At 69.8% G+C, this 56,092-nt stretch carries 52 protein-coding genes and 1 tRNA gene (2 of these 53 cut by a window edge); 13 read left to right on the top strand and 40 right to left on the bottom strand.

Annotated features, from left to right (window positions below):
• From dnaK to ACG04Q_RS14745, 4 genes are all read left to right on the top strand, one after another.
• Positions 1-644, top strand: the 3' end of a protein-coding gene (gene dnaK, locus ACG04Q_RS14760) for a molecular chaperone DnaK (protein WP_394511740.1). Its footprint begins 1,360 nt before the window's first position; only the last 644 of its 2,004 coding nucleotides appear in the window; its start codon lies off the left edge, out of view; its stop codon occupies positions 642-644.
• Positions 645-711: 67 nt separating this feature from the next.
• Positions 712-1,863 carry a molecular chaperone DnaJ gene (gene dnaJ, locus ACG04Q_RS14755; RefSeq protein WP_394511687.1) on the top strand — a complete coding sequence of 384 codons (1,152 nt, stop codon included), beginning with the start codon at positions 712-714 and terminating at the stop codon, positions 1,861-1,863.
• 252 nt (positions 1,864-2,115) lie between these two features.
• Complete coding sequence (locus ACG04Q_RS14750) at positions 2,116-3,762, top strand: response regulator (protein ID WP_394511686.1); 1,647 nt, start codon at positions 2,116-2,118, stop codon at positions 3,760-3,762.
• A gap of 70 nt (positions 3,763-3,832) precedes the next feature.
• Positions 3,833-5,509, top strand: a complete 1,677-nt coding sequence (locus ACG04Q_RS14745; RefSeq protein WP_394511685.1) for a phosphoethanolamine transferase — start codon at positions 3,833-3,835, stop codon at positions 5,507-5,509.
• A gap of 25 nt (positions 5,510-5,534) precedes the next feature.
• Here the strand turns inward: ACG04Q_RS14745 and ACG04Q_RS14740 are convergent, their stop codons facing one another.
• On the bottom strand, positions 5,535-6,659 hold the full coding sequence (locus tag ACG04Q_RS14740) for a PA0069 family radical SAM protein (protein WP_394511684.1): 1,125 nt from the start codon (positions 6,657-6,659) through the stop codon (positions 5,535-5,537).
• A 69-nt stretch (positions 6,660-6,728) separates the two neighbouring features.
• On the opposite strand from ACG04Q_RS14740, the gene ACG04Q_RS14735 reads away from it, so the two are divergent.
• The 3 genes from ACG04Q_RS14735 to ACG04Q_RS14725 all read left to right on the top strand — a co-directional run bounded on the left by ACG04Q_RS14735 (position 6,729) and on the right by ACG04Q_RS14725 (position 8,907).
• Positions 6,729-8,030 (top strand): MFS transporter, encoded by a 1,302-nt coding sequence (locus ACG04Q_RS14735; protein WP_394511683.1) that lies wholly within the window; start codon positions 6,729-6,731, stop codon positions 8,028-8,030.
• Positions 8,031-8,132: 102 nt separating this feature from the next.
• On the top strand, positions 8,133-8,555 hold the full coding sequence (trxC, locus tag ACG04Q_RS14730; RefSeq protein WP_394511682.1) for a thioredoxin TrxC: 423 nt from the start codon (positions 8,133-8,135) through the stop codon (positions 8,553-8,555).
• Positions 8,542-8,907, top strand: coding sequence for a response regulator (locus ACG04Q_RS14725; RefSeq protein WP_394511681.1), 366 nt, complete (start codon positions 8,542-8,544; stop codon positions 8,905-8,907). Before trxC ends, ACG04Q_RS14725 begins: the two co-directional genes overlap by 14 nt.
• A 12-nt stretch (positions 8,908-8,919) precedes the next feature.
• On the opposite strand, the gene ACG04Q_RS14720 is transcribed toward ACG04Q_RS14725, so the two are convergent.
• Together ACG04Q_RS14720 and aptA are read right to left on the bottom strand one after the other, a co-directional pair.
• Entirely contained in the window at positions 8,920-10,410 is a 1,491-nt protein-coding gene (locus ACG04Q_RS14720; protein ID WP_394511680.1) for a CoA-acylating methylmalonate-semialdehyde dehydrogenase, read from the bottom strand.
• A 22-nt stretch (positions 10,411-10,432) separates the two neighbouring features.
• Positions 10,433-11,776 (bottom strand): omega-aminotransferase AptA, encoded by a 1,344-nt coding sequence (aptA, locus tag ACG04Q_RS14715; RefSeq protein ID WP_394511679.1) that lies wholly within the window; start codon positions 11,774-11,776, stop codon positions 10,433-10,435.
• Positions 11,777-11,866: 90 nt separating this feature from the next.
• Here aptA and ACG04Q_RS14710 point away from each other — a divergent pair, with 90 nt between their 5' ends.
• Positions 11,867-12,796 carry a LysR family transcriptional regulator gene (locus ACG04Q_RS14710; protein ID WP_394511678.1) on the top strand — a complete coding sequence of 310 codons (930 nt, stop codon included), beginning with the start codon at positions 11,867-11,869 and terminating at the stop codon, positions 12,794-12,796.
• 9 nt (positions 12,797-12,805) lie between these two features.
• Here the strand turns inward: ACG04Q_RS14710 and dnaB are convergent, their stop codons facing one another.
• From dnaB to ppsA, 7 genes are all read right to left on the bottom strand, one after another.
• Entirely contained in the window at positions 12,806-14,230 is a 1,425-nt protein-coding gene (gene dnaB, locus ACG04Q_RS14705; RefSeq protein WP_394511677.1) for a replicative DNA helicase, read from the bottom strand.
• A gap of 152 nt (positions 14,231-14,382) precedes the next feature.
• The gene (gene rplI, locus ACG04Q_RS14700; RefSeq protein ID WP_394511676.1) at positions 14,383-14,835 is read right to left on the bottom strand and encodes a 50S ribosomal protein L9; all 453 of its coding nucleotides are present in this window, start codon (positions 14,833-14,835) and stop codon (positions 14,383-14,385) included.
• A 12-nt stretch (positions 14,836-14,847) separates the two neighbouring features.
• Positions 14,848-15,138 (bottom strand): 30S ribosomal protein S18, encoded by a 291-nt coding sequence (rpsR, locus tag ACG04Q_RS14695; RefSeq protein WP_310324763.1) that lies wholly within the window; start codon positions 15,136-15,138, stop codon positions 14,848-14,850.
• A 27-nt stretch (positions 15,139-15,165) separates the two neighbouring features.
• Positions 15,166-15,477: a primosomal replication protein N gene (gene priB / locus ACG04Q_RS14690; protein ID WP_394511675.1), complete on the bottom strand. Its 312-nt coding sequence runs from the start codon at positions 15,475-15,477 to the stop codon at positions 15,166-15,168.
• A 51-nt stretch (positions 15,478-15,528) separates the two neighbouring features.
• Positions 15,529-15,891, bottom strand: a complete 363-nt coding sequence (rpsF, locus tag ACG04Q_RS14685) for a 30S ribosomal protein S6 (RefSeq protein WP_268168250.1) — start codon at positions 15,889-15,891, stop codon at positions 15,529-15,531.
• A gap of 138 nt (positions 15,892-16,029) precedes the next feature.
• Positions 16,030-18,105, bottom strand: a complete 2,076-nt coding sequence (locus ACG04Q_RS14680; protein ID WP_394511674.1) for a sodium:solute symporter family protein — start codon at positions 18,103-18,105, stop codon at positions 16,030-16,032.
• 76 nt (positions 18,106-18,181) lie between these two features.
• The gene (gene ppsA / locus ACG04Q_RS14675; protein ID WP_394511673.1) at positions 18,182-20,578 is read right to left on the bottom strand and encodes a phosphoenolpyruvate synthase; all 2,397 of its coding nucleotides are present in this window, start codon (positions 20,576-20,578) and stop codon (positions 18,182-18,184) included.
• A gap of 283 nt (positions 20,579-20,861) precedes the next feature.
• Here ppsA and ppsR point away from each other — a divergent pair, with 283 nt between their 5' ends.
• Together ppsR and ACG04Q_RS14665 are read left to right on the top strand one after the other, a co-directional pair.
• A complete protein-coding gene (gene ppsR / locus ACG04Q_RS14670) occupies positions 20,862-21,683 on the top strand; it encodes a posphoenolpyruvate synthetase regulatory kinase/phosphorylase PpsR (protein WP_394511672.1) in 822 nt (273 codons plus the stop codon).
• 3 nt (positions 21,684-21,686) lie between these two features.
• Entirely contained in the window at positions 21,687-22,571 is an 885-nt protein-coding gene (locus tag ACG04Q_RS14665; RefSeq protein ID WP_394511671.1) for an EamA family transporter, read from the top strand.
• On the opposite strand, the gene glgA is transcribed toward ACG04Q_RS14665, so the two are convergent.
• The 26 genes from glgA to rpsB all read right to left on the bottom strand — a co-directional run bounded on the left by glgA (position 22,560) and on the right by rpsB (position 48,430).
• Positions 22,560-24,017 carry a glycogen synthase GlgA gene (glgA, locus tag ACG04Q_RS14660; RefSeq protein WP_394511670.1) on the bottom strand — a complete coding sequence of 486 codons (1,458 nt, stop codon included), beginning with the start codon at positions 24,015-24,017 and terminating at the stop codon, positions 22,560-22,562. The two genes, ACG04Q_RS14665 and glgA, sit on opposite strands and share 12 nt — an antisense overlap.
• A 1-nt stretch (position 24,018) precedes the next feature.
• Entirely contained in the window at positions 24,019-25,278 is a 1,260-nt protein-coding gene (glgC, locus tag ACG04Q_RS14655) for a glucose-1-phosphate adenylyltransferase (protein ID WP_394511669.1), read from the bottom strand.
• Between the two features lie 75 nt (positions 25,279-25,353).
• Positions 25,354-26,541 (bottom strand): DUF2325 domain-containing protein, encoded by a 1,188-nt coding sequence (locus ACG04Q_RS14650; RefSeq protein ID WP_394511668.1) that lies wholly within the window; start codon positions 26,539-26,541, stop codon positions 25,354-25,356.
• Positions 26,534-27,163, bottom strand: a complete 630-nt coding sequence (locus ACG04Q_RS14645) for an energy transducer TonB (protein ID WP_394511667.1) — start codon at positions 27,161-27,163, stop codon at positions 26,534-26,536. The genes ACG04Q_RS14650 and ACG04Q_RS14645 overlap by 8 nt, the downstream gene beginning before the upstream one ends.
• Positions 27,160-27,939, bottom strand: coding sequence for an ABC transporter ATP-binding protein (locus ACG04Q_RS14640; protein ID WP_394511666.1), 780 nt, complete (start codon positions 27,937-27,939; stop codon positions 27,160-27,162). Before ACG04Q_RS14640 ends, ACG04Q_RS14645 begins: the two co-directional genes overlap by 4 nt.
• Positions 27,936-28,988 carry a FecCD family ABC transporter permease gene (locus ACG04Q_RS14635; RefSeq protein ID WP_394511665.1) on the bottom strand — a complete coding sequence of 351 codons (1,053 nt, stop codon included), beginning with the start codon at positions 28,986-28,988 and terminating at the stop codon, positions 27,936-27,938. The genes ACG04Q_RS14640 and ACG04Q_RS14635 overlap by 4 nt, the downstream gene beginning before the upstream one ends.
• Entirely contained in the window at positions 28,972-29,805 is an 834-nt protein-coding gene (locus ACG04Q_RS14630) for a heme/hemin ABC transporter substrate-binding protein (RefSeq protein WP_394511664.1), read from the bottom strand. Before ACG04Q_RS14630 ends, ACG04Q_RS14635 begins: the two co-directional genes overlap by 17 nt.
• Positions 29,806-29,968: 163 nt before the next feature.
• On the bottom strand, positions 29,969-31,048 hold the full coding sequence (locus ACG04Q_RS14625; RefSeq protein WP_394511663.1) for a hemin-degrading factor: 1,080 nt from the start codon (positions 31,046-31,048) through the stop codon (positions 29,969-29,971).
• A gap of 13 nt (positions 31,049-31,061) precedes the next feature.
• The gene (locus tag ACG04Q_RS14620) at positions 31,062-33,194 is read right to left on the bottom strand and encodes a TonB-dependent hemoglobin/transferrin/lactoferrin family receptor (protein ID WP_394511662.1); all 2,133 of its coding nucleotides are present in this window, start codon (positions 33,192-33,194) and stop codon (positions 31,062-31,064) included.
• A 64-nt stretch (positions 33,195-33,258) separates the two neighbouring features.
• Positions 33,259-33,447, bottom strand: coding sequence for a hemin uptake protein HemP (gene hemP / locus ACG04Q_RS14615; RefSeq protein WP_394511661.1), 189 nt, complete (start codon positions 33,445-33,447; stop codon positions 33,259-33,261).
• 77 nt (positions 33,448-33,524) lie between these two features.
• Positions 33,525-34,295, bottom strand: coding sequence for a TrmH family RNA methyltransferase (locus ACG04Q_RS14610; RefSeq protein ID WP_394511660.1), 771 nt, complete (start codon positions 34,293-34,295; stop codon positions 33,525-33,527).
• Complete coding sequence (gene rnhB, locus ACG04Q_RS14605) at positions 34,292-34,912, bottom strand: ribonuclease HII (RefSeq protein ID WP_394511659.1); 621 nt, start codon at positions 34,910-34,912, stop codon at positions 34,292-34,294. Before rnhB ends, ACG04Q_RS14610 begins: the two co-directional genes overlap by 4 nt.
• A complete protein-coding gene (lpxB, locus tag ACG04Q_RS14600) occupies positions 34,884-36,008 on the bottom strand; it encodes a lipid-A-disaccharide synthase (protein WP_394511658.1) in 1,125 nt (374 codons plus the stop codon). Before lpxB ends, rnhB begins: the two co-directional genes overlap by 29 nt.
• A gap of 3 nt (positions 36,009-36,011) precedes the next feature.
• Positions 36,012-36,800: an acyl-ACP--UDP-N-acetylglucosamine O-acyltransferase gene (lpxA, locus tag ACG04Q_RS14595; RefSeq protein WP_394511657.1), complete on the bottom strand. Its 789-nt coding sequence runs from the start codon at positions 36,798-36,800 to the stop codon at positions 36,012-36,014.
• An 11-nt stretch (positions 36,801-36,811) separates the two neighbouring features.
• Positions 36,812-37,273, bottom strand: a complete 462-nt coding sequence (gene fabZ, locus ACG04Q_RS14590) for a 3-hydroxyacyl-ACP dehydratase FabZ (RefSeq protein ID WP_394511656.1) — start codon at positions 37,271-37,273, stop codon at positions 36,812-36,814.
• Entirely contained in the window at positions 37,270-38,298 is a 1,029-nt protein-coding gene (lpxD, locus tag ACG04Q_RS14585; protein ID WP_394511655.1) for a UDP-3-O-(3-hydroxymyristoyl)glucosamine N-acyltransferase, read from the bottom strand. The genes fabZ and lpxD overlap by 4 nt, the downstream gene beginning before the upstream one ends.
• Positions 38,299-38,310: 12 nt before the next feature.
• Positions 38,311-38,817 carry an OmpH/Skp family outer membrane protein gene (locus tag ACG04Q_RS14580; RefSeq protein WP_394511654.1) on the bottom strand — a complete coding sequence of 169 codons (507 nt, stop codon included), beginning with the start codon at positions 38,815-38,817 and terminating at the stop codon, positions 38,311-38,313.
• Between the two features lie 2 nt (positions 38,818-38,819).
• On the bottom strand, positions 38,820-41,132 hold the full coding sequence (gene bamA, locus ACG04Q_RS14575) for an outer membrane protein assembly factor BamA (protein WP_394511653.1): 2,313 nt from the start codon (positions 41,130-41,132) through the stop codon (positions 38,820-38,822).
• Positions 41,133-41,147: 15 nt separating this feature from the next.
• A complete protein-coding gene (rseP, locus tag ACG04Q_RS14570; protein WP_394511652.1) occupies positions 41,148-42,518 on the bottom strand; it encodes an RIP metalloprotease RseP in 1,371 nt (456 codons plus the stop codon).
• Positions 42,509-43,693: a 1-deoxy-D-xylulose-5-phosphate reductoisomerase gene (gene ispC, locus ACG04Q_RS14565; RefSeq protein WP_394511651.1), complete on the bottom strand. Its 1,185-nt coding sequence runs from the start codon at positions 43,691-43,693 to the stop codon at positions 42,509-42,511. Before ispC ends, rseP begins: the two co-directional genes overlap by 10 nt.
• Positions 43,690-44,526: a phosphatidate cytidylyltransferase gene (locus tag ACG04Q_RS14560; RefSeq protein WP_394511650.1), complete on the bottom strand. Its 837-nt coding sequence runs from the start codon at positions 44,524-44,526 to the stop codon at positions 43,690-43,692. Before ACG04Q_RS14560 ends, ispC begins: the two co-directional genes overlap by 4 nt.
• Before the next feature lie 13 nt (positions 44,527-44,539).
• The gene (gene uppS / locus ACG04Q_RS14555; RefSeq protein ID WP_394511649.1) at positions 44,540-45,280 is read right to left on the bottom strand and encodes a polyprenyl diphosphate synthase; all 741 of its coding nucleotides are present in this window, start codon (positions 45,278-45,280) and stop codon (positions 44,540-44,542) included.
• On the bottom strand, positions 45,277-45,837 hold the full coding sequence (frr, locus tag ACG04Q_RS14550) for a ribosome recycling factor (RefSeq protein ID WP_394511648.1): 561 nt from the start codon (positions 45,835-45,837) through the stop codon (positions 45,277-45,279). The genes uppS and frr overlap by 4 nt, the downstream gene beginning before the upstream one ends.
• 75 nt (positions 45,838-45,912) lie before the next feature.
• Entirely contained in the window at positions 45,913-46,623 is a 711-nt protein-coding gene (pyrH, locus tag ACG04Q_RS14545; protein WP_394511647.1) for a UMP kinase, read from the bottom strand.
• An 84-nt stretch (positions 46,624-46,707) separates the two neighbouring features.
• Positions 46,708-47,601, bottom strand: coding sequence for a translation elongation factor Ts (gene tsf / locus ACG04Q_RS14540; protein ID WP_394511646.1), 894 nt, complete (start codon positions 47,599-47,601; stop codon positions 46,708-46,710).
• An 82-nt stretch (positions 47,602-47,683) separates the two neighbouring features.
• Positions 47,684-48,430, bottom strand: a complete 747-nt coding sequence (gene rpsB / locus ACG04Q_RS14535) for a 30S ribosomal protein S2 (RefSeq protein ID WP_394511645.1) — start codon at positions 48,428-48,430, stop codon at positions 47,684-47,686.
• Between the two features lie 333 nt (positions 48,431-48,763).
• Between rpsB and ACG04Q_RS14530 the strand changes: the two genes are divergently transcribed.
• Both ACG04Q_RS14530 and ACG04Q_RS14525 read left to right on the top strand, forming a co-directional pair.
• Positions 48,764-50,005, top strand: a complete 1,242-nt coding sequence (locus ACG04Q_RS14530; RefSeq protein ID WP_394511644.1) for an NAD(P)/FAD-dependent oxidoreductase — start codon at positions 48,764-48,766, stop codon at positions 50,003-50,005.
• Positions 50,006-50,015: 10 nt separating this feature from the next.
• A complete protein-coding gene (locus ACG04Q_RS14525; RefSeq protein ID WP_394511643.1) occupies positions 50,016-51,368 on the top strand; it encodes an NAD(P)H-hydrate dehydratase in 1,353 nt (450 codons plus the stop codon).
• Between the two features lie 3 nt (positions 51,369-51,371).
• Here the strand turns inward: ACG04Q_RS14525 and rnr are convergent, their stop codons facing one another.
• Positions 51,372-53,684, bottom strand: a complete 2,313-nt coding sequence (gene rnr, locus ACG04Q_RS14520; protein ID WP_394511642.1) for a ribonuclease R — start codon at positions 53,682-53,684, stop codon at positions 51,372-51,374.
• A 68-nt stretch (positions 53,685-53,752) separates the two neighbouring features.
• Between rnr and ACG04Q_RS14515 the strand changes: the two genes are divergently transcribed.
• A tRNA-Leu gene (locus ACG04Q_RS14515) sits at positions 53,753-53,837 on the top strand.
• 157 nt (positions 53,838-53,994) lie between these two features.
• Here ACG04Q_RS14515 and ACG04Q_RS14510 read toward each other — a convergent pair.
• The 3 genes in view from ACG04Q_RS14510 to ACG04Q_RS14500 are tightly spaced (at most 45 nt apart) and all read right to left on the bottom strand, a layout consistent with a single transcriptional unit that may run on beyond the window.
• Positions 53,995-54,516, bottom strand: a complete 522-nt coding sequence (locus ACG04Q_RS14510; protein WP_268168278.1) for a phosphoribosyltransferase — start codon at positions 54,514-54,516, stop codon at positions 53,995-53,997.
• A gap of 32 nt (positions 54,517-54,548) precedes the next feature.
• Positions 54,549-55,883 (bottom strand): adenylosuccinate synthase, encoded by a 1,335-nt coding sequence (locus ACG04Q_RS14505; protein ID WP_394511641.1) that lies wholly within the window; start codon positions 55,881-55,883, stop codon positions 54,549-54,551.
• A 45-nt stretch (positions 55,884-55,928) separates the two neighbouring features.
• Positions 55,929-56,092 carry the 3' end of an ATP phosphoribosyltransferase regulatory subunit gene (locus tag ACG04Q_RS14500; RefSeq protein ID WP_394511640.1) on the bottom strand. The gene runs 1,000 nt beyond the window's last position, so only the last 164 of its 1,164 coding nucleotides appear in the window; the start codon falls outside the window, past its right edge — the gene reads right to left on this strand; its stop codon occupies positions 55,929-55,931.

The following is a 56,092-nucleotide window of genomic DNA, read 5'->3' as shown; positions in this document are numbered from 1 at the left end:
AGGTCTACCAGGGCGAGCGCGAGCTGGCCCAGGCCAACAAGTCGCTGGGCGAGTTCAACCTCGAAGGCATCCCGCCGGCACCGCGCGGCGTGCCCCAGATCGAGGTGAGCTTCGACATCGACGCCAACGGCATCCTGCACGTCGGCGCCAAGGACAAGGGCACCGGCAAGGAAAACAAGATCACCATCAAGGCGAACTCGGGCCTGTCCGAAGCCGAGATCGAGAAGATGGTGAAGGACGCCGAAGCCAACGCGGCCGAGGACAAGAAGAAGGTCGAGCTGGTGCAGGCCCGCAACCAGGCCGACGGCCTGGTGCACAGCGTGCGCAAGTCCGTGGCCGAGCACGGCGACAAGCTGGAAGCGGCCGAGAAGGACGCCATCGAGGCTGCCGCCAAGGACCTGGAAGAAGCCATCAAGGGCGACGACCAGGCGGCCATCGAGTCCAAGACCGAAGCGCTGATGACGGCCAGCCAGAAGCTGGGCGAGAAGATCTACGCCGACCAGCAGGCCGCGCAGGCGGCCGCGGGTGCCGCCGGCGCCGGCGCTGCCGAACAGCCGCAGGCCGCCCCGCAAGGCGAGCCCAAGCGCCCGGCCGACGACAACGTCGTGGATGCCGAGTTCAAGGAAGTCAAGGACGGCAAGTAATCCTTTGATGACCGCGGCCCGGACGCGTCCCCACGCCTCCGGGCCTTTGCTGCTTTAAGAGACGAGCATGGCTTCCAAGCGCGATTACTACGAAGTCCTCGGCCTCGCGAAAAACGCGACCGAGGAGGACATCAAGAAGGCCTACCGCAAGCTGGCCATGAAGTACCACCCCGACCGCAACCAGGGCGACGGGGCGAAGAAGGCCGAGGAGCAGTTCAAGGAGGCCAAGGAGGCCTATGAGATGCTGTCCGATGCGCAGAAGCGCGCGGCCTATGACCAGTACGGCCACGCCGGCGTGGACCCCAACATGGGCGCCGGCCGCGGCGGCCCGGGCGCGGAGGGCTTCGGTGGCTTTGCCGAGGCCTTTGGCGACATCTTCGGCGACATCTTCGGCGGCCAGGGTGGCGGTCGTCGGGGCGGCGGTGGCCAGCAGGTCTACCGCGGCAGCGACCTCAGCTACGCGATGGAGATCACGCTGGAGGAGGCCGCGCGCGGCAAGGAAACGCAGATCCGCATCCCCAGCTGGGAGGGCTGCGAGACCTGCGGCGGCACGGGCGCCAAACCCGGCACCAGCGCCAAGAGCTGCGGGTCATGTGGCGGCTCGGGCACGGTGCACATGCGCCAGGGCTTCTTCAGCATCCAGCAGACCTGCCCGCACTGCCACGGCAGCGGGAAGATCATTCCCGACCCCTGCACGGCCTGCAACGGCCAGGGCAAGGTCAAGAAGCAGAAGACGCTGGAGGTCAAGATCCCGGCCGGCATCAACGAAGGCATGCGCATCCGCTCGGCGGGCAATGGCGAGCCCGGTGTGAACGGCGGCCCGGCGGGCGATCTCTACATCGAGATCCGCATCAAGCAGCACGACATCTTCGAGCGCGACGGCGACGACCTGCACTGCACGATGCCGGTGTCGATGATCACGGCCGCGCTGGGCGGCACCATCGAAGTGCCGACGCTGGGTGGCAAGGCGGAGATCGAGCTGCCCGAGGGCACGCAGCACGGCAAGACCTTCCGGCTGCGCGGCAAGGGCATCAAGGGCGTGCGCTCCAGCTACCCCGGCGACCTGTACTGCCACATCGCGGTCGAGACGCCCGTCAAGCTCACCGAGCACCAGAAGAAGCTGCTCAAGGAGCTGGACGAATCGCTGAAGAAGGGCGGCGAGAAGCACTCGCCCAACGCCAAGACCTGGACCGATCGCGTCAAGGACTTGTTCAAGTAAGCCCTCTCGGACCGATCAGCCGCGGCACTCCGCCAGGAGGCCGCGGCTTTTTTCATGCTCGGTACCGTCACCACCACGGAGGGGCTCGCGTCGGATGTCACGAAATGCAGCGACACCGCGCGTTTACCACCGCTCCCTTCTCGCTGGGGAAAACCTAAAGTCCATGGACTGTCATACCGATGACTCATAAGTGACGCTGCCCGCCTGTTTCCCGATCAGAGTCCACGGCCCCGCGCCGGGGTGGGAGCACGCATGTTCCTGATGGACGACACCATCCAGGCCGCGTCAGCGCTGATCATCGACAGCAACGCCAACTCGCGCAGCCTGATGTCTGCCCAGTTGCGCGACCTGGGCGTGGGCACCGTGCGCCAGACGCCGCGCGTGAAAGACGCGCGCGTGATGCTGGAGCACCAGACCTACGACATCGTGCTGTGCGACTACCACTTCGATGCGAGCGACACATCGGGCCAGGACCTGCTGGACGAACTGCGCCGCGAGGGCCTGCTGCCCTACTCCACCGTCTTTGTCATGGTGACCAGCGAGGCCACGTACGCCAAGGTGGCCGAAGCGGCCGAGGCGGCACTGGACGCCTACCTCATCAAACCCTACACCAGCGCCAACCTCGCCGAGCGGCTGGCGAGCGCGCGCCAGCGCAAGCGCATCCTGAAGGACATCTTCGAAGCCATCGAAAGCGAGGACTTCGAGACCGCCGCCAACCTGTGCCTGGCGCGCTTCGAGGCCAAAGGCAAGTACTGGCTCTACGCCGCGCGCATCGGAGCGGAGCTGCTGCTGCGGCTCAAGCGCTTCGACGACGCCCGGGCGCTGTACGAAGCCATCATCGCCGCCAAGACCGTGCCTTGGGCGCGGCTGGGCGTGGCCCGCACCGAGGTGGCTGGCGGCAACCTGCAGAAGGCCCGCCGCACGCTGGAGAACCTCATCGGCGAACTGCCCGACTACGCCGACTCGCACGACCTGATGGGCCATGTGCAGATGGAACAGGGCGACCTGCAGGAGGCGCTCAAGACCTACCAGATCGCCGCCACGCTGACGCCCGGCTGCCTGCTGCGGCTGCAGCGCTGCGGGTCTCTGGGGTTCTATGCGGGCCAGCGCGCCGAGGCGCTGCGCATGCTGGAGCGCGCCATGTCGCAGGGGCTGCGCTCCAAGCTGTTCGACATGCTCAGCGTCGTCCTCATCGGTCTGATGCGCTTCGACAACAAGGACTTCAAAGGCTTCAAGTACGCGCACGACGCACTGGCGGCCGCGCTGGAGCGGGCGCCGGGCTCCCTCCGGCTGCAGCGCTTCGAGCTCGTGTTCCGCGGCCTGTCCTTCCTGCTCGAGCGCCGCGTGGGCCAGGCACTGGTGGTGGCGCGCGAGTTCACCGAGCACGCCGACGCGGGCAACTTCGACCTGGAGGCCGCGTCGCTGCTGACAGCGCTGTGGATACGCCTGTCCAGCCAGGAGGTGGAGCTGGAGGAGATGATGCCCATCCTGCGCAGCCTGGGCACGCGCTTCTGTTCCGCCAAGGCCAGCACCGAGATCCTCGTCGCGATGACCGAGGGCCACATCGGTGCGGCCGAGCAGTTCCGCGACTGCCACCAGCAGGTCTTCAGCGTCGCCGAGACGGCCATGCGCCATTCGCTGCGCGGCAGCGCCAAGCTGGCCGTCGAGTTGCTCATCCAGCAGGGTGAGCTGACGCGCAACGCCAAGCTCATCGACATGGCCGGGCTGGTGCTCAAGCGCCATGCCGAGAAGATCGAGGATGCCAGCGTGCTGGCCGAGCAGATCGACGTGCTGCACGGCCGCTTCGTGAAGCCCATGGGCGGCGGCGTGGCCAAGGCGGCGCGTGCGACCGGCGGCGTCGCGCTGCGCACGGGTGCAGCGGCACCTGTGGCGGCCTGAATCCAGCCAGCGGACAGGCTGCGGGCCGCAGTGGCGGCAGAATGCGCCCGCCCTCGCCTCTCCCACCGTCATGATCTTCCTCAAGCGCCTGCTGGCCTGGTTTCGACCCGACACGACCCGCCCCCTGACCCAGGCCTGGCTGGCCGCGCTATGGATGGGGCTGCTCGCCAACTGGCCGCTGTGGAAGCAGCTGCAGACGCTGCCGGGCATCGGCGTCGGCTTCACGCTGGTGTTCGCCGGCATGGTCACGGCCGCCACCGGCGCCGTGCTGAGCCTGCTGGCCTGGCCGCGGCTCATCAAGGGCGTGCTGGCCGTGCTGCTGCTGAGCGCCGGCGCGCTGGCCTATTTCATCGGCAGCTACGGCATCGTGTTCGACCCGACGATGGTCGTGAACATGCTGCAGACCGACGTGCGCGAGACGCGCGACCTGCTGAGCTGGAAGCTGTTTGCCAGCCTGCTGCTGCTGGGCGCGCTGCCGGCCTGGTGGCTGCTGCGCCGCCCCAAGGCGCCGGCGCAGTCGGCGGCGAAGCGGCTGGGCGGCAACCTCGCCGCCTTCGGCCTGGGCCTCGTCGCCATGGTGCTGCTGGCGCTGAGCGTGTTCGCGACGCTGTCGTCGACAATGCGCAACCACAAGTCCATCCGCTACATGGTCACGCCGCTGAACGCCGTCTACTCGGTCAGCATGGTGGGCGTGCGCAGCCTGTCCGGCCCCAAGGGCCCGCCGGTGGTCATCGGCGCCGATGCACGCCTGTTGCCGCGCGCCGAAGGCGCCAAGCCGCCGCTGCTGCTGCTGGTCGTCGGCGAGACGGCGCGGGCGATGAACTTCAGCCTCAACGGCTATGCACGGCCGACCAACCCGGAGCTGTCCAAGTTGCCGGTCGTCAGCCTGCGCGACGTCAGCTCCTGCGGCACCGCCACGGCCGCCTCCCTGCCCTGCATGTTCGCGCCGCAGGGCCGGGCCGGCTTCGACGCCGACAAGCCGCAGGAAAACCTGCTGGACGTGCTGCAGCGCGCCGGCCTGGCCGTGCTGTGGCTGGACAACCAGAGCGGCTGCAAGGGCCTGTGCGACCGCGTGCCGAACAGCTTCACGTCCAAGCTGCCCGACGGCGCCGCGCCGCTGCCGGCCAGCCTGTGCCACAAGGACGAACTGGAAGGCGCGGAATGCTTCGACGAGGCGCTGCTGCACGAGCTCGACAAGCGCATCGCCGCGCTGGACCCGGAGCGCGTGAAGCGCGGGCTGGTGCTCGTCATGCACCAGATGGGCAGCCACGGCCCGGCCTACTTCAAGCGCTCGCCGGACGAGCTCAAGCGCTTCCTGCCCGAGTGCAAGAGCAACCAGCTGCAGGACTGCGAGCGCCAGCAGGTCGTCAACGGCTACGACAACACGCTGCTGACCACCGACCGCCTGCTGGCCCGCTCCATCGCGTGGCTGCAGACACAGCAGGACCGCTTCGACACCGGCATGCTGTACGTGTCGGACCACGGCGAATCGCTGGGCGAGAACGGCCTGTACCTGCACGGCATGCCGTACGCGATGGCCCCGAAAGAGCAGACGCACGTGCCCATGATCATGTGGGTGCCCGAAGGCGGCGCGCTGGCCGCGTCGCTGAAGCCCGGCTGCCTGGCCGCGCTGCGCGACAAGCCGGCGTCGCACGACAACCTGTTCCACACGACGATGGGCTGGGTGGGCGCGCGGGCAGACGTCTACAAGGCCGAGTGGGACCTGCTGGCGGCCTGCCGGCGCTGAGCCGGCCCGGCGGCCGACAGGCGGCCTAGAACAGATCCCCCTGCGCCGACGGCTTGCGCGGCGGCGTGAACAGCGCCAGCTGCACCGGCCGGCGCTCGGTGCGCAGGCCCAGCTTGGCGGCCGCCCGCCGCAGCCGCGCGCGCAGCAGCTCGGCCCAGATGCCTTCGCCGGTGAAGCGGGTGCCGAAACGCGCGTCGTTGTCCTTGCCGCCGCGCATGTCGCGGATGCGGGCCATCACGCGGTCGGCGCGGTCGGGGAAGTGGCGCTGCAGCCAGTCCTGGAACAGCGGGTTCACCTCCCACGGCAGCCGCACCGGGATGCTGAAGGCACTGCTGGCGCCGGCCGCGGCGGCGGCGGCCAGGATGCGCTCCAGCTCCGGCTCGTTGATGAACGGGATGATGGGCGACACGCTGACGCCTACCGGCACGCCCGCGTCCGCCAACGCCTTGATCGTGCGCAGCCGCCGCGCCGGCGCGGCCGCACGCGGCTCCAGGATGCGGGCGAGGTCGTTGTCCAGCGTCGTCACCGACAGGTAGGCCGACACCAGCCCCTGCGCCGCCATCGGCGCGATGAGGTCGAGATCGCGCTCGATGCCGCTGCTCTTCGTGACGACGGAGAACGGGTGCCCGGTCTCGGCCAGCACCTCGACGATGCGCCGCGTGATGCCCAGCCGGCGCTCCACCGGCTGGTAGGCATCCGTCGCGGTGCCCAGCACCAGCGACCTGGGCTCGTAGCGCGCCCCGGCCAGCGTCTCGCGCAGCCGCTCGGCGGCGTTGACCTTGGCCACGATGCGGGTCTCGAAGTCCAGCCCCGGCGACAGGTTCAGGTAGCTGTGCGTGGGGCGGGCAAAACAGTAGACGCAGCCATGCTCGCAGCCGCGGTAGGGGTTGATGGAGTAGTCGAACGAGATGTCGGGCGACTGGTTGCTGGTGACGATCTTCCTGACCATCTCCTCGATGACCTGCGTGGCCGGCGGCAGGTGTTCCTCGGCGGCGTCCTGGTCCAGCGAGCCCCAGCCGTCGTCGTACTGCTCGCGCTCGCGCTGCTCGAAGCGGTGCGGCATGGCCGTGGCCGTGCCGCGGCCCTTGATGGACTCGGCGGCAACCAGGGCCGGTTGCGCGGCGGCGATGCGAATGGGTGCGGGCGGCATGCTGTAAATATATACAGCTTTTGGTCTGCAGCGCGCCCTCCCGTCGACCACACCCTAGACTGAGCGGAGATGACGATTCCCGAGATGAGTTCCGCCGGCCTGGCCCGCCTGCGCGACCAGACTGACTACCTGCGCCTGCTGGCCGCCCGCGTGACCGGCGGCGCCGCCAACCAGATGCTGATGGTGGCGCTGGGCTGGCAGATGTACGACCTGACGGGCAGCGCCTGGGACCTGGGGCTGGTGGGCCTGGCGCAGTTCCTGCCCGCGCTGCTGCTGACGCTGCCAGCAGGCCACGTCGTGGACCAGCACGACCGCCGCCTGCTGCTGGCCGCCAGCCTGGGCCTGCAGCTGCTGACGGCCGCCTGCCTGGCGCTGGCCAGCGGCGGCGGCTGGGTGGGAGCCAACCTCATCCTGGGCCTGTCCATCGTGCTGGGTTGCGCCCGCGCGCTGCAGATGCCCGCACAGCAGGCGCTGATGCCGTCGCTGGTGCCGGCGGAGCTGCTGCCGCGCGCCGTCGCCACGTCCAGCTCGACGATGCAGGCCGCCATCATTGCCGGCCCGGCACTGGGCGGCGTGCTGTACGCGCTGGGGCCGTGGGCGGCCGGCCGCATCGCGCACGGCACGACGGCGGCGGCCGCGGCGCACTGGGGTGCGGCCCTCGTCTATGGCGTGTCGCTGCTGCTGCTGGTTTGCGCCGTGGTGGCGGTTCTGACCATCCGCCACCGCCCCGCGCAGGCGCGCCGCGCAGCGCCCGGCCTGGCGCAGCTGACGGCGGGCATCCGCTTCATCTGGCAGCGCCCGGTGGTGCTGGGCGCCATCTCGCTGGACCTGTTCGCCGTGCTGCTGGGCGGCGCCACGGCGCTGCTGCCCATCTTCGCGAAGGACATCCTGCACACCGGCCCCGAGGGCCTGGGCCTGCTGCGCTCGGCGCCCGCGCTGGGCGCGGTGGTTGTCGGCGTGTGGCTGTCGCGCCGGCCCATCAAGCGCCGCGCGGGCCACTGGCTGCTGGGCGCTGTGGCCGTGTTCGGCCTGGCGATGATCGCGTTCGCGCTGACGACGTCGTTCGTCGTCGCCTTCATCGTGCTGGCCGTCAGCGGCGCGGCGGACATGGTCAGCGTCGTCATCCGCCAGTCGCTGGTGCAGCTGGAAACGCCGGACGACATGCGCGGCCGCGTCGGTGCGGTGAACTCGGTCTTCATCGGCGCCAGCAACCAGCTGGGCGAGTTCGAGTCCGGCGCCACGGCCGCACTGCTGGGGCCGGTAGGCTCGGTGCTGCTGGGCGGCATCGGCGTGCTGGCGGTCGTGGCGCTGTGGTTCAGACTCTTCCCGGCGCTGGCGCAGCGCGATAGCCTGCAGCCTCGGCCCGGTTGAGCCGGACGGGTCTCCGTCCTACGCCGGGACTGCGGCGCTTGGGGCATCGTGCCGCCTGCGCCGATTCGAACGTGGGCCCACCCTCGCCTCAAGGAGAACCTGATGCTGCTCGTCTGCCCTCACTGCGGCACCCGCAACCGCGTGCCGGATGAACGTCTGGCGGAACATCCCTCCTGCGGCCACTGCGGCGGCGCCGTGGCACCCCACCGCCCGGTGGCGCTGGCCGACGCTGCGCTGAAGCCCTACCTGGACGGCACGGAGGCACCCGTGCTGGTGGACTTCTGGGCCGCCTGGTGCGGCCCCTGCCGCTCGTACGCACCCCACTTCGAACAGCTGGCCGCGGCGCGGCCCGACATCCGCTTCATCAAGGTCGACAGCGACGCCGCCCCGCAGGCCAGCCAGCGCCTGCAGATTCGCAGCATCCCGACGACGGTGCTGTTCCTGAACGGCCGCGAGGTTGCGCGGCAGAGCGGCGCGATGTCCGCCTCGCAGCTGAATGCCTGGGTGGATCATGCGCTGCGCTGAAGGTTCGCAGCAGCGCGTGCTGGTGGTCGACGACGATGTCGACTCGGCCGAATCGCTGGCGTTCTGCCTGCAGCTGGAGGGGCGCAAGGTGCGCTACGCCACGGGGGGCAGCGAAGCCATCGAGCTGGCCGAGGCCTTCGCGCCGCATGTCGCGCTGATCGACATCTTCATGCCGCAGCTGGACGGCCACGCGCTGGCGGCGGCGCTGCGCCAGCGCTTCGGCGCCGACCTCGTCATCGTCGCCGTGACCGGCGCGCTGAAGAGCGTCGCCCTCGACGGCTTCGACGCCCACCTGATGAAGCCCATCGACTTCAGGCAACTGGACGCGCTGCTGGCGCGGCCCGCCGCCTGATGCCCCCAAAGGCTACTTGCTGGACGGGAACGCGAACACCGCGTTCTCGCGCACGCCCGACGACGGCCAGCGCTGCGTGATCTGCTTGCGGCGCGTGTAGAAGCGCACCGCGTCGGGACCGTAGGCGTTCAGGTCGCCAAACAGCGAGCGCTTCCAGCCGCCGAAGGAGTGGTAGGCCACCGGCACCGGCAGCGGCACGTTGACGCCCACCATGCCGACCAGGATGTGGTCGGTGAAGTGGCGCGCCGTCTCGCCGTCGCGCGTGAAGATGCAGGTGCCGTTGCCGTACTCGTGGGCGTCGATCAGCGCCATGGCCTCGGCCAGGCTCTGCACGCGCACGAGGCCCAGCACGGGGCCGAAGATCTCCTCCTCGTAGATGCGCATGCCGGGCCGCACGCGGTCGAACAGGCAGGGGCCCAGGAAGTAGCCGCCCTCGTGACCCGCCACCGTGAGGCCGCGGCCGTCCACCACCAGCTCGGCGCCCTCCTCCACGCCCTGGGCCACGTAGCCTCGCACCTTGTCGAGGTGCGGCTTCGTGACCAGCGGGCCCATGTCGCAGCCGGCCTCGCGGCCCGCGCCGATCTTCATGCGGGCCATCTCGGCCACCAGCTTGTCGCGCAGTGCGTCGGCCGTCGCGTCGCCCACGGCCACCACCAGCGGAATGGCCATGCAGCGCTCGCCGCAGGAGCCGAAGGCCGCGCCCATCAGCGCGCTGACTGCGTTGTCCAGGTCGGCATCGGGCATGACGACCGCGTGGTTCTTCGCGCCGCCCAGCGCCTGCACGCGCTTGCCGTGCTTCGTGCCCGTCGCGTAGATGTATTCGGCGATGGGCGTGGAGCCGACGAAGCTGACAGCCTGCACGCGCGGGTCGGTCAGCAGCGTGTCCACCGCCTCCTTGTCGCCCATGACGACGTTCAGCACGCCCGGCGGCAGGCCGGCTTCCTGAGCCAGCTGCGCGATGAGCAGCGCGCTGCTGGGGTCGCGCTCCGAGGGCTTGAGCACGAAGGTGTTGCCGCAGGCCACGGCCATGGGCCACATCCACAGCGGCACCATGGCCGGGAAGTTGAACGGCGTGATGCCGGCGCAGACGCCCAGCGCCTGGAACTCCGACCAGGCGTCGATGCCGGGACCGACGTTGCGGCTGTGCTCGCCCTTCAGCAGCTCGGGCGCGTAGCTCGCGTACTCGACGTTCTCGATGCCGCGCTGCAGCTCGCCCAGGCTGTCGGCCAGCACCTTGCCGTGCTCGTCGGTGATGAGGCGGCAGATCGCGTCGGCATGTTGCTCCAGCAGCTCCTTGAGGCGACTCATGACGCGTGCGCGCTTCAACGGCGGCGTGTTGCGCCAGCCGGGGAAGGCGGCCTGCGCGGCAGCGATGGCCGACTCGACCGTCGCGCGGTCCGCCAGGCGCACCTGGGCCGCCACGCGGCCGGTGGCGGGATTGAAGACGTCGGCCGAGCGGCTGCCGCCGTCGACCTGCTGGCCGTTGATGAGATGGGTGATCACGGGAGAGTGGGCAGTTGGAGGTTCAGGCAGTGGCTTCGAAGCAGTCGCCGAGGGCCGACACCAGCGTGTCGATCTCGGCCGGCGTGCTGATGAAGGGCGGTGCGAGCTGGATGGTGTCGCCACCGTAGCGCACGTAGAAGCCCTTGGCGTACATGGCCATCGCGATGTCGAACGGCCGCTTGGCCGGCTCGCCCGGCAGCGCCGCGACGGTGATGCCCGCGGCCAGGCCGAAGTTGCGGATGTCGGCCACATGCTTCACGCCGCGCAGGCCGTGCACCGCGTTCTCGAACATCGGCGCCAGCGCGTTCACGCGCTCCAGCGCATGGTCGCGCGCCAGCAGGTCCAGCGAGGCCAGGCCGGCCGCGCAGGCCACCGGGTGGGCGGAGTAGGTGTAGCCGTGCGGGAACTCGAGCATGTAGTCCGGCCCGCCCTGGGCCATGAAGGTGTCGTGGATGGCCTGCTTGGCGACGACGACACCCAGCGGCTGCACGCCGTTGGTGATCTGCTTGGCGGCGGTCAGGATGTCCGGCGTCACGCCGAAGGCCTCGGCGCCCGTCCACGCGCCCGTGCGGCCAAAGCCGGTGATGACCTCGTCGAAGATCAGCAGGATGTCGTGCGCCGTGCAGATCTCGCGCAGCCGCTGCAGATAGCCCACCGGTGGGATGACGACACCGGCCGAACCCGAGAACGGCTCGACGATGACGGCCGCGATGTTGCTCGCGTCGTGCAGCGCGATCAGCTGCAACAGCTCGTCGGCCAGCGCCGCGCCGTGCGGGCCCTCGGCCGGCGGCATGCCCTTGAAGAAGCTGCCGCTGGGCGGCTGCGTGTGCGGCAGGTGGTCGGCCTCCACGCCCTGGCCGAAAGTCTTGCGGTTGGCCACCATGCCGCCCACCGAGATGCCGCCGAAGTTGACGCCGTGGTAGCCCTTGAGGCGGCCGATCAGCCGCGTCTTGCTGGCCTGGCCCCTGGCGCGCCAGTAGGCCCGCGCCATCTTCAGCGCCGTGTCGGCCGACTCCGAGCCCGAGCCGGTGAAGAACACGCGGTTCAGGCCGGCGGGCATCTTCTCGACGAGCCGGTTCGCCAGCTCGAACGACAGCGGGTGGCCGAACTGGAAGGCGGGCGAGTAGTCCAGCTCGCGCACCTGGCGGCTGACGGCGTCAACGATCTCCGTGCGCCCATGGCCCAGGCCCGTGCACCACAGGCCGGACAGGCCATCGAACAGGCGCCGGCCGTCCTCGGTGCGGTAGTAGGCGCCCTCGGCGCCGGTCAGCAGGCGCGGGTTGGCCTTGAACTGGCGGTTGCCGGTGAACGGCATCCAGTGGGCATCCATCCAGCCGTCGGGGCGGTGGGGTGTCGATGAAGACATGGGCGGTGGGCTCCGGGAGAAGAAGCCCGCATGCTGCCCAGCGGCTTGATTGCAGACAATGGCAACATATCAATGTTCACTTGACTTGATATGAAACCAAAGAACGCACCGCTGCCGGGTCAGATCGCCGATGTGGACCTGCGGCTGCTGCGCGTCTTCAAGACCGTCGTCGAATGCGGCGGCATGGCGGCGGCGGAGCTGGAACTCAACGTCGGCATGCCGACGATCAGCCGCCAGGTGAAGGACCTGGAGGAACGGCTGGGCCTGGTGCTGTGCCGCCGCGGCCGCGCCGGCTTTGCGCTGACGGCCGAGGGGGCCGAGCTGTACGCCGCGGCGCAGCAGTTGCTGGCGGCGACCACCGACTTCCGCACCCGGCTTGAGGAGATCCACCAACAGATCGCCGGCGACCTGCACCTGGCGCTGTTCGAGAAGACCGTCAGCAACCCCGCCTGCCACATCGACCGCGCGCTGGCGCAGTTCCACGCGGCCGCGCCGGGCGTGCAGCTGCATGTGCATGTCGGCACCATCACCGACATCGAGCAGGGTGTGCTGTCGGGCCGCTTCCAGGTGGGCGTCATCCCCGAGCACCGGCGCTCCGACAGCCTGGCCTACCGCCCGCTGTTCGGCGAGCAGATGCACCTGTACGCCGGCGCCGGGCATCCCTGGTTTGCGCCCGAGGCCCGCTGGCAGTGGGCCGACCTGCGCCGCCAGAAGCTGGCTGGCCTGGGCTACCACTCACCCAACCTGCGGCTGGCGCACCAGCACCAGTTGCAGCGGCACGCCACCGCGTCGGACCAGGAGGGCGTGGCGACGCTGGTATTGAGCGGCGGCTTCGTCGGCTTCCTGCCCGACCACTACGCGCAGCCATTCGTCGCCGCCGGCCGCATGCGCGCCGTGTCGCCCGACACGCTGGGCTACGACTGCAGCTTCGCCTGCATCTACCGCCACGACCCGCAGCCCACGAGGGCCGCGTGGGCGCTGGTGCAGGCGCTGGACGCCGCACACACGCCGGCCGCGTGACGCCGTGCGTCAGTACTCGTCGCGCTCCACGCCGACGTAGCCAGGCGCCAGGTTCTCGAACTTGGTGTGCATGCGCTGGAAGGCGAGCTTCACGGTGCCCACCGGGCCGTTACGCTGTTTCGCAATGATGATCTCCGCCACGCCCGGCTCCTTGCACTCGTCCTTGGTGTAGTACTCGTCGCGGTAGATGAACATGATGATGTCCGCGTCCTGCTCGATGGCGCCGGACTCGCGCAGGTCGGACATCATGGGCCGCTTGTCGGGCCGCTGTTCCACCGAGCGGTTCAGCTGCGACAGCGCGATGACGGGGCAGCGCAGCTCCTTGGCCAGCGCCTTCAGGCCCCGCGAGATCTCGCCCAGCACCGTCGCGCGGTTCTCTTCGCTGCCGCCGCCGTTGCCGGTCATCAGCTGCAGGTAGTCGATGACGATCAGCCCCAGCTGGCCGCTGATGCGCGCCTGCCGCCGCGCCCGGGCGCGCACCTCGCTGGGCGAGAGGCCCGGGCTCTCGTCGATGTAGATGGCGGCCTTGCCCAGCTTGTCGACGGCCTCGGACAGCCGGCTCCATTCGTCGTCCTTGAGCTGGCCGGTGCGCAGGTGGCTCTGGTCGATGCGGCCGATGGAGCCCACCATCCGCAGCGCCAGCTGCGCGGCGCCCATTTCCATGGAGTAGATGACGACCGGCAGCCCCTCGTTGATGGCCACGTTCTCGGCGATGTTCACGGCGAACGCGGTCTTGCCCATCGACGGGCGGGCCGCCAGCACGATCAGGTCGCCCGGTTGCAGGCCGGCGGTCTGCTTGTCCAGGTCATAGAAGCCGGTGCGCACGCCGGTCACGTCCTGGTGCCCGGCCTCGGCCAGCTCGTTGACACGGTCGATCAGCGCGATGACCAGCCGGTCCATGCTCTGGAAGCCCTGTTGGCTGCGCGAGCCTTCCTCGCCGATCTTGAAGATCTTGCCCTCGGCCTCGTCCAGGATCTGGTTGACAGCCTTGCCCTGCGGGTTCATCGCCGCGGTGGCGATCTCGTCGGACGTGGCCACCAGCTTGCGCAGGATGGCGCGCTCGCGAACGATCTCGGCGTAGCGGCGCAGGTTGGCGGCGCTGGGCACGCTCTGCGCCAAGGCGTTCAGGTAGGCCAGGCCACCGCATTCCTCGGCGCGGCCCAGCGAGGTCAGCTCGTCGAAGACAGTCACCACGTCGGCCGGCTTGCCCGCGTTGACGAGCTTGCCGATGGCCGCGAACACCTGCTTGTGCTCGAAGCGGTAGAAGTCGCTCTCGGTCAGCAGGTCGGCCGCCTTGTCCCAGGCCGAGTTGTCGATCAGCAGGCCGCCGAGCACGCTCTGCTCGGCCTCCACCGAGTGCGGCGGCACGCGCAGGCGTGCGACTTCGTCGTCATGCGGTGCGGTGGACGGGGATGCGGGAAAGATCGCGGACATGCCTGTGGATAAAGCTGTGAACGGCCTGGGAGCAAACGGTGGACCGGGCGGGAAAACCCGGTCCTGAAAGACAGAAGGCCGAAACCCTCAAGGGTATCGGCCTTCGTTCGATGTTGCGGCGACAAGCTGTCACCGCGCATCAGGGGAAGCGTTTATTCCGCTTCGGCAACCACGTGAACGGTGATCTCGACGAGCACGTCCGTGTGAGCCGCGATGCTGACCGGGAACTCGCCCACGGTCTTCAGCGGGCCGTTCGGCAGGCGCACCTGAGCCTTGGCGACGGCGGTGCCGGCCTTGGTCAGCGCGTCAGCGACGTCGGCGTTGGTCACCGAGCCGAACAGGCGGCCGTCCACGCCGGCCTTCTGGGCGATGCGGACGGTCTTGCCGGCGATGGCTTCACCCAGCTTCTGGGCTTCGGCCAGCTTGGCGGCGGCGATCTTTTCCAGTTCGGCGCGCTTGGCTTCGAATTCCTTGATCGCGGCTTCGGTCGCGCGACGAGCGGCCTTGGTCGGGATCAGGAAGTTGCGGGCGTAGCCGTCCTTGACCTTGACGACATCGCCGAGGTTGCCGAGGTTGGCGACTTTTTCGAGCAGGATCACTTGCATGTCGTCAGCTCCTTAGACCTTGTGCTGGTCGCTGTACGGCAGCAGGGCCAGGAAGCGCGCACGCTTGATGGACACCGTCAGCTGACGCTGGAAGAAGGCGCGCGTGCCGGTCAGGCGAGCGGGCGTGATCTTGCCGTTCTCGGCGATGAAGTCGCGCAGCGTGTCGATGTCCTTGTAGTCGATCTTCTCGACGCCAGCGACGGTGAAACGGCAGAAACGCTTGCGGCGGAACAGCAGCGACTGTTGGTTGCGCTTGGGCTTCTTGTCCTTGGAGAAGCGACCTTTGCCACGAAGAGGGGGCATGTTGGACCTCTGTTAAATCTATCCGGATCAATCAATGTCCGGGTTCTGCGAAACAGCGGGTTCGATCACGGTGACGTGGGCGACAAAGCCCCGGCCGTTGCGCTGATGGGTCAGGAAGCCGCGAAAAATCGCGTGGCCACCGACTCCCAGCGCCTGCAACTGCTTGGCCACCTCGCCCACCGCGACCGCTTTGATCTCCAGCGAGACCTTGCGCGGCTTGCCGGCTTCGATGACTTCGGATTCGGCCTTGAGGGCGGCATCCAGGGCCATCAGCCCGGCGGGGGTGTAGCGAACTTGTCCGAGTTGCTGGATCTGCGCCTGCAGGTGAAGCTGGTTCACTCAGTCGGCGCGCTGTTCGAAAAACCTGGTTCTTCAGCGATGAGCGTCAGCTCAGGCCGCTTCTTGCTGAGGCGCCTTGCGGGCTTCTTCGCGCTCGACGGCCTTCATCATGACCGAGGGGGTCGTGATGGCTTTGTCCTGCACCACGGTCAGGTGGCGCAGCACGGCGTCGTTGAAGCGGAAGCCGGTCTCGAGCTCAACGAGGACTTCCTTGCTGGCTTCGATGTTCAGGCACAGGTAGTGGGCCTTGGCGAGCTTCTGGATCTGGTAGGCCAGCTGACGACGGCCCCAGTCCTCGACCCGGTGCACGACACCGCCACCGGCGGTGATCAGGCCCTTGTAGCGCTCCAGCATGGCCGGAACCTGTTCGCTTTGATCCGGATGGATCAGCAGAACGATTTCGTAGTGACGCATGTGTACTCCTTGTGGATTCCAGCCTCGAACGGGTTGCCTCGGCTGTGGAAGCCGCACCACGGCGTCGACACGCGGTGCGGCAAGGGGGAACCCAAGATTCTAGCCCGCAACGGCGAAAATCCAAAATCAGGGCGACGATCAGCGCGTCGGCGGGCTGCGCAACAGCGCGACGATCTCGCGTTCCCGCACGCCCGGTGCGGCGGTCAGCAGGCTCACGAGCACCAGCACCAGCGCGCCCGCCGGCACGCCGAACAGCCCGGCCGACGCCGGCTGGATGCCCCACAGCAGTTGCGGCGGTCCGGGCAAGCCCACCAGCGCGCGCAGGCCGGGGTGGGCCATGCCCAGGTAGACCAGGCAGACGGCCAGCCCCGCCAGCATGCCGGCCAGCGCACCGGCCCGGTTGGCGCGGCGCCAGAACACGCCGGCCACCAGCGCCGGGAAGAAGGTGGAGCCTGCAATGGAGAACGCCGCCGTGACGACGGCCAGGATGTCTGCCGGCCGGCTGGACGCCACCGCCGCCGCCGCCAGCGCCGCCGCCAGCAGCAGCGCCTTGCTCAGCGTGACGCGGCGCGTGCGCGAGGCCTCGGGGTTGATGGCCTTGTAATACAGGTCGTGCGACAGCGCGCTGGAGATGGCCAGCAGCAGCCCGTCGGCCGTGGACAGCGCCGCCGCCAGCCCGCCGGCGGCCACCATGCCCGAGATGACGTAAGGCAGCCCGCCCAGCTCGGGCATGACGAGCATGACGAGGTCCGGGTGCAGCCGCAGCTCGCCCAGCTGCAGCCGACCATCGCCGTTCAGGTCCACGGCCGACAGCAGCGCCGGGTCGACGCGCTGCCACTGGCGTATCCAAGCCGGCAGCTGGTCGAACGCCGTGCCCACGAGGCCGTTGAAGACCTCGGTCTTGACCATGACGGCCAGCGCCGGCGCCGTCAGGTACAGCAGGCAGATGAAGACCAGTGACCAAGCCACCGACTCGCGCGCCGTCGCCACCGAGCTTGTCGTGTAGTAGCGCGTCAGCAGGTGCGGCAGGCCCGCCGTACCCACCATCAGGCAGAACACCAGCGCGATGAAGTTGCGGCGCGACTCGCTGCCCTTGCCGGCGTCCACCGGCTCGCCCGCGGCGTCACCCGCGGCTTCCGGGAAGGGCTGGGAATGCGGCACCAGGCCGGACAGCGGCCGCGAACGCTGCGCCTCGCTGGCCTGCTCGCGCCGCCACCGCTCCTCGGCCTCGGCCGGCGTGCGCGGCAGCGCCGCGCGCTGCTTCTCGGCGGCCTGGATCAATGCCAGCGGCGCATCCGCCTTCTTCAGCTCGGCGACGCGCGCCGCCGCCCGGGCCTGCTCGTCGGCCAGCGCGCGAGGCACATCTGCGAGCCGCGCCGCGGCCGCGTCGGCGCGCTGCTGGTGAATGGCGCGCACCTGCAGCTCGGCCGGGTCACGGATCAGCTCGCGCTCACGCTCGGCCAGCTGGTGCAGTTGCTGGCCGTAGACCAACTGCGGCAGCGGCCAGCCGGTCTGCTTGACGCTGAGCCAGATGACCGGCACGAGATAGGCCAGGATCATCAGCAGGTACTGCGCCACCTGCGTCCATGTCACGGCACGCATGCCACCGAGGAAGGAGCACACCAGCACGCCGCCCAAGCCGACGAACACGCCCACCTCGAAGGCCAGCCCCGTGAGCCGCGTCGTGATGAGGCCCACGCCGTAGATCTGCGCGACGAGGTAGACGAAGGACACCAGGATGGCTGCGCATGCGCCCACCAGCCGCAGCGCGCGGCTCTGGAAACGCTCGGCCAGGAAATCGCCGATCGTGAATTGGCCGAACTGCCGCAGGTAAGGTGCGATGCACAACGCCACCAGCACGAAGCCGCCGGTCCAGCCCAGCACATAGGCCAGGCCCGCATAGCCGCTGGCATACAGCGTGCCGACCAGGCCGATGAAGGTGGCCGCGCTCATCCAGTCCGCACCGGCGGCCATGCCGTTGTAGAGCGGCGGCACGCGCCGGCCGGCGACGAAGTACTCGGCCGGGTCGGTGGTGCGGCACAGGATGCCGATGATGGCGTAGACCGCCACCGTTGCGCCCAGGAAGGTGTAGCCGATCCAGGCCTTGGGCATGCCACGCTGCTCGGCCAGACCCAGCATGACAACCAGCGCGATGAAGCTCAGCGCGAACAGCGCGTAGCGGCGGTGGAGGCGACGGGCAGGGCCTGAAAACATGGCCGCGATGATGGCAACAAAAAGCCCGGGCTCCCCTTACGGAGAACCCGGGCCCTGGATCGTCAGCGGCGAAGCTTTACTTGGCGGCTAGGCGCTGCCAGGTGTCGATGACCGTGTCGGGGTTCAGCGAGATGGAGACGATGCCCTCCTCGGCCAGCCATTCGGCGAAGTCGGGGTGGTCGCTGGGGCCCTGACCGCAGATGCCGATGTACTTGCCGGTCGCCCGGCAGGCGCGGATGGCGCGCGAGATCATGGCCTTGACGGCCGGATCGCGCTCGTCGAAGTCACCGGCCAGCTGCTCCAGGCCGGAGTCGCGGTCCAGGCCCAGTGTGAGCTGCGTCAGATCGTTGGAGCCGATGGACATGCCGTCGAAGTGCTCCAGGAACTGCTCGGCCAGGATGGCGTTGCTGGGCACCTCGCACATCATGATGACGCGCAGGCCGTCCACGCCGCGCTTCAGACCCTTCTCGGCCAGCATGTCGACAACCTTGGCCGCCTGCTTCACGGTGCGCACGAAGGGCACCATGATCTCGACGTTGGTCAGGCCCATCTCCTTGCGCACGCGCTTCAGCGCCTCGCACTCCATCGCGAAGGCGTCCTGGAACTCGCCGCTGATGTAGCGCGACGCGCCACGGAAGCCCAGCATCGGGTTCTCTTCGTCCGGTTCGTAGCGGGTGCCGCCGATGAGCTTGCGGTACTCGTTGGACTTGAAGTCGGACAGGCGCACGATGACCGGACGCGGGAAGAACGCCGCCGCGATGGTGGCAATGCCTTCGGCCAGCTTGTCCACGTAGAAGGCACGCGGCGACGCGTGGCCGCGGGCCACCGACTCGACGGCCTTCTTCAGGTCGGCATCGATGTTCGGATAGTCCAGGATGGCCTTGGGGTGGACGCCGATGTTGTTGTTGATGATGAATTCCAGCCGGGCCAGGCCCACGCCGCCGGACGGCATCTGCGCGAAGTTGAAAGCCAGCTGCGGGTTGCCGACGTTCATCATGATCTTGATCGGGCAGTACGGCAGCTCGCCGCGGTGCACCTCGCTGACCTCGGTCTCCAGCAGGCCGTCGTAGATGTAGCCGGTGTCGCCCTCGGAGCAGGCCACCGTCACCAGCTGGCCGTCCTTGAGCTTGTCCGTCGCATCGCCGCAGCCGACGACGGCCGGGATGCCGAGTTCACGCGCAATGATGGCCGCGTGGCAGGTGCGGCCGCCGCGGTTGGTCACGATGGCGCTGGCACGCTTCATGACCGGCTCCCAGTTCGGGTCGGTCATGTCGGTGACGAGCACGTCGCCCGGCTGCACGCGCTCCATCTCGGCGACGCTGTCGACCAGGCGCACGGGGCCGGTACCGATCTTCTGGCCGATGGCGCGGCCCTCGGCCAGCACGGCGCTGTGGGCCTTGAGCTTGTAGTGGTGCTCGACCTGGCCGGCGGCCTGGCTCTTCACGGTCTCAGGGCGGGCCTGCAGGATGTAGAGCTTGCCGTCGACGCCGTCACGGCCCCACTCGATGTCCATCGCGCGGCCGTAGTGCTTCTCGATGATCAGCGCGTACTGGGCCAGCTCGGTCACCTCGGCGTCGTTCAGCGAGTAGCGGTTGCGCGCCTCGACGGCGGTGTCCACCGTCTTGACCAGCTTGCCGGCGGCCGCCTTCTCCTCGGGCGACGCGAACTCCATGCGGATCAGCTTGGAGCCCAGGTTGCGGCGGATGATGGCCAGCTTGCCGTTCTTGAGCGCGGGCTTGTGCACGTAGAACTCGTCCGGGTTCACGGCGCCCTGCACCACCGTCTCGCCCAGGCCATAGCTGGAGGTGATGAAGACGACGTCCTGGAAGCCGCTCTCGGTGTCGATGGTGAACATGACGCCGGCGGAGCCCAGGTCGGAGCGCACCATGCGCTGCACGCCGGCCGACAGCGCCACGTCGCCATGGGCAAAGCCCTTGTGCACGCGATAGCTGATGGCGCGGTCGTTGTAGAGCGAGGCGAACACCTCGCGCATCTTGTGCAGCACCTCGTCGATGCCGTGCACGTTCAGGAAGGTCTCCTGCTGGCCGGCGAAGGACGCGTCGGGCAGGTCTTCGGCCGTGGCGGACGAGCGCACGGCGAAGGTGGCGTCCGGGTTGTCAGCCGTCAGCTGGGCATAGGCCGAGCGCACGCCGGCTTCCAGGTCGGCCGGGAAGGGCTGGTTCTCGATCCAGCCGCGGATCTCGGCGCCGGCCTCGGCCAGCGCGCGGACGTCATCGGTGTTGAGCGTGGCAAGCCGCGCCGCGATGCGCGCATCCAGGCCCTCGTGCTTGAGGAACTGCCGGAAGGCGTGCGCCGTGGTGGCGAACCCTCCGGGGACGCGCACGCCGCTGGCGGCGAGCTGCGAGATCATTTCGCCGAGGCTGGCGTTCTTGCCGCCAACTGCCTCGACGTCGGTCATCCTCAGGTTCTCAAACGGTACGACCAGGGCGGTCGCCTCGAACAGGGTGGACATGAAAAAACTCCGGGAGGTTGAAAAACCGGTGTCATCGCGTCGTCCGGGCCCGGTGCCGAGCAGACGTGCTCAAGGCAGGCGCGGCTCCACCCATTTCTGGATTCTTGTAGGAGGGTGGCGGCGCGCATGGGGCTGATCGCGAGGAATTGCGGCGGATTCTAGGCGGTTCGTACCTGGGCGTAACCCGCCCGGATCGTGCGAAAGGTCCGCCGTTGGGAAATGCCCCCCTCGCCCCGGGGGCCCTGGCTATCATGGCCGCGACCACGACTCTGCCTGCACTGACATGACCGCCAGAACCGTCTACTTCGTCTCTGACGGCACCGGGATCACCGCCGAAACCTTCGGCAACTCCATCCTCGCGCAGTTCTCCATCAAGCCGCGCCACGTGCGCCGGCCGTTCATCGACACGGCGGAAAAGGCCCAGGCCGTCGTCGCGGAGATCAACGAGCTGGCCATGCGCGAGGGCGAGCGGCCCATCGTGTTCGCGACGCTGGTGGACCGCGACGTGCTGAAGATCGTGCGCGAGCACTGCCAGGGCCGCGTGATGGACATGTTCGGCACCTTCATCGAGCCGCTGGAGGAAGAGTTCGGCATCAAGAGCAACCACCGCGTGGGCCGCTTCTCCGACGTGGCGCAGAGCCAGGAGTACCACGACCGCATCGAGGCCATCAACTTCTCGCTGGCGCACGACGACGGCCAGTCGGCCAAGAACCTGGACGTGGCCGACGTCATCCTCGTCGGCGTGTCGCGCTCGGGCAAGACGCCGACGTCGCTGTACCTCGCGATGCAGCACGGCATCAAGGCCGCCAACTACCCGCTGATCCCCGAGGACTTCGAGCGCCGCAAGCTGCCGCCGTCGCTGGTGCCACACCGCCGCAAGTGCTTCGGGCTGACCATCGACCCCGAGCGCCTGTCCAGCATCCGCAACGAGCGCCGCCCCGGCAGCAAGTACGCCGACCCGCTGAACTGCCGCTACGAGGTCAACGAGGCCGAGGCGATGATGAAGCGCGAGGGCATCTCATGGCTGTCGTCCACGCACAAGAGCATCGAGGAGATCGCGACGACCATCCTGCGCGACATCCGTCCGGATCGCCTGATCTACTGATCGATGCCCGCCTCGGCGCTCGCCCTCGTCCTCACAGCCGCCCTCCTCCACGCGCTCTGGAACCTGGCCGCCAAGAAGTGGGGCGGCGGACCGCATTTCGTCATGAGCTGCGCCATCGGCGTCGTGCTGGTGTGGCTGCCGGCCGCCGCATGGCTGGGTGTGGACGAGGTGCCGCGCTGGACGCCGATGATTTGGGGGCTGGTGGCCGCCAGCGCCGTCGTGCACCTGCTGTACTTCAACTGCCTGGTGGCGGGCTACCGGGCCAGCGACCTGACGGTGGTCTACCCGGTCGCGCGCGGTAGCGGGCCGCTGCTGTCGGCGGTCGCCGCCGTCCTGCTGCTGGGCGAACACCTGGGCGTGCACGGCGCGCTGGGCCTGGCCGGCGTCGTGGGCGGCATCCTGCTCATCACGATGGGGCCGCGGCTCATCGGCCGCGGGCTGTCGCATGACGCACAGGCCGACCGCCGCCGCCGGCACGGCATCTGGTGGGGGGCGGCCACCGGCGCGCTGATCGCCGGCTACACGGTCATCGACGGCTACTCGGTCAAGGTGCTGGCGGTGTCGCCGCTGCTGCTGGACTGGGTGGGCAACCTGCTGCGCATGGTCATGCAGCTGCCGGTGTCGCTGCGCCGGCGGCACACGTTCTGGCCGGAGGTGAAGCAGTCGTGGCGCGGCATCCTGGCCGTGTCGGTGCTGGGGCCGGCGGCCTATGTGCTGGTGCTGCTGGCCGTGAAGGAGGCGCCGCTGTCGCGCGTGGCGCCGGCGCGCGAGGTGTCCATGCTGATCGCGGCGCTGCTGGGCGGGCAGCTGCTGGGCGAGGCGGAGCGCGGCTGGCGGCTGGCAGGGGCGGCGCTGATCGGCGCCGGCGTCGTCGCGCTAGCGATATAGCAGGTCGCCGTACAGGTCCACGTAGCGGGCCGCCGCGATGTCCCAGCCGAAGCGCTGGCGCATCGCGGCCTCGCGCACGCGGGCCCAGTCCTCGGGCCGGCGCCACAGCGCAAAGGCGCGGCGCAGCGCACGGCGGCAGGCGTCGGCCGTGAAGGCGTCAAAGACGAAGCCGGTGGCGGTGCCGGCGGCGAGGTCTTCCAGCGTCGTGTCCACCACCGTATCGGCCAGGCCGCCGACGCGGTGCACCAGCGGCAGCGCGCCGTAGCTGAGGCCGTACAGCTGCGTCAGGCCGCAGGGCTCGAAGCGGCTGGGTACCAGCACGACGTCGCTGCCGGCGAGGATGCGGTGGGCCAGGCCCTCGTCCATGCCGACACGCCGGGCCACCTGGGCGGGATGCCGTGCGGCGGCCGCGGCGAACTCGGCCTCCAGGCGCGCGTCACCCGCGCCGAGCACGACCAGCTGGCCGCCGCCGGCCAGCAGCTCGTCCAGCGCCTCCAGCACCAGCGGCAGGCCCTTCTGCTCGGTCAGGCGGCTGACGATGCCGAACAGCGGCGCCTCGGGCGTGACGGCAAGGCCGCATTCACGCTGCAGCGCGGTCTTGCAGGCGGCCTTGGCCGAAGCGTCGTCGGCGCTGTAGCGCGCGGCGATGGCGGCGTCGTCGACGGGCGACCAGACGCGGTAGTCGACGCCGTTCAGGATCCCGTGCAGCGCGTCGGCGCGGTGGCGCAGCAGGCCGTCCAGGCCGCAGCCCTGCTCGGGCGTCTGGATCTCGCGGGCGTAGGTCGGGCTGACGGTGGTGATCGCGTCGGCGAAATGCAGGCCGGCCTTCATGAAGCTCACCTGGCCGTAGAACTCCACGCCCTCCATGGCGTAGTGCGACGCCGGCAGGCCCAGCTCGCCGAAATGGCCGGCCGGGAACAGCCCCTGGTAGGCCAGGTTGTGCACGGTGAAGACGGCTTTGGCCTCGCTGCGGCGGCGCGCGCGGCTGGCGGCAACGTGGGCGCAGGCCAGGCCCGCATGCCAGTCGTGCGCGTGGACGATGTCGGGCCGCCAGCTGGCGTCCAGCCCCTCCGCCAGCCGCGCCGCGGCCAGCCCCAGCAGCGCGAAGCGGCGGTGGTTGTCGGCATAGGCCACGCCGCCGTCGTCGGCGTAGGGATTGCCGGGGCGGTCGAACAGGCCCGGCGCGTCCAGCACGTAGACGAGCTGCTCGAAGCCCGGCAGCCGGCCGCGCAGCAGCGCCGCCCGGCCCTCGCTCCACGGCAGCGCGACGGGCGCGACGGCGCATTCCTGCGTCAGCGCGTCGTGGATGGCCGGGAAGCCGGGCACCAGCAGCCGCGGCTCGGCACCGGCCGCGGCCAGCGCGGCGGGCAGCGCGCCGGCCACGTCGGCCAGGCCGCCGGTCTTCAGCAGCGGGAACAGCTCCGCGCTGACTTGGAGCACGCGCATGTCAGAGCTGCTTCAGCATTTGCTTGGTGATCAGCACGACACCGTTCTCGGTTCGCTCGAAGCGGGCCGCGTCCAGCTTCGCGTCTTCGCCGACGACGAGCCCATCGGGGATCTCGCAGCCGCGGTCGACGATGACCTTGGTGAGCCGGCAGTTGCGCCCCACGCTGACGCCGGGCAGCAGCACGCTCTGGTGGATGTTGCAGAACGAGCGGATGCGCACGTTGCTGAACAGCACCGACTGCACGACGTGCGAGCCCGACACGATGCAGCCGCCGCTGACGATGGTGTTGACCGTCATGCCGTGCATGCCGTTGTGGTCGGGGATGAACTTGGCCGGCGGCAGCTGGCGCTGGTAGGTCCAGATGGGCCAGTCGGTGTCGTAGATGTCCAGCTCGGGGCTGATGGAGGCCAGGTCGAGGTTGGCAGCCCAGAAGGCGTCGAGCGTGCCGACGTCGCGCCAGTAGGGCGTGGCGCCGTTGGGATTCATGATGCAGCTCATGCCGAACGGGTGGGCCACGGCGCGGCCCTCGCCGACGACCTTGGGGATGACGTCCTTGCCGAAGTCGTGGCTGGAGCTGCTGTCGGCCAGGTCCTCGGCCAGCAGGCGGTAGAGGTAGTCGGCGTTGAAGATGTAGATGCCCATGCTGGCCAGGCAGGCGTCGCTGCGGCCGGGCATGGTGGGCGGGTCGGCAGGCTTCTCCTGGAAAGCGGTGATGCGGCGCTCGCCGTCCACGGCCATCACGCCGAAGGCCGTGGCCTCGGCCTTGGGCACCTCGATGCAGCCCACCGTGCAGCCCGCGCCGGTGGCCACGTGGTCCACCAGCATGGACGAGTAGTCCATCTTGTAGATGTGGTCGCCCGCCAGCACGACGATGTAGTCGGCCTCGGTGCTCTGGATGATGTCCAGGTTCTGGTAGACCGCGTCGGCCGTGCCGCGGTACCAACTCTCCTCGTCCACGCGCTGCTGCGCCGGCATCAGGTCCACCGTCTCGTTCAGCTCGGCGCGCAGGAAGCTCCAGCCGCGCTGGATGTGGCGCAGCAGCGAGTGGCTCTTGTACTGCGTGACAACGCCGATGCGGCGGATGCCGCTGTTCACGCAGTTGCTCAGCGCGAAGTCGATGATGCGGAACTTGCCGCCGAAGTAGACCGCCGGCTTGGCGCGCGAGTCGGTGAGCTGCTTGAGGCGGGAGCCACGACCGCCGGCCAGCACGAGGGCGATGGCGCGGCGGGCGAGCTGGTGGGGCGATGCGACGGGGGCCATGAACCGATCTCCACGAGACTGCAAACGCTTGCAGTTTGCGCCCGCCAGTGTGCCGCCTCGCCTCGGGGCTTCCCCTCAGATCGGCGCTTCGCTGCCTTCGCTCGCAGCGGCCTGCGCCAACGCACGTTCGAAGGCACTGCGGCTGGGCGTCTCGACGAACACGCAGCGCTTGTGGTGGCGCTTGCAGTGGTCCTTCACGCGCCAGTAGGCGTCGTGGCTGATGCAACCGGTCTGGCAGATGACGAGGTCGGCGGCGGCGAGCTGGGGCTCCAGCTGCGCGGGCTTGTGCTCGGCGCCGCCGTCGTGATGCAGGAACTGCGCGCCGCAGCCCTCCACGGCCTGGCGGTACTGCGGCACGCTGCCGCCGCGGCCGCCCACGCACAGCACGACGCGGTGCTCCAGCTTGACCGGCGCGGGCGGCGGGTCGGCCTCGGGGCCGGCCGCGGCCGGCGCAGGCTCGGCCACCGGCGCGCGCTGCACCTGCCGCGCCAGCTCGCGCTGCAGCGCGTGGTTGCGCTCGACCTGCTCGGCCAGCCGCTCGCGCAGCTGCTCGCGCTCGGGCAGGTCGGGGCGCGCGGCCTGCCAGTGCTGTAGCTGCTCCTGGGCCTGCGCCAGCTGCGTCTGCAGCGAGATGACGGCGGCGCGCTGCTGCATGCGCTCCTGTTCCCAGGCTTGCTGCTCGCGGGCACGCTCGGCGCTCCAGGCGGTCACGCGCTGCTGCACCTCGGCGTAGTCGCGCAGGAGCGCCTGGTGCTCGGCGGCCAGCTCGCGGTGACGGGCCAGGTCCACACGCTGCGCCGCGCCCACCTGGTGCTGCAGCATGTGCACCTGCCCCAGCACGCGCATCTCCAGCCACTCGTCGCAGCGCGCATGCGTCAGCGTGGCCCACAGCGCGCCCGCCACCTCGCCCTGCGCGGCTCGGGCCCGCCACCAGGTCATCAGCGACTCGCGGCACTTCGCTTGGGCCGCGCTGCGCACGTCCAGCGTGAAGCGCTGCTCCAGGTCCTTCTGCAGCGCCTCGGCCACCGCGTTGCGGCGCGCCGCGGCGGTGACGAGGCTGCAGTGCAGCGTGTAGTCGTCTTCGTCGCCCTGCAGCACCAGCAGCTTGCGGGCAAGCACGCGCACGCGCTCCAGCGGCACGCACACGCCGATGACGGGACAGTGGGCATGGTTGCCCAGCTCCCACAGCCGGCGGCGGCGCGAACCGGTGGGCGGCAGCAGGGCCGCGTGAACGGCAGGGTTTTCACAACAGGCGTCAGCCATCGGCGGTCTCCAGCGCAAAACGGACGGGGAACTCCACCCAGCTGCCGACAGGCTCGTTGCCGCGCAGCGCCGGGTGGAAGGGGCAGCGGCGGGCCTGGGCCATGGCCGCATCGTCGAAGAGGCGCCAGCCGCTGCTCGCGGCCAGCAGCACCTGCCCCGCCCGCCCCAGTTCGTCCACCCAGACGCGCAGACGCACGACGCCCTCGATGCCACGATCACGCAGCGCCAGCGGGTGCGGCGCGGGCGCGCAGGCGGCACGGCGGGCGGACTGCAGCGCGGGCGCTGCGGCGGGTGGCGGGTCGTCGCGCGGCGGGGGCGGCGCGGGCGGCACGACGGGGACGACCGGCGCCGGCGCGGATGTCGTCGTGGCCATGGGCGGCGCGGAGCGCGGGTCGGCCTGCACGTCGAAGCCGGGCGGCGCGATGACCGCTACGGCAGGCAGGCCCGCCACGCGAGGCGCGGCGCGTGGCGGCGCGCGCACCACCGGCGCTGCCGCCGCGGGCAGCAAGCGCACGGACAACTCGCGCCGCGGGCCCGGCGCGGGCCCATGCCGGCCCGGCCACAGCGCGATCAACAGCGCGCCATGCAGCAGCGCCACGGCCAGCAACGCGCCCGCCCTCATGCCAGGGCCTCCAGCCGGCGTGCCGACAGCGCCCACCCGCCATCAGGCACGCGCAGCGCCCGCAGCCGCAGGCCGAACAGCGTCTGCAGCGCGGGCAGCGCGGCCTCGCCGGCCGCCAGGTCGGCCTGCACCTGACCGCCGCGCACGAGGACGAGGCGCTCGAAGCCGTTGAGCGCCTGCGGGATGTCGTGCAGCACGGCCACCAGCGCATGGCCGCGCTCGCGGCAGAAGCGGGTCAGCGTGTCCAGCAGTTCGAGCTGAAGGCCCGGGTCCAGCGAGGCCAGCGGCTCGTCCACCAGCAGCAGGCCCTGCTCCACATCGGCGAGCTGCGCCAGCACGCGGGCCAGCTGCACGCGGGCCTGCTCGCCGCCGGAGAGCTGGTCGAAGCGCCGGCCCAGCAGATGCGCGGCACTTGCCCAGGCCAGCGCCTGGCGCACCCAGCGCGCGTCATCGGCGCCGGCCCAGCGCCCGAGGCTGACGACCAGTTCCACCGGCAGCCCGAACGCGACCTGGTGCGACTGCGGCAGCACGGCGCGGCGGCGCGCACGCTGGCGCGCGTCCATCGCGGCGACGGGCTCACCATCCAGCAGCACATCACCCCGCGTCGGCGCGATGTCGCCCGCCATCAGCTTCAGCAGCGTGGACTTGCCGGCGCCACTGGGGCCCAACAGCGCGACGCGCTCGCCCGCGTCCACACGCAGGTCGAACGGCCCGAAGCCCTGGCCGTGGCGGGTCAGCACGGCATCGCCCAGCAGGAGCAGCTGATGCGCGCTCACCAGCCGCCCCCGATCTCGCGCTGCGCGCGCTTCAGCAGCACGAACAGCACCGGCGCGCCGAACAGCGCCGTGAGGATGCCCACTGGCAGCTCTGCGGGCACGACCAGCGTGCGCGCGGCCGTGTCGGCCAGCAGCAGCAGCACGGCGCCAAACCACGCGGCCAGCGGCAGCACGCGCCGCGCGTCCGCGCCGACGAGGCCACGAGCCGCGTGCGGCGCCAGCAGGCCGACGAAGCCGATCAGCCCGCACCAGGCCACGGCCAGGCCGCTCAGCAACGCCAGCGCCAGCACCAGCAGGCGCCGCAGCCGCAGGACCGGCACGCCGACCTGCGCCGCCACGCTTTCACCCAGCGCCAGCGCGTTGAGCGCCTGGCCCCAGTGGCGCGCCAGCAGCAGCGCGGCAGTGACCGCCGTGCCCAGTGCGATGACGACGGGCCAGCTCGCCAGCGCCAGCGAGCCGAGCTGCCAGAAGGTGAGGTTGCGCAGCTGCTCGTCGGTGGCGACGTAGGTGCACAGGCCGACCACCGCCATCGCCACCGCGTTGAGCGCCAGGCCCGCCAGCAGCAGGCCCGCCACGGCACCCGGCACCAGCAGCCGCGCCAGGCCCTGCAACAGGCTGCACATGGCCCAGGCGCCCGCCAGCGCCGCGGCCGGCACCGCGAACGGCCGCCATGCGGCCGGCAGGCCGCCGGCCCACGCGGACAGCACCGTCAGCATCAGCGCCACGGCACAGATGGCGCCGCCCGGAATGCCCAGCAGCGTGGGCTCGGCCAGCGGGTTGCGGAACAGTCCCTGCGACAGCGCGCCGGCCAGCCCCAGCGCCGCGCCGACGACCACCGCGAAGGCCACGCGCGGCAGCCGCAGCTGCGCGAGCACCAGCGCGCCCTGCGTGTCGTCGCCGTTCAGCAGCGCCTGCCAGTCGGCCAGGCCCAGGCGGATCGCGCCGCTGTTGGCGGCGACGACCGCGGCGCCCAGCAACAGCGCAAGCGCGAACGGCCAGCCGGGCACGGCCGGCCAGCGCGCCGCGGGGCGATCAAGCCGAACGTCCATGCAACTTGCCTGTCAGTTCCGCCACCGCCTGCGGCAGCCGCGGCGTGAAGCCCAGCAGCAGCAGCGCTTCCATGCTCGCCACGCGGCGCGCCCGGCCGGCCGGCGTCAGCGCCAGGCCGGGCGCGCGCAGCAGGCCGTCGGCGCCGCCCTGCGCCTCCAGGCCCTGGCTGGTGCACAGGATGACGTCGGGCGCGGCCTGCAGCGCGGCCTCGGCCGTCAGCGGCTTGTAGCCGGACACACCCGCCAGCGCGTTGCGCGCGCCGGCCAGCGTGATCATCGCGTCGGCCGCCGTGCCCTCTCCCGCCACGCGCAGCTGCCCGCCGGCGTGGGCCAGCACGAACAGCACGCGCGGCGACGCGCCGGCGGGCGGCCTGGGCCGGGCGGCCCAGGCCTGCTGCAGCCCGGCGACGGCCTGCTGTGCCTCGCGCTCGCGGCCGCACAGCGTGCCGATGCGTCGGGTGCGCTCGACGATGCCGTCGAAGCGGTGGTGCTCGTCCAGCACTTCCACACGCACTCCCGCGCGCCTGAGCTGTTCCAGCACCTGCGGCGGGCCGGCCTCGCCGCTGGCCAGCAGCAGCTGCGGCGACAGCGCCAGCACGCCCTCGGCCGACAGCGTGCGGGCATAGCCGACCTGCGGCAGCCGGGTGGCGTCGAGCGGGAACAGCGACGTGGTGTCGACGCCAGCCAGCTGGCCCTGCGCGCCGAGCAGGAACACCGTCTCGGTGACCGCGCCGCCGACGCTGACCACGCGGGGCTGCGCCTGGGCCACACCCAGCCCGGGCAGCAGCCCCGCCATCAACAGATTTCTGCGTTTCATGTCACTTGTCCGTCGCGTTGTATTGGGCCGAGCGCCGGGCCGCTCCCAAGCCGGCCCATTGGGCGATGTGCACGTGGCTCGACGCCACGTGCATCGCCGTCCCCTCGGGGGACCGACCGGGCCGGCCCGCGTTCAGCGCGGCCGGACTGGGCGAGGGGCTTGCTCATGCGGCGCACCCGACGGACTCTTCGCTCCAGGCCGGGTCGTCAACGAGGCCGTCCAGCAACTGCCGCCACGCGCAGCGCTCGGGCTGGCCCGGCTTGCGCTGGCCGAAGAACTGCGCGATGAGCTCGCCGTCGGCCGCGTACAGCTCCAGCGAGCTGACGAGGCCGTCGACGGTGGGCTTGCGCACGGCCCAGGCCTCGGCAATGGCGTCCTCGCGCAGGTGCAGGTTGAAGCGCGCGTCCAGCACGTTGAGCCACGGGCCCATGACGGCCACGCGCTTGATCGGCCCGCCATGGATCTGGATGACCCCTTTGTTGCCGACAAACACCATGACGGGCGTGCCGTTGGCTGCCGCGCCCTCCAGCAGCACGCGGGCCGCATGCGGGTCCACGCGCTGCGCGAATTCGGGGGCAGCCAGGTGCATGGCGGTACGGCGCGTCAGGCCGTGCCGGCGCAGCAGGCCGAAGAACTCGTGCGTGTCACGCAGCGCAGCCCAGCCGGCGCGGAAGGCGTCGGCGTCCACGTCGGGGGCATCCACCGGCGTGGGTGGCGTGTCGAGGCGCCACTGCGGCGCAGGCGCGGTGGGGTCCGCCCAGTCGGCGCGCAGCGCCTGCCAGGCGGCCAGGCGCGTGGCGGGCCGCGTGAAGATCTTGTGCACGGCCACGCCCTGCGCGTCGAAGAACTGCAGGCTCTGCTGCTCGCCCTCCCTGACGGCGTAGCCCTGCGCCCACTGGCTGTAGAACAGCCGCAGGTCGATCTCCTCGCCCAACGCCAGGCCCATCTCGCGGCCGGGCTCGCCCTGGGCGCTGACATGCTCGTAGATGCCGGTGCGCTCATGCACGCAGTGCGCATTGCGCGTCAACGCCATCAGCTCGCCAGCACGGCTCAGCTCGGACAGCAGCGCGGGAAAGTCGCGGCGCAGGCGCTGGGCCTGCAGGCCGCCCTCCTGGCCAGATCGGGGCGCACCGACATGCGCGTCGATCAGCATGCCCTCGGTGATGCCCATCGCGTGGGCGATGTCGCGGTGGCGGCTGGCACCGGCAGCGCGGGCGTCGGCATAGGCTTGTCGGATATCCATGGGCAAGGCTCCTTCAGAGTTGGGCTTGCAGCACCAGGCCGAACTGGCGGCCGGTGGCGGTGTAGGCATCGAGCCCGCTGGCGGCGCTTGTCAGGCCGCGCACGTCGGCCCAGCGCCAGTAGGTGCGGTCGGTGGCGTTGTCGATGCGTGCCGAGAGCGACCACACCGGCGTGATCTGCCAGCCGGCGGCCAGGTCCAGCACCGTGTAGCCGGCGGGCAGAAAGGGGCTGCCCGCGTAGACGCGGCTGGCGGACTTGCCCGACGCGCGCAGCACCGTGGCCTCCCAATGCCAGCCGGAGAGCTGCTGGCGCAGGCTGGCCGAGACCTTGGCCGGCTCCACGGTGTCCAGCGGCCGCTTCGCGCCGTTGACCTCGGCGTTGCCGTGCGTTCGCGCATAGGCCAGGCCCAGCCGCCATTGCCTGCCGATCTGGCCGTTGAGCCTGGCCTCGACGCCGCGGATGCGGGCATTGCTGAGGTTGATGAACTGGTAGGTCGTGATCGCCGCCCCCGGCGCAGAGACGACCTCCTGGCTGATGAAGTCGTCGTAGCGGTTGTCGAACGCGAGCGCCTGCCAGCGCCAGTCGCCCACGGCGCCGCGCACCCCCAGCTCGACGCTGTCGGCGCGCTCGGCCTTGAGCCCGGCATTGCCGATGGTCTGGTAACGCTGCACCGGGTTGCTGAAGCCGCTGTTGACCTGCGACGGTGTCGGCGCCTTGAAGCCCTGGGCCCACTGGGCATACGGCGTGAAGCCTGGCGCGGCCTTCCAGACGACGCCCAGGCGCGGCGTCACGGCGCCGTCGCTGAGCTTGACCAGCTCGCCCGTGTAGCCGGCGGCCGAGGGCTTCAGCGAGTAATGCTCGTAGCGCAGCGCCGGCACGAACTGCCAGTCGCCGTGCGTGAACTCGCCCTGCACGAAGCCGCCGACGAGGCGGTAGTCGGTGTCGGGGAAGGGCTTGGACGGCAGCGTGTCGCCGGCCGATGCGGTGGTGCCGTCGCGCAGGCCGGCCACGCGGTTGCGGCTGGCGTCCAGGCCCACGGTGATGCGCTGCGCGCCCCAGCCGATCTGGCCGGTGGCGGACAGGCCGGTCAAGGTCTCGTCGTAGCGGTTGTCGCGCGAGCGGTCGGCGCTGGGGCTGACGCGGTCCTCGAAGGCGTACTGCGCGACGCGCGAATCCTGGCGGTAGAGCTGCACGCTGGCCTGCTGCAGCCAGTCCGCGTTGGGGTCATCCAGCGTCCAGGCCAGCGATGCGCGGCCGCGGCGGCTCTTGTCGTCAGCGGTCAGGTCCAGCGTGGTCGCGCTGCGGGCGGACAGCACCTCGTACCGGTCGCGCTGGCGCACGCCTTCCAGCGTGGCCTCGAGGCGCTGCTGCGCGTTCAGCCGGTAGCCGGCCTTGGCGAGCAACGTGTGGCGCTCGCGGTCCAGCGGGTCGGGCTGCGTGCGTGTCGCGCCATCGCCGCCAACGGTGCCCTGGTTCTCCAGCTCGTGCGAGCGGCGCGTGGAGCCTTGCAGCAGCCAGTCCCAGTCGCCGGCCGCCCAGGCACCCGCGAGGTTCAGCGCGACGCCGTCATCACCGCTGTAGACCGACGTCTGCGCGCGCAGGCCGAAACTGCGGCCGGCCTTGAGCAGGTCGCTCGCTCGCAGCGTGCGCAGTGCCAGCGCACCGGCCAGGCCGTCGCTGCCGAATTGCGTGGATGCCGGGCCGCGCAGCACCTCCAGTTGCTGGCCGCCCTCCAGGTTCAGCAGGCCGGCACGGCCGGTGCCGAAGGGGCCGAAGCTGAAGGCCTGCGGCAGGCGGATGCCGTCCACCAGCATCAGGACGCGGTTGTCCTCCAGGCCGCGGATGTTGATGCCCTCGTTGCCGGCGCGGCCCGTGCCGCTGCCCGCGAGCGAGAAGCGCGGGTTGGGCGCGCGCACGGCGAGGCCCGCTTCGTCGCGCAGCAGCTCGCGCAGATCACGCGCGCCGGCATCGGGCTTGACGATGGTGACCGTGGCGGGCACCTCGTCCACGCGGCGGTCCGCGCGCGTGGCGGTGTTGGTCAGCTCGGGCAGCTCGGTGGCTGCATCGGGGGTGGTCTGGGCCTGCGAAACATCGGCAAGGCAGGCACAGGCGCAGGCGGCGGCCAGCGCAACGGCGGTCTTCAGCACGGGGGCTCCGGTGGGAGGCGCGGGCTGGCAGCGGCTGGCTGGCGCGGGGAATGGAAAAGAGGGCTTACTTGGTCAGGATCAGCTTGCCCAGGGACGTGACACGCAGGCGGTAGGTCTGCTGCTGGTGGACGATCAGCACCTCACCCCGCGGGCCCAGCAGCGTCGCGCTGTCGATGCAGCGGATCGCGCCTGACCCCAAGGGCGCCGCGGCTGTGGGCGCCGCTGGTTTGGGGAGTTGGGGTTCAACAAGCATGCCGCCAATGTAATGAGAATCATTCTCGATTGCAAGTCAAACCATGTCGCCGACGGCTCGACTCGCACGGGCGTGACTCAGCGCTGCTGGCGGTGGCTTTCGTAGAGGCAGATTGCCGCCGCGGCGGCCACGTTCAGCGACTCCTCGCCGCCCGGCTGCGGGATGCCCACGGTCAACGCGCAGCGCGCCATCAGCGCGGGCGACACGCCCTGCCCTTCATGGCCCATGACCCAGGCACAGGGCGACGGCAGCGCCACGCGGTGCAACACATGCTCGGTGTGCGAGCTGGTGGCAATCATCGGCACGGCGAGCGCGGCGAGATCATCGGCAGCCAGACCTTCGACAAGCCGCAGCCCGAAGTGCGCGCCCTGCCCGGCCCGCAGCACCTTGGGCGACCACAGCGCCGCCGTGCCCTTGAGCGCCAGCACCTGGCGCACACCGAAGGCCGCCGCGCTGCGCAGGATGGCGCCGACGTTGCCGGCGTCCTGCAGACGGTCCAGCACCACGCTGGCGGCCTGCGCATCGATGGCGGGGCTGGCGGGCAGCGTCAGTTCGGCGCCGATCTGCGCGGGCGACTCCAGGCCGCTCAGGCCCTTGAACAAGGGCGTGGGCACCACCAGCGCGCGCGGCGCGGCCTCGGCCAGCCGGGCCAGCTCGGGGGCCTGCATCGCGGCCTCGGTCAGCACCACCAGCGCCGGCGTCCAGCCGCGCAGCAGCGCCGCGCGCAGCAGGTGATCGCCCTCCACCCACACGCTGCCGGTCTTGCGGTAGCCGCCGGCCTCGGCCGTCAGCTTGCGCAGCCGCACCAGCGCCGGGTTGTCACGCGACGTGATGTGATCCAGCTTCATTTGATTCCCGCCTCCCTGACCGGCGCGAAGCTCTGGCGATGCCAGGGGCTGGCGCCATGCGCCTTCAGCGCGGCGAGGTGCTCGGCCGTGCCGTAGCCCTTGTGTGTGGCAAAGCCGTACTGCGGATGGCTCGCGTGCATCTGCTCGCAAAACAGGTCGCGGGCGACCTTGGCAAGAATGCTCGCAGCCGAGATCGCCTGCACCTTGGCATCTCCCTTGACGATGGCCTCGGCCGCCATGGGCAGCACGGGCAGGCGGTTGCCGTCCACCTGCACCAGCGCCGGCTTGAGGCGCAGCCCGTTCACGGCCCGCTGCATGGCCAGCATCGTCGCCTGCAGGATGTTGACTTGGTCGATCTCCTCGGCCGTCGCCTGTGCGATGCAGAAGCACAGCGCCTTCGCCCGGATCTCGTCATAGAGCCGCGCGCGCCGGGCGGCCGTCAAGGCCTTGGAGTCGGCCAGGCCGGCGATGGGCTGCAGGTCGTCCAGGATGACGGCCGCCGCGAACACCGGGCCGGCCAGTGGCCCACGGCCGGCCTCGTCCACGCCGGCCACGAGGCCGGGCGGCGTCCAGTCCAGCGACACCTGCTCAGGCTTGGATGAGCGTCGCGATCGCATCGCTGGCGCGCCGTGCGGTGTCTTGCCGCAGCAGCTCGTGGAGTTGGACAAAGCGCTGGTGCAGTGCGGCGCGGCGCGGCGCATCGGCCAGCAGCGCTTCGGCCTCGCGGGCGAGGTTCTCGGGCGTGCAGGCGTGCTGGATGAGCTCGGGCACGAGGAACTCGCGCGCCAGGATGTTGGGCAGGCCCACCCAGGGCAGCAGGCCCTTGTCCTTCATGCGCCACCAGTTCAGCCAGTTCATGCGGTAGGCGATGACCATGGGCCGCTTGAACAACGCCGCCTCCAGCGTGGCCGTGCCGCTGGCCACCAGCGTCAGGTCGCAGGCGGCCAGCACGGCATGCGACTGGCCGTCGACAAGCTGGATGTCGGCGCCCTGCAGCATGGGCTCCACCAAGCCACGCAGGCCCGGCACCACGGGCATCACGAACCGCCGCCCGGGCTTGGCCAGCAGCCTGGCCGCACCGATCAGCGCCGGCGCGATGTACTGGATCTCGCTCTTGCGGCTGCCGGGCAGCAGCGCAATGACGGTGTCCTGCTCGGGCAGCTTCAGCGCCTCGCGCGAGGCGACACGCGGCGGCTCCATCGGAATGGCATCGGCCAGCGGATGGCCCACGTAGGTCGCGCCGATGCCGGCGCGGTGCAGGATCTCGGGCTCGAACGGGAACAGGCACAGCACGTGGTCGGCCGCCGCCTTGATCTTCTCGACGCGCTCCGGCCGCCAGGCCCAGATGGACGGGCAGACGAAGTGGACCGTCTTGATGCCCGCCCCGCGCAGCCGCGTCTCCAGGCCGAAGTTGAAGTCCGGCGCGTCGACGCCGATGAACACGTCAGGCCGATTGGCGATGAGCCGCGTGCCCAGCTGCTTGCGGATGGACAGCAGCTCGCGGATGTTCAGCAGCGCATCGACGTAGCCGAAGATGGACAGCTTGCTGTGCGGCCACCAGGTCTCGAAGCCCTGGGCGATCATCTTCGGGCCGCCGATGCCCTGCGAAGTCAGGCCGGGCCAGCGCTCGCGCAGGCCTTGCAGCAGCAGGCCGGCCAGCAGATCGCCGCTGGCCTCGCCGGCCACCATGCCGAGGCGGGGCGCGGTCGTCATCAGTTACCGAACAATGCCGCGGGTGGACGCGGCGAGGAAGGTCAGCATGTTGTCGATGTCGCCATCCGCAACACCGCCGTCCGTGCCGCGCAGCGCCTCGATGGCGGCCTTGGCCTCGTCCAGCGTGTGGCCACTGCGGTAGAGCAGCTTGTAGATCTGGCGGATGACGCCGATACGCTCGGCGCTGAAGTCGCGGCGCTTCAGGCCCACGACATTGACCGCCCGCGCGGCCAGCGGGTTGCCGTCCACCGTCATGAACGGCGGCACGTCCTGCGCGACGTGCGCCTGGAAGCCGATCATCGCGTGGTCGCCGATGCGCATGCGCTGCAGGATGCCGGTCAGGCCACCGATGGTGACGTGGTTGCCCACGTGCACATGGCCGGCCAGCGTCGCGTTGTTGGCCAGCACGCACTCGTTGCCGATGACGACGTCATGCGCCAGGTGGCAGTACGCCATGATCCAGTTGTCGTTGCCCAGCGTCGTCTCGCCGCGGTCCTGGACCGTGCCGACGTTCAGCGTGCAGAACTCGCGGATGGTGTTGCGGTCACCGATGACCAGCGTCGTGGGCTCGCCCGCGTACTTCTTGTCCTGGTTGGCGGCACCGATGGAGCCGAACTGGAAGAAAGTGTTGTCGCGCCCGATGCTCGTGTGGCCTTCGATGACGCAGTGCGGGCCGACCTTGGTGCCGGCCGCGATCTTCACGTGCGGGCCGATCAGCGTGTAGGCGCCGACCTCGACGCTGCTGTCCAGCTGCGCGCCGGGGTCGACGATGGCGGTGGGGTGGATGGCCATCGCGCGCGCCCTCAGGCTTCCAAGCGCCGCATGGTGCACATCAGCTCGGCCTCGGCCGCGAGCTGGTCGCCCACCAGCGCACGGGCGCTGAACTTGTAGATGCCGGCCTTGGCCCGGCCCAGCGTCACCTCCAGCATGAGCTGGTCGCCCGGCTCGACCGGGCGCTTGAAGCGGGCGCCGTCGATGCCGGCGAAGTACACCACCGACTTGTCGTCCAGCACCATGTCCATGCTGCGCAGCGCCAGCAGCGTCGCGGCCTGGGCCATGGCTTCAAGGATCAGCACGCCCGGCATCACGGGCCGGTGCGGGAAGTGGCCGAGGAAGAAGGGTTCGTTGATGGAGACGTTCTTGATTGCGCGGATGCGCTCACCCTTGACCAGCTCGACGACACGGTCCACCAGCAGGATGGGGTAGCGGTGCGGCAGGCGCGTCAGGATTTCGTGGATGTCCATCGTGATCGTCTCGGTCGTCATTTCTTTTCCAGCGCGCGCACACGCTCTCTCAGGGTGTGGAGCTGGCGCAGCGTCGCCGCGTTCTTCTGCCAGCTCGAGTTTTCTTCGAAGGGATAGGCGCCGCTGTACGCGCCCGGCTGCGCGATGTCCCGCGTCACCAGCGTGCAGGCCGTGATGTGCACGCCGTCCACGATGGTCAGGTGGCCGATGATGTTGGCCGCACCACCAATGGTGCAGTTCGCACCGATGGTCGTCGAACCCGCGATGGCGCCGCAACCGGCCATGGCCGTGTTGCGCCCGATGCGGACGTTGTGCGCAATCTGGATCAGGTTGTCCAGCTTCACGCCATCCTCGATGACCGTGTCGGCCAACGCGCCGCGGTCGACGCAGGTATTGGCGCCGATCTCGACGTCATCACCGATCACTACATGGCCCAGTTGCTCGATCTTCACGAAGCCCTGCTTCGAGGGCGCGAAGCCGAAGCCGTCCGCGCCGATGACCACGCCACTGTGCACGATGCCGCGCGCGCCGATGCGGCAGCCATGGCCCAGCACGACGCGCGGCGCCAGCCGCGTGCCCTCACCCACCCTGGCGTTGCGCTCGATGACGCAATGCGCGCCGATGCGCGCGCCAGCGCCGATGACCGCACCGGCCTCGATGACGGCCAGCGGGCCGACTTCAACGCCCTCGCCCAACATCGCATCAGGCGACACGACGGCGCTGGCATGCACGCCGGCCTGCACGGCGGGGCGCGTGCGGGCGGCCCACCACTGCGTCAGCCGCGCGAAGTACAGGTAGGGGTCGGGCGTGACGATGGCCGCGCCGCGGGCGGCCGCGGCCTCGGCCATCGCCGGCGACACGATGACGCAGGCGGCCGCCGTCGTCGTCAGCTGGGACTGGTAGCGCGGATTGGCCAGGAAGCTGATGCTGTGGGCATCGGCCTCATCCAGCGGTGCAATGCGCGCGATGCGGATATCGGACCCACCAAGCAAATCGCCGCCCAAGGCGGCGATCAGGTCGGAGAGCACGACGGGTGTCGAGCTCACGGCGGCCCCGGCTTACTTCTGTGCGTTCAGCGCATCGATCACCTTCTTGGTGATGTCGACACGCGCGCTGAAGTGGATGGCGTCCTGCAGAATCAGGTCGTACTTCTCGGCGTCGAAGATCTGCTTGATGACCTTGTTGGCCTTGTCGACCACCACGGACAGCTCCTCGTTCTTGCGCTGCGTCAGGTCTTCCTGCCATTCGCGACGCTTGCGCTGCAGATCGCGCTCCTGCTCGACGACGTCACGCTGACGGCGGTTGCGCTCGGCTTCAGACAGCGTGGGCGCATCCTTCTCAAGCTTCTCGGCGGCGCCGCGCAGCTTGTTTTCCAGATCGCGCAGGTCTTTCTCGCGCTTGCCGAATTCCGTTTCCAGCTTGATCTGGGCGGCCTTGGCCAGGTTGGCTTCGCGCAGCACGCGCTCGCTGTTGACGTAGCCGATCTTCAGTTCCTGGGCTTGCACGGCCGAGGCGGCCACCATCATCGACGCGGCCAGAGCCACCGATTGCAAGAGCTTGCTCATCATCAGAATGCAGTCCCGATCTGGAATTGGAATTTTTCGATTCTATCCGTGCGTTGCTTGCGGATAGGTTTGCCATAGCTGAGCCGCAGCGGGCCCATCGGCGAGATCCACGACAGGCCGATACCGGCCGAGGCGCGCACGCTGTCGAACTTGAGCTTCTCGTGCTCGCCCCACACGTTACCCGCGTCCGCGAACATGAAGATGCGGAAGCTCTTGTCGTTGCCGCTGCCCGGCACCGGCAGGTACAGCTCGGCGTTCAGGTTGAAGCGACGGTTGCCGCCGCTGTAGGAACCGGTGGGGTCCACGGGGCCCAGCGTGCCGGCCTCGAACACCCGCACGGAGCCGAGCCCCCCGCCGTAGAAGTTCTTGAAGATCGGATAGGACTTGCCGCCCAGGCCTTCACCCCAGCCCAGCTCGCTGTTGACGCCCAACGTGATCTTGTTGGTGATCTCGTAGTACTCCTGGTGCTGCAGGTTCAGGCGCGCGAAGCGCACATCGCCCACCGCGCTCAGCTCGAAGTTGACGCGCTGATAGCGCCCCTTCATCGGCGTGATGACGCTGTCGCGGCTGTCGCGCTGCCAGCCGATGGTCAGCGGGATGGAGTTGCTGCGGGTGCCGAAGCGGTTCACGTAGTCGAAGTAGCTTTGCGGCAGACCGCGCGCCGTCGTGATGTCCGTCTGCTCGTAGCCGATGCCGAAGAACACCGTGTCCAGCTCGGAGAACGGCACGCCGAAGCGCACCGAGCCGCCCTTGGTGACGTACTCGTACTCCTCGCCCAGCGTGTTGATGGGCTTGGTGGTGCGGTAGAACACATCCAGCGCGCGCGACACGCCGTCCACCGTGAAGTACGGGTCCACCGTGCTGATCTGCAACTGGCGGCCCGTGCGCGCCGTGGCGACGTCGATGCCCAGGTAGTTGCCCGAGCCGAACACGTTGTCCTGGCGGATGGATCCGGTGAAGGACAGCTTGGTCTGGCTGGAGTAGCCGGCACCCACCGTGATGGCACCGGTGGGGCGCTCGACGACGGTGAGGATGACATCCACCTGGTCCTGAGCGCCCGGCACCTCCTGGGTATCGATGCTGACTTCCTTGTCCTTGAAGTAGCCCAGCCGCTCGACGCGGTCACGCGACGCCTTGATCTTCTGGCCGTCGTACCAGGCCGACTCGAACTGCCGGAACTCGCGGCGGATGACCTCGTCACGCGTGCGCGAGTTGCCGGAGATGACGACCTTGCGCACGTAGACCCGGCGCTGCGGCTCGCCGACGAACGTGACGACCACCTGGCCGGTGGCGCGGTCGATCTCGGGGCGACTGTCGACGCGGGCGAAGGCGTAGCCGTACGTACCGTACAGATCGCTGAACGCGCGCGTCGTCTGCGCGACCGCCTCGCCCTGGTAGGCCTGACCCGGCTTGAGCATGACCAGGTGCTTGAAGTCTTCCTCGCGGCCGAGGAAATCGCCCTCCAGCTTCACGCCGGTCACCGTGTAGGGCTGGCCCTCGCTGATGGTGATGGCGATGCTGATGCTTTGCTTGTCCGGCGAGATCGTGACCTGCGTGGACGTGACCGCCACTTCCAGATAGCCGCGGTTCAGGTAGTAGCTGCGGATGGTTTCCAAGTCCGCGTTCAGCTTGGCGCGCGAGTAGCGGTCGGTCTTGGTGTACCACGTCAGCCAGCCGGACGTCGTCTGCTCAAGCAGCCCCATGAGCGTGCTCTCGGAGAACACCTTGGTGCCCAGGATGCGGATCTCGGCGATCTTCGCCGGCTCGCCCTCGGTCACGTTGAAGCTGACGTTGACGCGGTTGCGTTCGATGGGCGTGATGGTCGTCGTCACCTCGGCGCCGTACAGGCTGCGCGTCAGGTACTGGCGCTTGAGTTCCTGTTCGGCGCGGTCGGCCAGCGCGCGGTCAAAGGGCTTGCCCTCGCCGATGCCGACGTCCTTCAGCGACTTGGACAGCGCCTCGGTGTCGAACTCCTTCAGGCCGACGAAGTTGACGTTGGCGATGATGGGGCGCTCGTCGATGATGACGACGACGGCGTCACCCTCGATGCTGATGCGCACGTCCTTGAACAGGCCCGTGGCGAACAGCGCGCGCAGCGCTGCGGCGCCCTTTTCGTCGTTGTAAGTGTCGCCGATGCGGAAGGGCAGCGACGCGAAGACCGTGCCGGGGTCGGTACGCTGCAGGCCCTCGACGCGGATGTCCTTGAGCACGAACGGATCAACGGCCCAGGCCAGCCCTGACTGGAACGTCCCCACGAGAGCCAAAGCCACGACTGAGGGGCGCAGAGACGCTCCCGAACTGAAAGAAAAGGACATGGGGAACCGGGAGTTTCAGTGCCAGCCCGCGTAGCGGCCGACGTCGTTGGAAAGGGCCAGGGCCAGCATCAGCATCAGGATCAGGAAGCCAGCCGTTTGGAGTTTCTGCTGCCACCAGTCGGAGACGGGACGGCCGCTCAAGCCCTCGAAAAGATAATACATGAGGTGTCCGCCATCGAGCATCGGCAGCGGCAGCAGGTTCAGCACGGCCAGGCTCATCGAAATCACCGCGAGGAAGTTCAGGAACGGCGACAGCCCCGCATGCGCCGACTGGCCCGCGTAGTCTGCAATGGTCAGCGGGCCGCTGAAGTTCTTTACCGACGCTTCACCCACCAGGATGCGGCCGATGAGTTTCACCGTCGTGGCGGCCATGTCCCAGCTCTGCTGGACGCCGCGCATCAGGCCGTCCACCGGCCCATAGCTGACGGACACCGTTTCCGGCGGCGTGCCGACACCGATCTCCAGGCGCGCGATGCGTCGCCCGCCCTCGTCGACGAGGCGCGGCGTGGGGGTCAGTTCGACGACGCGCCCGGCGCGCTCGACGCGCCAGCTCATCGCGCGCGGCCGCTCGCCGTCGTGGGCGCGGCGGACGGCATCAATCAGGTAGCCCGCGTCGGGCACGGGCTGGCCGTCGATGGACAACACGCGGTCGCCCGCCTGCAGCCCTGCGGCATCACCGGCGCCCCCGGCCACCACCTGGCGGATCAGCGGTTCGGCCAGTGGCGCCAGGCCGATGGCACTGGACTGCCTGCCGTCAGACGAGCGGCCGGCCAGCCGCTCGGTCTCCAGCCGCAGGCTGCGCGAGCCATGGCCCTGGGCGCCGCTGACGGACAGGTGCAGGCTCTCGCCCAGTGCCTGCGCGCGGCTGACGGCAGCCTGCAGCTCGGTCAGCGAGGCGATGTCGTCCCATTGCTGGCCGTCGCGCGAGACGGCGTGCACCGAGTCGCCCGCGCGCACGCCGGCGCGCTCGGCCAGCGACGCGGCGGGCGGCGTGCCCAACACGGCCTTGGGCTGCTCGCTGCCCAGCCAGGCCACGGCCGCAAACAGCGCGATGGCCAGCAGCCAGTTGGCCACCGGGCCGGCCGCGATGATGGCGGCGCGCTGGCGCAGCGGACGGTTCCTGAAGGCCTGTTCGCGCTCGTGTGGCGCGACAAGCTCGTCTCCCATGCCCAGCATGCGCACATAGCCGCCCAGCGGGACGGCGCTGATCGCGAACTCGGTGCCGTTGCGCGCGACACGGCTCCACAGCACACGCCCGAAACCGACGGAGAAACGCAGCACCTTGACGCCGCAAGCCCTCGCGACGCGGTAGTGGCCCCACTCGTGGATGGGCACGAGGATGCCGATGGCGATGAGGAACCAGAAGGCCTTCTGGATCACGTCCATGCGAGCACCCGCTGTTGCGCCACGTCACGCACGCGGGCATCGAGCGCCAGCAGGCCGTCGATGCTCGCGCAGTCGGCGGCGCTGGGCGCCACGGCCGCCAGGCAGTCGGCGTTCAGCGCATGGATGCGGTCAAAGCGCAGGCGGCCGTTCAGGAAGGCGTCGACGGCCACCTCGTTGGCCGCGTTCAGCACCGTCGTGCTGCCCTCGGGCGCACGCAGCGCCTGCCAGGACAGGTGCAGGCCGGGGAAGCGCGCGGCGTCGGCCTCCTCGAACGTGAGGCTGGGCGTGGTCAGCAGGTCCAGCCGGCTGGCGCCCGACGTGATGCGTTCGGGGAAGGACAGGCCGTAAGCGATGGGCACGCGCATGTCGGGCGTACCGAGCTGCGCAAGCACCGACTGGTCGCGGCAAACGACCATCGAATGGATGATGCTCTGCGGGTGGATCAGCACCTTGATCTGCTCGGGCGCAAGGCTGAACAGCCAGCGCGCCTCGATGACCTCCAGCGCCTTGTTCATCATCGTGGCCGAGTCCACCGAGATCTTGCGGCCCATGACCCAGTTGGGGTGGGCGCAGGCCTGGTCCGGCGTCACGTCGGCCAGCGTCTTGGGGTCGCGGCTGCGGAAGGGGCCGCCGGACGCCGTCAGCACGATGTGGTCGATGCGGTCCTGCCAGGTCGCGCGGTCTTCCGGCAGGCACTGGAAGATGGCCGAGTGCTCGCTGTCGATGGGCAGCAGCGTGGCACCGCCCTGCTCCACCGCCTGCATGAACAGGGCACCGCCGACGACGATGGCTTCCTTGTTGGCCAGCAGCAGCCGCTTGCCGGCACGCGCCGCCGCAATGGCCGGCGCCAGACCGGCGGCGCCGACGATGGCCGCCATGACGGTGTCCACCTCAGGATGGGCGGCGATGTCGGACAGCGCCTGAGCCCCGTCCAGCACCTCGGTGCGGCTGCCGGCCTCGCGCAAGCGCTCACGCAGCCGGGCCGCGGCGTCGCGCTCGGGCATGACGGCGAAGCGCGGCTGCCACTGCAGGCATTGCTGCAGCAGTTCGTCCACGCGGCTCATCGCACTGAGCGCGACGACCTCGTAGCGTTCGGGGTGGCGGGCCAGCACGTCCAGCGTGTTGACGCCGATGGAGCCGGTCGAGCCGAGGACGCAGACGCGTTGACGATTCATAGCGAGATGAGAGCAAGCGCCAGCGGGAAGACGGGCAGCAGCGCGTCGATGCGGTCCAGCACGCCGCCGTGGCCGGGCAGCAGGTTGCTGCTGTCCTTGGCGCCAGCGGCACGCTTGACGAGGGATTCGAAGAGATCGCCGACGACGCTCATCGCGCCGAGGAAGACCAGCGCCAGCAGCGACACGATGCCGTGGCGCTGCACCAGCAGCGTGTAGAGGCTGGCCGAGTCGACGGCGACACGCACGTCGATGACGTGGACCCACACGAAGCCCAGCAGGAGGACGCCCGCCATGCCGCCCCAGGCGCCTTCCCAGCTCTTCCCGGGGCTGATGGCCAAGGCCAGCTTGCGCTTGCCGAACGCACGGCCGCAGAAGTAGGCAGCGATGTCGGCCATCCAGACGAGGCAGAACACCGACAGGATGAAGTTGATGCCGTGCACCTTGGCCTGCACGATGGCCAGCCAGGCGCCCCACAGCAGCACGGCGCCAAGCGCGAGCCGGCCGATCTGCGCGATGCGCGGCCAGCCCGCAGGCCCGGCACGCAGCGCGTAAGCGCCGCCCAGCACCCAGACGCCGGTGGCCAGCCACCAGATCCAGGCCGGCGGCGCGTTCAGGCCACCGATCAGCAGCGTCCAGATGCAGGCCAGCGCCAGGGACACGCCGGCCGCGATGGCGCCCGTGCCGGGCAGTCCGTTCAGCCGCGCCCATTCCCAGCCCGCCGCGCCAATCATCAGCACGGTAAGCCCGGCGAAGTACCACGGCGAGGCCGCGAACAGCGCGGGCAGCAGGACGGCCAGCAGGACGATGGCGGTGATGACGCGGGTCTTGAGCATGGCGCCCTCGGGTTCAGGCGGCGGGAGGGGCGTCCTTGACCCCGCCAAAACGGCGATCGCGGGCGTGGAAGGCGGCGATGGCCGCGTCCAGCTCGCGCTCGCCGAACTCGGGCCACAGGCAGTCCGAGAAGACGAATTCCGAATAGGCCACCTGCCACAGCATGAAGTTGCTGATGCGCACCTCGCCGCCCGTGCGGATGAAGAGGTCAGGGTCCGGCGCATGGGCCAGGGCCATGAACTCGGACAGCTTCTCTTCGGTGATCTCCGCCGCGGGCACGCCCGCTGCGATGGCCTTGCGGCAGGCCTGCACGATGTCCCAGCGGCCGCCGTAATTGAAGGCGACGTTGAGCGTCAGCTTGGTGTTGGCGGCCGTCATGCGCTCGGCCTCGTTCCATGCATGCTGGAGCTTCGCGGACACCGCATCGCGGTCGCCGATGACGCGCACGCGCACGCCCAGCCCGTCCAGCTTCTTCAGGTAGCGCGACACGGCAGCCAGCACCAGCCCCATCAGGCCGGAGACCTCGTCATCGGGGCGCTTCCAGTTCTCGCTGGAGAACGCGAAGACGGTCAGGTGCTCGATGTCGCGCGCGATGCAGGCCTGGATGACCTTGACGACGGACTCCACACCCGCCTTGTGGCCGAAGAAGCGCGGCAGGAAGCGCTTCTTGGCCCAGCGGCCGTTGCCGTCCATGACGATGGCGACGTGGCGCGGCGGCGCCGGGCGGTCTTGCGCCACGGTGAGGGTGGCGCTCAAACCGCGAGGATCTCGGCTTCCTTGGCCGAGATCACCTTGTCGATCTCGTTGATCACCCGGTCGGTGAGCTTCTGCACCTCGTCGAGGCTGCGACGCTCGTCGTCCTCGCCGATCTCCTTGTCCTTCAGCAGCTTCTTGGCCTGCTCGTTGGCGTCGCGGCGCAGGTTGCGCACGGCCACCTTGGCGTCTTCGCCGGCATTGCGCACGACCTTGGTCAGGTCCTTGCGGCGCTCCTCGGTCAGCGGCGGCATCGGCACGCGGATCAGGTCGCCCTGCGACGCCGGGTTCAGGCCCAGGTCGCTCTCGCGGATGGCCTTCTCGATCTTGGCGCCCATGCCCTTCTCCCAGGGCTGGACGGAGATGGTGCGCGCATCCAGCAGCGTCACGTTGGCCACTTGGCTGATCGGCACCATGGAGCCGTAATAGTCGACGCTGACCTGGTCCAGGATGCCCGGATGGGCGCGGCCGGTGCGGATCTTCTGCAGTTCGCCCTTCAGCGACTCGACGGACTTGGCCATCTTGGCCTCGGCGTTCTTCTTGATGTCGGCAGTGCTCATGATCGATACCTATTTCTCTGCGGGAGCGGCCACCCGGGTGTCAGCAGGCAGCCCCGCCCCCAACTCACGGAAGCGTCAGACGTGGACCAGCGTGCCCTCGTCCTCGCCCTGCACGACGCGCTTGAGCGCGCCGGGCTTGAAGATGCTGAACACCTTGATCGGCAGCTTCTGGTCGCGGCACAGCGCGAAGGCGGCGCCGTCCATGACCTGCAGGTTGCGGCTGATGGCCTCGTCGAAGGTGATGGCCGAGTAGCGCTTGGCCTCGGGATCCTTCTTGGGGTCGGCCGTGTAGACGCCGTCGACCTTGGTGGCCTTCAGCACGATCTCGGCGCCGATCTCGGCACCGCGCAGCGCGGCGGCGGTGTCGGTCGTGAAGAAGGGGTTGCCGGTGCCAGCGGCGAAGACGACGACCTTGCCCTCTTCGAGGTATTGCAGCGCCTTGGGGCGCACATAGGGTTCGACGACCTGCTCGATGCCGATGGCCGACATCACGCGGGCCACCATGCCCTCCTGGCGCATCGTGTCGGCCAGGGCCAGCGAGTTCATCACCGTGGCCAGCATGCCCATGTAGTCGGCCGTCGCGCGGTCCATGCCGACCGAGCCGCCCGCGACGCCGCGGAAGATGTTGCCGCCGCCGATGACGACGGCGACTTCCACGCCCATCTGCGTGACCTCGCGGACCTCCTGCACCATGCGCACGATGGTCGCGCGGTTGATGCCGTAGGCGTCGTCACCCATCAGGGCTTCACCGGAGAGTTTGAGCAGGATGCGCTTGTACGCGGGCATGGTGTCCTCAGTGTTTTGGCGGCTTCTGGTGGGCCGCAAGTTTAAAGGGCGCCAACTTGGCGCCCTTCTCTATCGCAAGAGTCTTTACTGACCCTTGGCAGCCGCCACCTGGGCAGCCACTTCGGCCGCGAAGTCGTCGACCTTCTTCTCGATGCCTTCGCCCACGACGTACAGCGTGAAGCCCTTGACGGTCGTGTTGGCGGCCTTCAGGTGGGCGCCCACGGTCTGCTTGCCGTCGGCGGCCTTCACGAAGACCTGGTCCAGCAGCGAGACTTCCTTCAGGAACTTCTGCACCGAGCCTTCCACCATCTTGGCGACGATGTCGGCCGGCTTGCCGGACTCGGCAGCCTTCTCGGTGGCGATCTTGCGCTCCTTCTCGACCAGCTCGGCCGGGACGTCGGCGCTGGACAGCGCGGCGGGCTTCATGGCGGCGATGTGCATCGCGACATCCTTGGCGGCCGTGTCGTCACCTTCGAACTCGACGACCACGCCGATGCGGGTGCCGTGCAGGTAGGTGGCCAGCTTGGAGCCGGTGTAGCGCTGGAAGCGGCGGATCGTCATGTTCTCGCCGATCTTGCCGATCAGGCCCTTGCGCACGTCTTCCACCGTCGGGCCGAAGCCTTCCTGCGACAGGGGCAGGGCCGACAGGGCGGCGACGTCAGCCGGGTTGTGCTCGGCGACCAGGCCGGCCAGCGCGTTCACGAAGGCCAGGAAGGCGTCGTTCTTCGAGACGAAGTCGGTCTCGCAGTTCACTTCGATCAGCGCGCCGTTGCCGCCGACGACGGCCGAGGCGACGATGCCTTCGGCCGTGATGCGCGAGGCAGCCTTGCCGGCCTTGTTGCCCAGCTTGACGCGCAGGATCTCTTCAGCGCGGCCCAGGTCGCCGTCGGCTTCCGTCAGCGCCTTCTTGCACTCCATCATCGGGGCGTCGGTGCGGGCACGCAGTTCGCCCACCATGCTTGCAGTGATTGCAGCCATTTCTCTCTCCAGATTTCGGTTGGCCAGATTCAGTTGGCAAAAGGGGCCTCGCGGCCCCTTTCAGATGCAGGGTCGAAAGGGCTTACGCCTCTTCGGAAACCTCGACGAACTCGTCGCCAGCGGGGGCGACGGCAGCCAGCACTTCGTTCGTGGCGTTGGCCTTGCCTTCTAGCACGGCGTCGGCGACGGCGCGGGCATACAGCGCCACGGCCTTGGCCGAGTCGTCGTTGCCGGGGATGACGTAGTCGATGCCTTCGGGCGAGTGGTTGGTGTCAACCACGCCGATGACGGGAATGCCCAGCTTCTTGGCTTCGGCGACGGCGATCTTGTGATAGCCGACGTCGATGACGAAGATGGCGTCGGGCAGCGCGGTCATGTCCTGGATGCCGCCGATGTTCTTTTCCAGCTTGGCGATGTCGCGCTGGAACAGCAGGGCTTCCTTCTTGATCGCGGGCTGGGTGCCAGCCTCGACCTGGGCCTGCATGTCCTTCAGGTTCTTGAGGGACGTCTTGACCGTCTTGAAGTTGGTCATCATGCCGCCCAGCCAACGCGAGTCGACGTAGGGCATGCCGGCGCGCTGGGCTTCGGCGGCGATGAATTCGCGGGCCTGGCGCTTGGTGCCGATCATCAGGATCGTGCCGCGCTTGGCGGACAGCTGGCGGATGAACTTCATCGCCTCGTTGAACGCGGGCAGCGTCTTCTCGAGGTTGATGATGTGGATCTTGTTGCGATGGCCGTAGATATACGGGGCCATCTTGGGGTTCCAGAAGCGGGTTTGGTGGCCGAAATGGACGCCGGCTTCCAGCATCTCGCGCATCGTGACAGACATGGGTCTTGCTCCGAAGGTTGTGTCTAAAATCCGGCCCGAATTGCGTTGCAGCACCTGGAAACAGCTGTTTCTTGCCTGATTCCTGGGGCCGCAAACCACAACACCTTTGCGTGGCCGGTTTGCGATTTGTTGCGACAGGCGGGGCGGATTGCTCCAGCCGACACCCTCACAACCGTTCTGCCGAAGTTGAAAACTCGCGCTTGAATGCGCAAGCCCTCCGGCAAAACCCGCAGAGTATACACAATCCATGGCTCACCACAGCCGACGCCGCGGGCAAGCACCCGGCGAACCGTCCGCCGCCCCCTCCGCCTGGCAACTTCCCCGGGTGGGCAGGTGAGCCGCCACGTCGCCGTGGTGGGCGCCGGGCTGGCCGGCGTGGCCACGGCCTACGAGCTGGCCGCGCTGGGTTGGCAGGTGCAGGTGTTCGAACGCGGCGGCAGCGTCGCCGAGCAGGCCAGCTTCGCCGGCAGCGCGCTGCTGTCGCCCTGGCTGCCACATCTCGCCGACACGCTGCCGCCGGCGCCGCTGGCCTGGCGTTGGCGCCGCTGGCGCGCCCGGCGCCACGGCGGCGACGCCCTGGCCGCGTTGAGCCAGTTCGGGCTGACCCGCACGGCCGAGTTGCGGCACGGCCTGGCGCTGGACGACGAGACAACCGACGGGTTGCTGGTCGCCCTCGCGGAGAGCCGGTACGTCGCCGCTGCCGAGGCGAAGCTTGAAGGCTGGAAGGCGCTGGGGCTGGGTGTCGACCTGCTGAGCGCCGACGAGGCCCGCCGGCGCGAGCCGGGCCTCAATGGCGAGGCCCCGCTGGCGGGCGCGCTGGCGCTGGCCGGCGGCGGCACGGGCAATGCCCGCCTGTTCGCGCAGCAGTTGCGCCAGCAGGCCCAGCGCGTGGGCGTGGCCTTCCGCTTCCACACCACGGTGCGCGCCATCGCCACCGACGGCGCCGCGCTGACGCTGCGCCACGAGTACACGCCGCCGCTGGAAGCCCCCACGCGCGGCGCCGAGCGCGATGCCGGCGACACGCTGCCGCAGGCACCCGGCGGGCTGGACGAGCGCTTCGACGCCGTGGTGCTGTGCAACGGGCTGGACGCGCCGGCGCTGCTGGGCCGGCGCCTGCCGCTGGCGGCGCTGCACGAGGCCTCCGTCACCGCGCCGCTGCGGCTGCTGGAGGCCCACCCCGACCTGGGCCCCAAGGCCGGCTGGGTGGACCCGGTGCGCGGCCTCGCCGTGGCCCGCACGGGCCAGCGCGTGCGCGTGACCGGCGGCCTGGCCGTCACTGGCGCCAAGGGCCGCCACGCACCCGACTTCGAAGCCCTGCACCGCGGCCTGCAGCACTGGTTCCCGGGCTCTGTGCTGCATCAGCAGGTGCAGCAGAGCCAGAGCCGCCGCGCACAGCCGGCCGACGGCATGCCGGTGCTGGGTGCCAGCGGCAGGCCGGGCCTGTGGCTGAACCTGTCTGCGGGCGGCCTGGGCTGGGGCGTGGCCTGCGGCGCGGCCCGGCTGCTGGCACAGCAGATCAGCGGGCAGACACCGGCGCTGGACGTGGCGCCGCTCGGGCCGCAGCGGCTGGCCTAAGCTCGCGGGCATGCATGCGCTGCTGCCCACCACCACCGCCCTGCCCTTGTTCGACGTCGCCGCCAGCCGGCGCATCGAGACGCGGGCGCTGGCCCGTTCGCCCGACCTGATGGAGCGCGCCGGCCTGGCCGTCGCCAAGCTGGCACTGGCGCTGCGCCGCGGCGCGGGCCCCGTGTGGGTAGCCTGCGGGCCCGGCAACAACGGCGGTGACGGCCGCGTCGCCGCACGGCGGCTGGCCGAGGCGGGCGTGCCGGTTCACGTCGGCGACGAGCCCCCGACGGCGCCGTCGCTGGCCATCGACGCGCTGCTGGGCCTGGGGCTGAACCGCGCGCCCTCGGCGGCGCTGCAGACCACCATCGCCGCGATGCAGGCCTGCGGCGCCGCCATCCTCGCGGTCGACCTGCCCAGCGGCCTGCTGGCAGACACAGGCCAGCCCGCGGGTGGACTGGCCGTGCAGGCCGACCACACGCTGACGCTGCTGACGCTCAAGCCCGGGCTGTTCACCGGCGAGGGCCGCGCACATGTGGGCCGACTGTGGTTCGACGACCTCGGCGTGGCGCCCGACGAAGCCCCCACCGCCGACCTGCTGGGCCCGTCGCCCGCGCCGGCACGCGGCGCCACCAGCCACAAGGGCAGCCACGGCCAGGTGCTGGTGGTGGGCGGCGCCGCCGGCATGCAGGGCGCGGCGCGGCTGGCCGCCCGGGCCGCGCTGGCCTGCGGCGCGGGCCGCGTCTACGTCGACCTGCTGGGCCTGCCGGCGGGCGAGGTGGCGGACGCCGGCCGGCCCGAGCTGATGCGCGGCACGCTGGCCGAGCTGCCGCGGGCCGTGGGCGTCATCGGCTGCGGCGCCGGCGCGGCCATTGCCGACCGGCTGCCCACGCTGCTGCAGCGGCTGCCCCGCCTCGTGCTCGATGCCGACGCGCTGAATGCCGTCGCCGCCAGCCCGGCGCTACAGGACCTGCTGCGCGCCCGGCCGGCCGGCGCCACCCTGCTGACGCCCCATCCACTCGAAGCGGCCCGCCTGCTGGACCGAAACACCGCGGCCGTGCAGGCCGACCGCCTGGCCGCCGCGCGTGAGCTGTCGGCGCGGCTGAACTGCTGCGTCGTGCTGAAGGGCTCGGGCAGCGTCGTCGCGTCGCCCGCCAAGCGGCCGGCCATCTGCGCCAGCGGCGGCCCGGCACTGGCCATCGCCGGCAGCGGCGACGTGCTGGCCGGCTGGCTGGGCGGCCTGTGGGCGCAACAGCCGGATGCCGATGCACACGCCATTGCCTGCGCGGCCGTGGACGCGCACGGCCGCGCCGGCGAGGTGGATGGCGTGCTGCGCGCGGGCGACCTCATCGAGCGCCTCGCGGCGCTGCGCTGAAGCTCAACGGCGCTTGCGCGGCGTCGACTTCGCCGCAGTCTTCTTGGCCGCCTTGCCGGCCGCCCGCTTGGCCGCCTGCTGCGCCGACTTGACGGGGTGCAACGCGGCGACGACGGCCTTGCGACTCTGCTTCACGTCGCGGTCAGCCTGGCGCACGTCCTCCAGCGCCTCGACTGCGGTCTTGGGGGTGCGCTTCTTGGCCGGCGCCTTGCCCGCCGGCTTGCCGGCAGCGGCGCGGCTCGCGGAGCGCACGTCGTCGGCATCACGCACAAGGCGGAAGTCGATGCGGCGCCCGTCCAGGTCGACGCGGCTGACCTGCACCTGCACGCGCGCACCAGTGGCGTAGCGGATGCCGGTGCGCTCACCGCGCAGCTCCTGGCGCACCTCGTCGAAGCGGTAGTACTCGCCGCCCAGCTCGGTGATGTGCACCAGTCCCTCGACGTAGAGCGCATCCAGCTGCACGAACAGCCCGAACGACGTGACCGCACTGACGGTGCCGGCGAACTCCTCGCCGAGGCGGTCGCGCATGTAGCGGCACTTCAGCCAGGCCTCGACGTCGCGGCTGGCCTCGTCGGCGCGGCGCTCGTTGGCACTGCAGTGCGCGCCGACGACCTCCCAGCGCTCGGCCTCGTTGCGCGCCTCCGCCGGGTTGGGCGGCGCCGCGCGGCCGGGGCGCTTGGGCGCCTGCGGCACGTTCATCTTGCTGGCATCCAGCGTGTACTTCTTGCCCGCCAGCAGCGCCTTGATGACGCGGTGCACCAGCAGGTCGGGGTAGCGGCGGATCGGGCTCGTGAAGTGCGTGTACGCCGGGTAGGCCAGGCCAAAGTGGCCGGAGTTGGTGCCGGTGTAGATGGCCTGCTGCATGGAGCGCAGCAGCATCTGGTGGATCTGCTGCGCGTCGGGGCGGTCCTTGGTGGCCTCGGCCAGTTGCTGGAACTCGCGCGGCGTCGGATCGTCGGAGATGCCCAGCGAAATGCCCAGTGATCGCAGGTAGTTCTGCAGCGTCTGGCGCTTCTCGGGCGTCGGCCCCTCGTGCACGCGGAACAGCGCGTGGTGCTTGTTGGTGTGGATGAAGTCGGCCGCGCAGACGTTGGCGGCCAGCATGGCCTCCTCGATCAGACGGTGCGCGTCGTTGCGCGTGCGCGGGACGATCTTCTCGATGCGGCCGTTGTCGTCGCAGACGATCTGCGTCTCGGTTGTCTCGAAGTCCACCGCGCCACGCCGGCCGCGCTCGGACAGCAGCGCGCGGTAGACCTCGTGCAGGTGCAGCAGGTGCGGCACCAGCTCGCGGCGCTTGGCAGCCTCGGGGCCATGCGTGTTGCCAAGGATGGCCGCGACCTCGTTGTACGTGAAGCGCGCATGCGAGCTGATGACGGCCGGGTAGAACTGGTAGGCCGTGACCTCGCCGTCCGCAGACACGAGCATGTCGCAGACCATGCTGAGCCGGTCTTCATACGGGTTCAACGAGCACAGGCCGTTGGACAGCTTCTCCGGCAGCATCGGTATGACGCGGCGCGGGAAGTAGACGGACGTGGCCCGCTCGTAGGCGTCGGCGTCCAGCGGCTCGCCGGGCTTCACGTAGTGCGACACGTCGGCGATGGCCACCAGCAGGCGCCAGCCGTCGAACGCCTTCTTGCCGCGCCCCTGCTTGAAGGGCTCGCAGTAGACGGCATCGTCGAAGTCGCGCGCGTCCTCGCCATCGATGGTGACCAGCGGCACGTCGCGCAGGTCGATGCGTTGCTTGAGGTCGACGGCCCGCAGTTTCTCCGGCAGCTTGGCGGACTGCGCCAGCGTGTCGGGGCTGAAGCGGTGCGGCACGTCGTACTTGCGCACGGCGATCTCGATCTCCATGCCGGGGTCGTCGATTTCCCCTAACACCTCCACCACGCGGCCCACCGGTTGCGAGTACAGCGACGGCGGCTCGGTCAGCTCGACGGCGACGACCTGCCCCGCGGTCGCGTTGGCGATGCCGTTCTTCGGGATGAGGATGTCCTGCCCCATGCGCCGGTCTTCAGGCGCGACCAGCCAGATGCCGGACTCCAGCAGCAGCCGGCCGATGATGGGCCGCTTCTTGCGCTCCAGGATCTCCAGCACCTTGCCCTCGGGGCGGCCGCGCTTGTCGAAGCGCACGACGCGCACGCGCAGTCGGTCGCCGTGCATGACGGCATGGGTCTCTTGCGAGGACAGATAGACGTCGGTCGAGCCGTCGTCCGGTATCAAGAAGCCATGGCCGTCGCGATGGCCTTGCAGCGTGCCTTCGACTTCGCCGAGCAGCCCGGCGCCGTCGGTCTTGGTGGGATGTGTTGTGTTCTTCAAGTTTTTGATGCTATAGTCCGCGCTTTCCTGAAACGGCTCAGGGCTTCAAAAGAAGTTTTGAGCACCTTGCCCAGGTGGCGGAATTGGTAGACGCACTAGTTTCAGGTACTAGCGGGTAACTCCGTGGAGGTTCGAGTCCTCTCCTGGGCACCATAACAAGAAACGAAAAGGCCAGCACGCAAGTGCTGGCCTTTTTGCTTTGTGCGCCGCGGCGATGCCGACAGAGAGCCAAGGTCGGCGCCGACGACAACGTCACGCGCCGCCTTCGATGGGCGCATCAGCGAATCCTGCCGCGCGCCCATCTTCAGGTTCAAACGACGAATTTCTTCGCCAGGGCTTCCGGCCCCATGCCGTCGTATTCCTCGAACGGCTGGTGAATCCACGGCGAGGTTTCCAGCATCTCGACGTAGTAGTCCGGCGTGTAGGCCGAGACCTTCTTGGTCCAGATGACCGCCGAGCGCAGCTCGGAGATGGCCGGCATGCCGCGCAGGCGCTCCACCACCGCCTTCAGCGTCACGCCCGAGTCGGCCAGGTCATCCACCAGCAACACGCGGCCGGCCAGCTCACCCTTGGGCATGGTGATGTACTTGGCCATGTCCAGCCGGCCCTGGATGGTGCCGGCCTCGGCGCGGTAGGAACTCGTCGACATGATGCCCAGCGGCTTGTCGAACACGCGCGACAGCACGTCGCCCGGGCGCATGCCGCCACGGGCCAGGCAGAGGATCTGGTCGAACTCCCAGCCCGAGGCGTGCACCTTGAGCGCCAGGCGCTCGGTCAGCAGGTGGTACTCGTCCCAGGATACGTAGAGGTGCTTGCCGTCGTCGGTCAACATGGTGGTGTTGTCTCCGTTGGATTGATTGGTGGTCAGGCGGAATACGGGTGGCGCAGCACGATGGTGTGCTCGCGGTCGGGGCCGGTGGAGACCATGTCGATGGGCGCACCGATGACTTCCTCGACACGCTTCAGGTAGGCGCGCGCGTTGGCCGGCAGCGCATCCCAGCTGGTCATGCCGAAGGTGGTCTCGGTCCAGCCCGGGAAGGTCTCGTACACGGGCGTGCAGTCCTCGACCTCATCGGCGTCCAGCGGCAGGATGTCCAGGAGCTGGCCGTTGAGCTGGTAGCCCACGCAGACCTTGATCTCGGCCAGTCCGTCCAGCACGTCCAGCTTGGTCAGGCACAGGCCGGTGATGCCGTTGATGATGATGGAGCGCTTCAGCGCGGCGGCGTCCAGCCAGCCGCAGCGGCGCGCGCGGCCGGTGACGGTGCCGCGCTCCTGGCCCACGGTGGACAGGTGGTAGCCGACGGTGCCCGCCACTTCCCAGTCCAGCTCGGTCGGGAACGGGCCAGAGCCCACGCGCGTCGTGTAGGCCTTCGTGATGCCCAGCATGTAGTGCAGCATCTGCGGGCCCACGCCGGCACCGGCGGCGGCGTTGCCGGCCACGCAGTTGCTGGACGTCACGTAGGGGTAGGTGCCGTGGTCGATGTCCAGCAGCGTGCCTTGCGCGCCTTCGAACAGGATGTTGGCGCCGGCCTTGCTGGCCTTGTGGATCATGTAGCCGACGTCGGCCAGCATGGGCTTGATCTGCTCGGCCATCTTCATGGCCTGCTCGAAGATGGGCTCGAAGGCCAGCTCTTCGCCCTTCAGGTAGCCGCGCAGCGCGAAGTTGTGCAGCTCCAGCAGCTCGCGCAGCTTCTTCGCGAAGCGCTCGGGGTGCTTCAGGTCCTGGGCGCGCAGCGCGCGGCGGGCGACCTTGTCCTCGTAGGCCGGGCCGATGCCCTTGCCGGTGGTGCCGATCTTGCCGCTGCCGCTGGTTTCGCGCAGCGCCTCGCGCGCCTTGTCGACGGCGACGTGGAACGGCAGGATCAGCGGGCAGGACTCGCTGATGAACAGGCGCGAACGCACCTCGACACCGGCGGCCTCCAGACGCTCGATCTCGGTCAGCAGATGGGTCGGGTCCAGCACCACGCCGTTGCCGATGTAGCAGGCCACGCCGTCGCGCATGATGCCGCTGGGGATCAGCTGCAGCGCCGTCTTGATGCCCTTGATGACCAGCGTGTGGCCCGCGTTGTGGCCGCCCTGGAAGCGCACGACGCCTTGCGCGTGATCGGTCATCCAGTCGACGACCTTGCCCTTGCCCTCGTCACCCCACTGGGTACCGACGACGACCACATTGCGTCCACGCGCGGTTTGGCTTTGCATGTTGTTTGCCTGCTGTAGCTTGGAAGGAAGTGGGGCCGTCGCGCTTTACAGCGCCCGGACGACCCAGTCAGCGTGCTCGCGAACCAGTTCGCGGTCACAGTCGAATTCATCGGCCTCGTGCTCGTGGCCCGGCAGCACGCAGACCACCGTCTCGCCCTGCTCGCGCAGCGCGCGCACAGCCTGGCGCAAAGACGCGTCGTCGCCCCAGG

The sequence above is a fragment of the Pelomonas lactea genome, assembly GCF_043555885.1.
GTDB classification, from domain to species: domain Bacteria; phylum Pseudomonadota; class Gammaproteobacteria; order Burkholderiales; family Burkholderiaceae_C; genus Pelomonas; species Pelomonas lactea.
Note: the sequence above shows the minus strand (reverse complement) of the source record. Positions and strands in the feature narration are given on the sequence as shown.

Bases quoted from the DNA above. Each gene is read 5' to 3' on its own strand.
- ACG04Q_RS14625 (WP_394511663.1), bottom strand. From the start codon at position 31,048: ATGGATATCCGACAAGCCTATGCCGACGCCCGCGCTGCCGGTGCCAGC.
- rseP (WP_394511652.1), bottom strand. From the start codon at position 42,518: ATGGACGTGATCCAGAAGGCCTTCTGGTTCCTCATCGCCATCGGCATC.
- ACG04Q_RS14740 (WP_394511684.1), bottom strand. From the start codon at position 6,659: ATGCCGCCCGCACCCATTCGCATCGCCGCCGCGCAACCGGCCCTGGTT.
- ACG04Q_RS14505 (WP_394511641.1), bottom strand. From the start codon at position 55,883: ATGCAAAGCCAAACCGCGCGTGGACGCAATGTGGTCGTCGTCGGTACC.
- ACG04Q_RS14710 (WP_394511678.1), top strand. From the start codon at position 11,867: ATGAAACCAAAGAACGCACCGCTGCCGGGTCAGATCGCCGATGTGGAC.
- rplI (WP_394511676.1), bottom strand. From the start codon at position 14,835: ATGCAAGTGATCCTGCTCGAAAAAGTCGCCAACCTCGGCAACCTCGGC.
- ACG04Q_RS14580 (WP_394511654.1), bottom strand. From the start codon at position 38,817: ATGAGCAAGCTCTTGCAATCGGTGGCTCTGGCCGCGTCGATGATGGTG.
- lpxA (WP_394511657.1), bottom strand. From the start codon at position 36,800: ATGGCCATCCACCCCACCGCCATCGTCGACCCCGGCGCGCAGCTGGAC.
- ACG04Q_RS14725 (WP_394511681.1), top strand. From the start codon at position 8,542: ATGCGCTGCGCTGAAGGTTCGCAGCAGCGCGTGCTGGTGGTCGACGAC.
- ACG04Q_RS14745 (WP_394511685.1), top strand. From the start codon at position 3,833: ATGATCTTCCTCAAGCGCCTGCTGGCCTGGTTTCGACCCGACACGACC.
- rpsR (WP_310324763.1), bottom strand. From the start codon at position 15,138: ATGCCCCCTCTTCGTGGCAAAGGTCGCTTCTCCAAGGACAAGAAGCCC.
- ACG04Q_RS14510 (WP_268168278.1), bottom strand. From the start codon at position 54,516: ATGTTGACCGACGACGGCAAGCACCTCTACGTATCCTGGGACGAGTAC.
- tsf (WP_394511646.1), bottom strand. From the start codon at position 47,601: ATGGCTGCAATCACTGCAAGCATGGTGGGCGAACTGCGTGCCCGCACC.
- dnaJ (WP_394511687.1), top strand. From the start codon at position 712: ATGGCTTCCAAGCGCGATTACTACGAAGTCCTCGGCCTCGCGAAAAAC.
- rpsB (WP_394511645.1), bottom strand. From the start codon at position 48,430: ATGTCTGTCACGATGCGCGAGATGCTGGAAGCCGGCGTCCATTTCGGC.
- ACG04Q_RS14735 (WP_394511683.1), top strand. From the start codon at position 6,729: ATGACGATTCCCGAGATGAGTTCCGCCGGCCTGGCCCGCCTGCGCGAC.
- ACG04Q_RS14680 (WP_394511674.1), bottom strand. From the start codon at position 18,105: ATGTTTTCAGGCCCTGCCCGTCGCCTCCACCGCCGCTACGCGCTGTTC.
- glgA (WP_394511670.1), bottom strand. From the start codon at position 24,017: ATGCGCGTGCTCCAAGTCAGCGCGGAGCTGTTCCCGCTGCTGAAGACC.
- pyrH (WP_394511647.1), bottom strand. From the start codon at position 46,623: ATGCCCGCGTACAAGCGCATCCTGCTCAAACTCTCCGGTGAAGCCCTG.
- ACG04Q_RS14635 (WP_394511665.1), bottom strand. From the start codon at position 28,988: ATGGACGTTCGGCTTGATCGCCCCGCGGCGCGCTGGCCGGCCGTGCCC.
- lpxB (WP_394511658.1), bottom strand. From the start codon at position 36,008: ATGACGACCGCGCCCCGCCTCGGCATGGTGGCCGGCGAGGCCAGCGGC.
- rnhB (WP_394511659.1), bottom strand. From the start codon at position 34,912: ATGCGATCGCGACGCTCATCCAAGCCTGAGCAGGTGTCGCTGGACTGG.
- ACG04Q_RS14650 (WP_394511668.1), bottom strand. From the start codon at position 26,541: ATGGCTGACGCCTGTTGTGAAAACCCTGCCGTTCACGCGGCCCTGCTG.
- ACG04Q_RS14645 (WP_394511667.1), bottom strand. From the start codon at position 27,163: ATGAGGGCGGGCGCGTTGCTGGCCGTGGCGCTGCTGCATGGCGCGCTG.
- dnaB (WP_394511677.1), bottom strand. From the start codon at position 14,230: ATGTCCGCGATCTTTCCCGCATCCCCGTCCACCGCACCGCATGACGAC.
- rpsF (WP_268168250.1), bottom strand. From the start codon at position 15,891: ATGCGTCACTACGAAATCGTTCTGCTGATCCATCCGGATCAAAGCGAA.
- ispC (WP_394511651.1), bottom strand. From the start codon at position 43,693: ATGAATCGTCAACGCGTCTGCGTCCTCGGCTCGACCGGCTCCATCGGC.
- ACG04Q_RS14610 (WP_394511660.1), bottom strand. From the start codon at position 34,295: ATGAAGCTGGATCACATCACGTCGCGTGACAACCCGGCGCTGGTGCGG.
- fabZ (WP_394511656.1), bottom strand. From the start codon at position 37,273: ATGACGACCGAGACGATCACGATGGACATCCACGAAATCCTGACGCGC.
- aptA (WP_394511679.1), bottom strand. From the start codon at position 11,776: ATGTCTTCATCGACACCCCACCGCCCCGACGGCTGGATGGATGCCCAC.
- trxC (WP_394511682.1), top strand. From the start codon at position 8,133: ATGCTGCTCGTCTGCCCTCACTGCGGCACCCGCAACCGCGTGCCGGAT.
- frr (WP_394511648.1), bottom strand. From the start codon at position 45,837: ATGAGCACTGCCGACATCAAGAAGAACGCCGAGGCCAAGATGGCCAAG.
- ACG04Q_RS14665 (WP_394511671.1), top strand. From the start codon at position 21,687: ATGCCCGCCTCGGCGCTCGCCCTCGTCCTCACAGCCGCCCTCCTCCAC.
- glgC (WP_394511669.1), bottom strand. From the start codon at position 25,278: ATGGCCCCCGTCGCATCGCCCCACCAGCTCGCCCGCCGCGCCATCGCC.
- ACG04Q_RS14560 (WP_394511650.1), bottom strand. From the start codon at position 44,526: ATGCTCAAGACCCGCGTCATCACCGCCATCGTCCTGCTGGCCGTCCTG.
- ACG04Q_RS14630 (WP_394511664.1), bottom strand. From the start codon at position 29,805: ATGAAACGCAGAAATCTGTTGATGGCGGGGCTGCTGCCCGGGCTGGGT.
- ppsA (WP_394511673.1), bottom strand. From the start codon at position 20,578: ATGTCCACCCTGTTCGAGGCGACCGCCCTGGTCGTACCGTTTGAGAAC.
- ACG04Q_RS14750 (WP_394511686.1), top strand. From the start codon at position 2,116: ATGTTCCTGATGGACGACACCATCCAGGCCGCGTCAGCGCTGATCATC.
- bamA (WP_394511653.1), bottom strand. From the start codon at position 41,132: ATGTCCTTTTCTTTCAGTTCGGGAGCGTCTCTGCGCCCCTCAGTCGTG.
- hemP (WP_394511661.1), bottom strand. From the start codon at position 33,447: ATGCTTGTTGAACCCCAACTCCCCAAACCAGCGGCGCCCACAGCCGCG.
- ACG04Q_RS14525 (WP_394511643.1), top strand. From the start codon at position 50,016: ATGCATGCGCTGCTGCCCACCACCACCGCCCTGCCCTTGTTCGACGTC.
- ppsR (WP_394511672.1), top strand. From the start codon at position 20,862: ATGACCGCCAGAACCGTCTACTTCGTCTCTGACGGCACCGGGATCACC.